The sequence below is a fragment of the Paenibacillus sp. FSL R7-0273 genome, assembly GCF_000758625.1.
Taxonomy (GTDB): Bacteria; Bacillota; Bacilli; order Paenibacillales; family Paenibacillaceae; genus Paenibacillus_AQ.
This window is the reverse complement of record NZ_CP009283.1, coordinates 252,844-310,514: the sequence shown is the minus strand read 5'-3', so window position 1 is coordinate 310,514 and position 57,671 is coordinate 252,844. Positions and strand designations below refer to the sequence as shown.

At 54.9% G+C, this 57,671-nt stretch carries 39 protein-coding genes and 1 pseudogene (2 of these 40 only partly in view); 16 read left to right on the top strand and 24 right to left on the bottom strand.

The features are described from left to right. A protein-coding gene (locus R70723_RS01370; protein WP_039869167.1) for an SDR family oxidoreductase crosses the window boundary here: on the top strand, positions 1–303 show its end. It extends 537 nt beyond the left edge of the window; 303 of the gene's 840 nt are visible here — the last part of the coding sequence; the start codon falls outside the window, past its left edge; it ends in the stop codon at positions 301–303. A 186-nt stretch (positions 304–489) separates the two neighbouring features. Here the strand turns inward: R70723_RS01370 and R70723_RS01365 are convergent, their stop codons facing one another. Further along, positions 490–930, bottom strand: a complete 441-nt coding sequence (locus tag R70723_RS01365; protein ID WP_039869165.1) for a hypothetical protein — start codon at positions 928–930, stop codon at positions 490–492. 257 nt (positions 931–1,187) lie between these two features. Here R70723_RS01365 and R70723_RS33675 point away from each other — a divergent pair, with 257 nt between their 5' ends. Further along, positions 1,188–3,023, top strand: a complete 1,836-nt coding sequence (locus tag R70723_RS33675) for a glycosyltransferase family 2 protein (RefSeq protein WP_047170991.1) — start codon at positions 1,188–1,190, stop codon at positions 3,021–3,023. Between the two features lie 538 nt (positions 3,024–3,561). Here R70723_RS33675 and clpB read toward each other — a convergent pair. The 4 genes and pseudogenes from clpB to R70723_RS01335 form a co-directional block, all read right to left on the bottom strand. Continuing rightward, positions 3,562–6,201 (bottom strand): ATP-dependent chaperone ClpB, encoded by a 2,640-nt coding sequence (clpB, locus tag R70723_RS01350; protein ID WP_039869164.1) that lies wholly within the window; start codon positions 6,199–6,201, stop codon positions 3,562–3,564. 82 nt (positions 6,202–6,283) lie between these two features. Then, positions 6,284–7,282: pseudogene (locus R70723_RS31370) on the bottom strand (DnaJ C-terminal domain-containing protein). Between the two features lie 171 nt (positions 7,283–7,453). Further along, positions 7,454–7,924: an Hsp20/alpha crystallin family protein gene (locus tag R70723_RS01340; protein ID WP_039869163.1), complete on the bottom strand. Its 471-nt coding sequence runs from the start codon at positions 7,922–7,924 to the stop codon at positions 7,454–7,456. A gap of 198 nt (positions 7,925–8,122) precedes the next feature. Then, entirely contained in the window at positions 8,123–8,677 is a 555-nt protein-coding gene (locus R70723_RS01335) for a GNAT family N-acetyltransferase (RefSeq protein ID WP_039869161.1), read from the bottom strand. Positions 8,678–8,784: 107 nt separating this feature from the next. On the opposite strand from R70723_RS01335, the gene pdxR reads away from it, so the two are divergent. Then, on the top strand, positions 8,785–10,224 hold the full coding sequence (gene pdxR, locus R70723_RS01330) for a MocR-like pyridoxine biosynthesis transcription factor PdxR (RefSeq protein WP_039869160.1): 1,440 nt from the start codon (positions 8,785–8,787) through the stop codon (positions 10,222–10,224). A gap of 69 nt (positions 10,225–10,293) precedes the next feature. Here the strand turns inward: pdxR and R70723_RS01325 are convergent, their stop codons facing one another. Further along, entirely contained in the window at positions 10,294–11,295 is a 1,002-nt protein-coding gene (locus tag R70723_RS01325; RefSeq protein WP_039869159.1) for a helix-turn-helix transcriptional regulator, read from the bottom strand. A gap of 113 nt (positions 11,296–11,408) precedes the next feature. Here R70723_RS01325 and R70723_RS01320 point away from each other — a divergent pair, with 113 nt between their 5' ends. Beyond that, on the top strand, positions 11,409–11,837 hold the full coding sequence (locus R70723_RS01320; protein ID WP_039869157.1) for a VOC family protein: 429 nt from the start codon (positions 11,409–11,411) through the stop codon (positions 11,835–11,837). A 58-nt stretch (positions 11,838–11,895) separates the two neighbouring features. On the opposite strand, the gene R70723_RS01315 is transcribed toward R70723_RS01320, so the two are convergent. Next, positions 11,896–12,903: an alpha/beta fold hydrolase gene (locus R70723_RS01315; protein ID WP_039869155.1), complete on the bottom strand. Its 1,008-nt coding sequence runs from the start codon at positions 12,901–12,903 to the stop codon at positions 11,896–11,898. Between the two features lie 206 nt (positions 12,904–13,109). On the opposite strand from R70723_RS01315, the gene R70723_RS01310 reads away from it, so the two are divergent. Beyond that, positions 13,110–13,703 carry an RNA polymerase sigma factor gene (locus tag R70723_RS01310; protein ID WP_039869154.1) on the top strand — a complete coding sequence of 198 codons (594 nt, stop codon included), beginning with the start codon at positions 13,110–13,112 and terminating at the stop codon, positions 13,701–13,703. Then, positions 13,660–14,586 carry a fibronectin type III domain-containing protein gene (locus R70723_RS01305; RefSeq protein WP_039869152.1) on the top strand — a complete coding sequence of 309 codons (927 nt, stop codon included), beginning with the start codon at positions 13,660–13,662 and terminating at the stop codon, positions 14,584–14,586. Before R70723_RS01310 ends, R70723_RS01305 begins: the two co-directional genes overlap by 44 nt. Positions 14,587–14,614: 28 nt before the next feature. On the opposite strand, the gene R70723_RS01300 is transcribed toward R70723_RS01305, so the two are convergent. From R70723_RS01300 to R70723_RS01275, 6 genes are all read right to left on the bottom strand, one after another. Next, positions 14,615–15,520 (bottom strand): DNA-3-methyladenine glycosylase 2, encoded by a 906-nt coding sequence (locus tag R70723_RS01300; RefSeq protein ID WP_039869151.1) that lies wholly within the window; start codon positions 15,518–15,520, stop codon positions 14,615–14,617. After that, on the bottom strand, positions 15,501–16,109 hold the full coding sequence (locus R70723_RS34190; RefSeq protein ID WP_081957129.1) for a methylated-DNA--[protein]-cysteine S-methyltransferase: 609 nt from the start codon (positions 16,107–16,109) through the stop codon (positions 15,501–15,503). The genes R70723_RS01300 and R70723_RS34190 overlap by 20 nt, the downstream gene beginning before the upstream one ends. Then, complete coding sequence (locus R70723_RS01290; RefSeq protein WP_039869150.1) at positions 16,090–16,677, bottom strand: Ada metal-binding domain-containing protein; 588 nt, start codon at positions 16,675–16,677, stop codon at positions 16,090–16,092. Before R70723_RS01290 ends, R70723_RS34190 begins: the two co-directional genes overlap by 20 nt. A gap of 175 nt (positions 16,678–16,852) precedes the next feature. Then, the gene (gene kdgT / locus R70723_RS01285; protein ID WP_039869149.1) at positions 16,853–17,857 is read right to left on the bottom strand and encodes a 2-keto-3-deoxygluconate transporter; all 1,005 of its coding nucleotides are present in this window, start codon (positions 17,855–17,857) and stop codon (positions 16,853–16,855) included. Between the two features lie 52 nt (positions 17,858–17,909). Beyond that, positions 17,910–18,845, bottom strand: a complete 936-nt coding sequence (locus tag R70723_RS01280) for a tripartite tricarboxylate transporter substrate binding protein (RefSeq protein ID WP_081957543.1) — start codon at positions 18,843–18,845, stop codon at positions 17,910–17,912. Positions 18,846–19,061: 216 nt separating this feature from the next. After that, positions 19,062–21,395: a helix-turn-helix domain-containing protein gene (locus R70723_RS01275; RefSeq protein WP_039869147.1), complete on the bottom strand. Its 2,334-nt coding sequence runs from the start codon at positions 21,393–21,395 to the stop codon at positions 19,062–19,064. 233 nt (positions 21,396–21,628) lie between these two features. On the opposite strand from R70723_RS01275, the gene R70723_RS01270 reads away from it, so the two are divergent. After that, positions 21,629–23,260 carry an SWIM zinc finger family protein gene (locus tag R70723_RS01270; protein ID WP_039869145.1) on the top strand — a complete coding sequence of 544 codons (1,632 nt, stop codon included), beginning with the start codon at positions 21,629–21,631 and terminating at the stop codon, positions 23,258–23,260. After that, on the top strand, positions 23,257–26,250 hold the full coding sequence (locus tag R70723_RS01265) for a DEAD/DEAH box helicase (RefSeq protein ID WP_039869144.1): 2,994 nt from the start codon (positions 23,257–23,259) through the stop codon (positions 26,248–26,250). The genes R70723_RS01270 and R70723_RS01265 overlap by 4 nt, the downstream gene beginning before the upstream one ends. Positions 26,251–26,375: 125 nt before the next feature. Here R70723_RS01265 and R70723_RS01260 read toward each other — a convergent pair whose 3' ends face one another. Continuing rightward, on the bottom strand, positions 26,376–27,170 hold the full coding sequence (locus R70723_RS01260) for a hypothetical protein (RefSeq protein ID WP_039869143.1): 795 nt from the start codon (positions 27,168–27,170) through the stop codon (positions 26,376–26,378). 606 nt (positions 27,171–27,776) lie between these two features. Between R70723_RS01260 and hflX the strand changes: the two genes are divergently transcribed. Next, a complete protein-coding gene (hflX, locus tag R70723_RS01255; RefSeq protein ID WP_039869142.1) occupies positions 27,777–29,045 on the top strand; it encodes a GTPase HflX in 1,269 nt (422 codons plus the stop codon). A 97-nt stretch (positions 29,046–29,142) separates the two neighbouring features. Here the strand turns inward: hflX and R70723_RS01250 are convergent, their stop codons facing one another. Together R70723_RS01250 and R70723_RS01245 are read right to left on the bottom strand one after the other, a co-directional pair. Further along, complete coding sequence (locus R70723_RS01250; protein WP_197071820.1) at positions 29,143–31,866, bottom strand: TrbL/VirB6 family protein; 2,724 nt, start codon at positions 31,864–31,866, stop codon at positions 29,143–29,145. Between the two features lie 306 nt (positions 31,867–32,172). Further along, on the bottom strand, positions 32,173–32,898 hold the full coding sequence (locus R70723_RS01245; RefSeq protein ID WP_039869140.1) for a hypothetical protein: 726 nt from the start codon (positions 32,896–32,898) through the stop codon (positions 32,173–32,175). Between the two features lie 211 nt (positions 32,899–33,109). Here R70723_RS01245 and R70723_RS01240 point away from each other — a divergent pair, with 211 nt between their 5' ends. After that, positions 33,110–35,875, top strand: a complete 2,766-nt coding sequence (locus R70723_RS01240; RefSeq protein WP_039869139.1) for an O-antigen ligase family protein — start codon at positions 33,110–33,112, stop codon at positions 35,873–35,875. 137 nt (positions 35,876–36,012) lie between these two features. Here the strand turns inward: R70723_RS01240 and R70723_RS01235 are convergent, their stop codons facing one another. From R70723_RS01235 to R70723_RS01225, 3 genes are all read right to left on the bottom strand, one after another. Beyond that, positions 36,013–37,269: a PucR family transcriptional regulator gene (locus tag R70723_RS01235; protein ID WP_052421144.1), complete on the bottom strand. Its 1,257-nt coding sequence runs from the start codon at positions 37,267–37,269 to the stop codon at positions 36,013–36,015. A 215-nt stretch (positions 37,270–37,484) separates the two neighbouring features. Then, the gene (gene ald, locus R70723_RS01230) at positions 37,485–38,618 is read right to left on the bottom strand and encodes an alanine dehydrogenase (RefSeq protein WP_039869138.1); all 1,134 of its coding nucleotides are present in this window, start codon (positions 38,616–38,618) and stop codon (positions 37,485–37,487) included. Between the two features lie 253 nt (positions 38,619–38,871). Then, positions 38,872–40,098 (bottom strand): Zn-dependent hydrolase, encoded by a 1,227-nt coding sequence (locus R70723_RS01225; RefSeq protein ID WP_039869136.1) that lies wholly within the window; start codon positions 40,096–40,098, stop codon positions 38,872–38,874. Positions 40,099–40,313: 215 nt separating this feature from the next. Here R70723_RS01225 and R70723_RS01220 point away from each other — a divergent pair, with 215 nt between their 5' ends. From R70723_RS01220 to R70723_RS01200, 5 genes are all read left to right on the top strand, one after another. After that, positions 40,314–41,189, top strand: coding sequence for an aldose 1-epimerase family protein (locus tag R70723_RS01220; RefSeq protein WP_039869135.1), 876 nt, complete (start codon positions 40,314–40,316; stop codon positions 41,187–41,189). A 244-nt stretch (positions 41,190–41,433) separates the two neighbouring features. Beyond that, positions 41,434–42,423 (top strand): glycosyltransferase family 2 protein, encoded by a 990-nt coding sequence (locus R70723_RS01215; RefSeq protein ID WP_039869134.1) that lies wholly within the window; start codon positions 41,434–41,436, stop codon positions 42,421–42,423. Then, complete coding sequence (locus tag R70723_RS01210) at positions 42,420–43,526, top strand: polysaccharide pyruvyl transferase family protein (protein ID WP_052421143.1); 1,107 nt, start codon at positions 42,420–42,422, stop codon at positions 43,524–43,526. Before R70723_RS01215 ends, R70723_RS01210 begins: the two co-directional genes overlap by 4 nt. A 44-nt stretch (positions 43,527–43,570) precedes the next feature. After that, a complete protein-coding gene (locus R70723_RS01205; RefSeq protein WP_039869132.1) occupies positions 43,571–45,085 on the top strand; it encodes an oligosaccharide flippase family protein in 1,515 nt (504 codons plus the stop codon). Positions 45,086–45,274: 189 nt separating this feature from the next. Then, positions 45,275–45,631: a VOC family protein gene (locus R70723_RS01200; RefSeq protein ID WP_039869130.1), complete on the top strand. Its 357-nt coding sequence runs from the start codon at positions 45,275–45,277 to the stop codon at positions 45,629–45,631. Between the two features lie 245 nt (positions 45,632–45,876). Here R70723_RS01200 and R70723_RS01195 read toward each other — a convergent pair whose 3' ends face one another. Then, complete coding sequence (locus tag R70723_RS01195; protein WP_039869128.1) at positions 45,877–46,968, bottom strand: threonine aldolase family protein; 1,092 nt, start codon at positions 46,966–46,968, stop codon at positions 45,877–45,879. Between the two features lie 193 nt (positions 46,969–47,161). Here R70723_RS01195 and udk point away from each other — a divergent pair, with 193 nt between their 5' ends. Further along, the gene (udk, locus tag R70723_RS01190; protein WP_039869127.1) at positions 47,162–47,803 is read left to right on the top strand and encodes a uridine kinase; all 642 of its coding nucleotides are present in this window, start codon (positions 47,162–47,164) and stop codon (positions 47,801–47,803) included. Between the two features lie 62 nt (positions 47,804–47,865). Here the strand turns inward: udk and R70723_RS01185 are convergent, their stop codons facing one another. From R70723_RS01185 to R70723_RS01170, 4 genes are all read right to left on the bottom strand, one after another. Continuing rightward, a complete protein-coding gene (locus R70723_RS01185; protein WP_039869126.1) occupies positions 47,866–49,113 on the bottom strand; it encodes a helix-turn-helix domain-containing protein in 1,248 nt (415 codons plus the stop codon). A 153-nt stretch (positions 49,114–49,266) separates the two neighbouring features. Then, positions 49,267–54,960: a S8 family serine peptidase gene (locus R70723_RS34185; protein WP_052421142.1), complete on the bottom strand. Its 5,694-nt coding sequence runs from the start codon at positions 54,958–54,960 to the stop codon at positions 49,267–49,269. A 323-nt stretch (positions 54,961–55,283) separates the two neighbouring features. Then, positions 55,284–57,038 (bottom strand): hypothetical protein, encoded by a 1,755-nt coding sequence (locus tag R70723_RS01175; protein WP_039869125.1) that lies wholly within the window; start codon positions 57,036–57,038, stop codon positions 55,284–55,286. 45 nt (positions 57,039–57,083) lie between these two features. Next, positions 57,084–57,671 carry the 3' portion of a hypothetical protein gene (locus R70723_RS01170; RefSeq protein WP_231574810.1) on the bottom strand. Its footprint extends 117 nt past the window's final position, so only the last 588 of its 705 coding nucleotides appear in the window; its start codon lies beyond the right edge, outside the window; it ends in the stop codon at positions 57,084–57,086.

Below are 57,671 nucleotides of genomic sequence, written 5' to 3'. Positions count from 1 at the left end.
GCTATTGCAACAGAATTCACCAATACTGTAATGGGCCATGTAGCCGTTACCGGAGGCATCCTGGAGGATGAGTACAAGCCCGTAATTGATGCCTATACCGCAGCCTTTCTGCAGCGTAATGCAGAGCCGCAGACTGCAGAGTCCGTAGCTGATGTAATGTGGGAGCTGGTGCACATGGAGACCAAGCCGGTGCGTATCCGCACTTCAGCGCGGGCCGAAGCCTTCGTAGGACATAAAGTAAACGCAGACCCTACCGGGCTGGACGGTGTGCTCAGCACCCGTAAGATTCAGCTGAACATGTAGTGTGGACAGCGTTATCCTGACTTTAGACCCGGTTTCCTGCGGCTAGGCGTATCCATTAACTGCCCTTAGTCTATTTCATGCTTTCTCTGCTGCGTTTATCCCTTTTTCCTGCTTCCGCAACATAAATGTAATAAAGACGGCCCTCCGGCAAATGCCGAAGGGCCCTTCCTTTATTTAATATTCTGTTTACCGCCGGATTGGCTCAATCCGGTAAGCTCCGTCTGCCTGCGAAGCAGCTGGAGTAATCTGCCAGCCGAATGACAGCACCTGCTCTACCCGCGCTCTTTCCCCGGCAGTCAATTCAGCCTCAACGGCCTCTTTTCCCTCTTCAAGCTCTAGCCTTGGCTCTTTGCCAAGGGCCACCAGAATCCAGCTGCGGATGCCGCGGATCGTGTTGTACTTGATCTGATACCCTCCGGTCACAGCCTGACGGTACTCCTCCGGCTTCTCTGCGGCAAAGGCAGCCAGCTGCTTAAAATCGAATTGGAACGGACTGTTGTCCTCCGGCAGCTCAGCGGCAGAAGTGATTCCGAGCAGCTGCTCATCAGACCAGCCCTGTCCGCGCAGCGCCTCAAGCAGCAATGCATCCCATTGCGATAATTTGATTGTACTGGATGATTCCGTCATAACCTTACCTCCTGTTTGTCCCTTCAGATCATAAGCTGCGATGCGGCCCGGGCATACCCGTTATCTAAGGTTTGTCTAGTCGGTATTGTACAACAGCCCTTCCCGAAGCATCAACCCGGCATTTTCCTTACACCGCAAAAAAATCAGGTTTAGTCTAGTACTTCTCTCAATATATTGAATACATATATTTCATAACGTCTATCTGCATATACGAGGGGATGTACAACTATGGTGACCCTGCACAGGAGTGTCAGGCTATGAGTGAGACGAAGATTCGGATATTGCTCGGCAGCCCGATTCATCAAAAACCGCAGATCCTGGAGCATTTTCTGAGCTCGCTTCTGCGTCTGCGGCGTGACGGGATTGTGCTGGATTATTACTTTATCGATGACAATGACGACGCCGGCTCTACTCTGCTGCTGCAGAGATTTGCCCCGGCGGGCAGCGAAGTGTTTCTGCAGTCCTCCGGCTTCAATGATGCCTATATCCGCAATGACACTACCCATTACTGGAACTCTGATCTGGTCTGGAAGGTAGCCGGGTTTAAAAATCTGATGATCCGGCGGGCCGAAGCCTTCGGCTATGATTATCTGTTCCTGATTGATTCCGATCTGATTCTCCATCCTGATACCCTGCTGCATCTGGTCAGCACGGAAAAGGATATCATCTCGGAGGTGTTCTGGACCCAGTGGCAGCCCGGCACGCTGCTGCAGCCGCAGGTCTGGATGCATGACGAGTATAACCAGTGGGAGATTCTTCCGGGCGAAAAGCCCGGGCCGGAGGAGATCAGCCGCCGGTTTCACGCTTTTTTGGCCAAACTGCAGCAGCCGGGTATCTATGAGGTGGGCGGGCTCGGGGCCTGCACCCTGATCAGCCGGAGGGCCATCTGCTCAGGCGTCAGCTATGATATGATCCGCAACATCTCCTACTGGGGCGAGGACCGCCATTTCTGCATCCGGGCCGCGGCCCTCGGCATCGCGCTGTATGTCGATACCCGCTACCCGGCGCTGCATCTGTACCGCGACAGCGACCTGGAGAAGGTCGCGGATTATGTCCGGCTGACAACAGCGGAGCGGGCGGTGGATGCGGGCGGACCGGCGGGCGAAGACAGACAGGTGCTGGATACGGGCGGACCAGCAGGCGAAGACAGACGGGCGCTGGATACAGGCGGACCGGCGGGCGAAAGCGGGCGGGCGGATACGGGCCAGGGCGGTGCGGCGGCGCATAGCGAGACGACAGCGGGAGCGGGTGATTCGGCGGCGGTGGATGGTACCGGCGGCGAAGAACAGACGGGCGGAAGCCCGGCCGGCCAGCCGCCGGCTCAGGAGGCTGCACCAGCCGCCGGGATATCCGCACCGGCGGAGATTGGCGGGAACACGCCCGAGGCGGAAGCCCGGCGGCCCAAGCTCACGCTGACGATGGTGGTCAAAAACGAGAGCCAGCGCTTCCTGCGGCAGGTTCTGCTGGAGCACCGCAAGTACATTGACGAGGCCGTCATTATTGATGACGGCAGCACCGACAACACGGCAGATATTTGCCGTGAAGTGCTTAACGGCATTCCGCTGCACCTTGTGCGCAATGAAGTCTCCAAATTCAGCAATGAAGCCGAGCTGCGCATGCAGCAGTGGGAGGCAGTTATTGCAACGGACCCTGAATGGATTCTAAGCCTCGATGCCGACGAGGTGTTTGAAGCAAGGTTTGCCCGGGACATCGGACTGCTGCTGCAGGAGGAGGCCTGCGACCTGTTCTGCTTCCGGCTGTATGATTTCTGGGACGACAATCATTACCGGGATGATAAATATTGGCGCTCCCACCAAAGCTACAGGCCGTTTCTGCTGCGCTACCGCAAGGAGTTCAGCTACGTCTGGAACAACTCGCCGCAGCATTGCGGACGGCTGCCGGAGAATATCTTTGAGCTGCCGCATCAGCTCAGCAATCTGCGGCTCAAGCATCTGGGCTGGTCCAGGCCGGAATACCGGCTCGACAAGTACCTGCGTTACATGCTGCTCGACCCCGACGGACAGTACGGCTGGAAGGAGCAGTACCAGTCGATCCTCGACCAGCAGCCCAAGCTGATACCCTGGGTAGAATAACGGTCATGTGGGCTGATCCTGGCTTTATGTGAGCTTATGCTCGACGGAGGCATGCTGCAGAGAGCTCCAAAGGCTAATCCGCCGCTTTATAAACTAACTTTGCCCTATAAAGGCTGTCGCGGTCAGCTGCGTATCGCTTCATTTGGCCGGCCAAACAGCCTAATCTGCAGTTTAACTGCACTCTGTGCAGCTATTCCTAACCAAAACAAGCCCGCAGCGTCCTTTAATTGCAGTTTGTGCAATTAAAAGTACGCCAACGGGCTTTTTGGGCAGAAAACTCCAGGAATAGCTGCACGAAATGCAGCTATATCCGAAAAAACCGGATTTTCAGCCTGTGTAGTTGTATAAAGTGCAGCTATTCCTCATGGAGACGTCCGGAAGGCAGGAATCTCCTGCTACAGAAGAACCTGCTGTCTGCGGCGGCGCACCAGCTGGATAACCGCACACGTCCGCTGCAATCTTCAGTCTGACAGCCACACACCTCGCCAATATCTCCAGCCGGGGGGCCATACATCCGCTGCTATCACCAGCAGCCCGCTCAGGCCTTGCCTGATGCAGCTGGCTCAGGCTGCCGGATGGCGACACTCAGCTTACCGTCTGCTTCATCGACGGCAAGCACCGAGCCCTCCTCTGCTTCGCCGGCGATCAGCGCCCGGGCGACCGGCGTCTCCAGGCTGCGCTGGATGAACCGCTTGAGCGGTCTTGCCCCGTAGACCGGGTCGAAGCCCTCCTTAGCGATGAAGCCGACCGCAGCATCGCTAAGCGTAAGCCCGATGCCGCGCTCAGACAGCCGCAGCCGCAGCCCGTCGGCGAGCTTGACGACTATCTGGCCGATTTCCGCTATCGTCAGCGGCTTGAACAGGACGATGTCGTCCACCCGGTTGAGGAACTCCGGACGGAAATGGCCGCTCAGCTCCTTCATTACCCGGTCCTTGACCGCCTGGGTGAGCTCACCGTTGTCATCGGTTCCCTGAATCAGATGCGGTGAGCCAATGTTGGAGGTCATGATGACGATCGTATTCTTGAAGTCGACGATCCGGCCCTGCGAATCGGTCAGCCGCCCGTCATCGAGCAGCTGGAGCAGGATGTTGAACACATCCGGGTGGGCCTTCTCGACCTCATCCAGCAGGACGACCGTATACGGCTGGCGGCGGACCGCCTCGGTCAGCTGGCCGCCTTCCTCATAGCCGATGTAGCCCGGAGGCGCGCCGACGAGACGGGATACGCTGTGCTTCTCCATGTACTCCGACATGTCGATGCGGATCATGCCGTCCTCGCGGTCGAACAGCGAGACGGCCAGCGCCTTAGCCAGCTCGGTCTTGCCGACCCCGGTCGGCCCGAGGAACAGGAACGAGCCGATCGGCCGGTTCGGGTCCTTGATTCCGGCCCGGGCGCGCAGCACGGCGTCGGCCACCAGCGAGACGGCCTCCTCCTGCCCGACAACCCGCTCATGCAGCGTCTCCTCCAGCCGCAGCAGCTTATCCCGCTCGCCCTCGACGAGCCTACTGACCGGGACCCCGGTCCAGCGGGACACGATATCGGCAATCTCCTCCTCGGTCACGGCTTCGCGCAGCAGCCGGGTCTCCTGATCCTGCTGCGCCGCTTCCTCCGCCGCCTTTACCTGCTTCTCCAGCTCCGGAATGATGCCGTAGCTGAGCTCCGCCGACTTGTTGAGGTCGTAGACCTCCTGGGCGTCGACCAGCTCCTTGCGGGCCTGCTCCAGCTTCTTCTTCAGGTCGCGGATGCCCTGAATGGCCGATTTCTCCTTCTCCCAGCGGGCAGTCATGGTCAGATGCTTCTCCTTGAGATCGGCTAGCTCACGCTGCAGACTCTCCAGCCGGCGCGCGCTGGCATCATCAGTTTCCTTCTTGAGCGCCGCCTCCTCAATCTCCATCTGCATCAGGCGGCGGGTAACCTCATCCATTTCGCCCGGCATCGAATCAATCTCGGTGCGGATCATCGCGCAGGCCTCGTCCACCAGATCAATCGCCTTATCCGGCAGGAAGCGGTCCGTGATATAGCGGTTTGAGAGCACGCCGGCGGCGACCAGGGCGCTGTCATGGATTTTGACCCCGTGATGCACCTCGAACCGTTCCTTCAGCCCGCGCAGAATGGAGATCGTATCCTCGACATTCGGCTCGCTGACCAGCACCTGCTGAAAGCGCCGCTCCAGCGCCGGGTCCTTCTCGATATATTTGCGGTACTCATCCAGCGTGGTGGCACCGATACAGTGCAGCTCGCCGCGGGCCAGCATCGGCTTCAGCATATTGCCGGCATCCATTGCACCCTCGGTCTTTCCGGCACCGACGATCGTATGAAGCTCGTCAATGAACAGGAGAATCCGGCCGTTGCTCTCGCGGATTTCCTTAAGCACTGCCTGCAGCCGCTCCTCAAACTCCCCGCGGTACTTCGCACCGGCGACCAGGGCACTCATGTCCAGCGAAAAAATCGTTTTGTCCTTCAGCCCCTCCGGCACGTCCCGGCGGACAATCCGGTGGGCCAGGCCTTCGACGATCGCCGTCTTCCCGACGCCCGGCTCCCCGATCAGCACCGGGTTGTTCTTCGTCTTGCGGGAGAGGATGCGGATCACCCGGCGGATTTCGCCGTCGCGTCCGATGACCGGGTCGATTTTGCCGGCCCGCACCTCGGCGACTAGATCGCGGCCGTACTTCTCCAGCACCTCGTAGGTGGCCTCCGGCTCCCGGCTCGTCACCCGCTGATGGCCGCGGATCTCAGCCAGCACACCCAGCAGCTTGCCGCGTGTAATCCCGCGGCTGGTGAATAAGCCGCGCAGCTCCCGGTTGCCGCTGCCGGTGTCTGATACCATCGCCAGAACGGCATGCTCCACAGCTACGAACTCGTCGTGCATCGCGGCCGCTTCCTTATCGGCCTGCTCCAGCACTTCGATCAGCGAGGCTGATGCGTAGCGCCGCATAGTGCCAGCACCCGAGCCGCTGACACTCGGCTTCCGCTGCAGCAGCTCCTCGGTGCCGCGCAGCAGCTCGGCTGCGGGAACATTCAGCTTCTGCAGCAGCCTCGGCAGCAGGCCCTCCTGCTGCTGGAGCAGGGCTTTCAGCAGGTGGAGATTGTCGATCTCCTGGTGCCCGGCAGCAGCCGCCAGCGATTGTGCTGCAGCGACCGCTTCCTGCAGCTTCTGTGTTAACTTGTTGAAATCCATATGCATACATCACCTTTCATAAATTCTATTTCCTTTATCCTTTGTTCTTTCTATATTATTACCCGGATACCCACCGGCTCTTTTAGCCCATAGCCGCTTTCTGCCGCTGCTTCCCGCTGCTTCCGCGCTTTACTCCGGCCTGATAGCCGCTTGTTTCAGCCAGCTTCCGGTAGAGCGCCTTCCCGGCTTCTCCCGTATCCGCCGGTATCACAAGCTCAATCCGAAACAGGATATCGCCGCTTGTTCCGCTCCGGCGCTTCAGTCCCTTGCCAGGAATACGCAGCATGTGGCCGGCTGCCGTACCGGCCGGAATCTTCAGCTTGATGCTGCTGCCGTCAGGCAGCGGCACCCTGGCTTCTCCGCCAAGCACGGCCTACCACGGTGCTATTTCAACCGTTCCGTGCAGGTCCCCGTCCTCAACACCGTATATTTCATGCGGTGCAAGCTGCAGGACAATCAGCAAATCCTCACTCTGGCCGGCCGCGCCTGGCATCCGGATAACGGCCCCCTCCGGCGAGCGCGGCGGAATGCTAACCGTCATCTGCCTGCCGCCAGCCTGTATGCTCACATTGCCTCCCTTATACGCCTGTTCCAGCGTAATTTCCAGCTGGGCCTGCATCATGCCATGCCCTCCGCCGGAGCTGCCGCCGCTTCCGCCGAAAAAATCAAAGCCCGCCCGGTCCGCTGCCCCCCGGCTGCCAAAAAACATACCGAACAGATCCTCCTCGCCGATCCCGCTGCCGGACGCAGAAAAAGCACCGCCGGCCCCGAACGCAGACTCCCAGCCTGCTCCAAACGGGCCCTGCCCGCCACCCGATGACGGACCACCGGCCCGCCAGCCGCCTGCGGAGCCGAAGCCGGCAGCCCCGTAGCGTAGCTCCTCATCATAAGCGGCCCGCTTTTCTTCATTGCCCAGCACCTCGTAGGCTTCCGCAGCCTCCTTGAATCTGGCCTCTGCCTCCGGGGCCTTGTTCACATCGGGATGCCACTGCTTCGCAAGCTTCTGATAAGCCTTTTTGATCTCCTGCCTGCTTGCCTGCCTGCTCACGCCCAGCGCATCATAGTAATTTTTTGCCGCCAAGAGAATCCACTCCTTTCCAGCAAAGATTCTGCATCTCATGTATCTATATTATTCACAAAAGACGCATCATAGCCGGTATCCCCACTACAATGCGCCTTTGTGTAGACTGCTATATAAAAAGCCCGTCGAAGCGGCCCTGTACTCCCTCAGCACTCCGCCGGGCTTGACAGCTTACTGAAGCTGCGGTCCCGTGCTGCCGTTGTCCTGTATCTCAATCCGCTTTCCGGCGGCCTTTTGCCGCTTCGGCACCTCGAGCGTCAGCAGCCCGTCCTTGAGGGTGGCCCGGATGTCATCACCGCTGATATCCTGCACGTAGAAACGGCGGACATACTCACCATAACGGCGCTCCCGGCGCACAACCTGCTGCTTATCATTCTCCTCGCTTTTCTCTTCCCTGCGAACCGCTTTGATCGTCAGATAGGGGCTGGAATAATCAATGTCGATATCGTCCTTGCCAAAGCCCGGCAGCTCAGCCTCAATCAGATAGGCCTGCTCGCTCTCACGGATATCCGTCCGGAAAGACAGGGCGCTGCCGCCCGTCATCGGGGCAAAAAACTCATCATTAAATACATCATGCAATGACTTTGTGAGTGCACCAAATACATCATCTCTGCGTTTTCCAAAAGGGACCAAATCAAACATATTCCATTCTCCTCTCATCAGCTTTTGTTTTTTTTGATTTACTTTGACTTTGTTTGACCTTTCTTATGGCTTTATTATAGCCTCCTCTCCGCGCAATCTCAAAACCCGAAAAAACCGAAAAACCGGGAAATTCCGGCATTTCGGCTTATTTTTTATATCTTATTTTTATCATTCAACTTTTTTGACCTATTTTGACCTTTATTTTAAATATCGCTCCCGGTACTCCTGCTCCAGCATGCTCATCATTACAACATCATGGTACTCATGGTTATAAAAAAGCGTCTGCCGCCGCACGCCCTCCCGCACAAAGCCGACACTCTCATAGACATGCTCAGCACGGCTGTTGAAGGTATAGACCTCCAGCTCGATCCGGTGCAGATTAAGAATGCCGAAGCCGTAATCGAGCATCAGCAGCAGCGCTTCACGCCCGTAGCCCCGGTTCAGGTGCTGTTCCTCCCCGATAGCCAGACGCAGGTTGGCAGTGCGGTTGCCCCGGTCCATATCCTGTATTGCAATGTCGCCGATGACCTCATCGTTCTCTTTGAGGGCAATCAGCAGCAGCACACCGCTGTCATCGCCGGCCTTGCGTTCAATATAGGCAGCAATCTGCTCCTTATTAATATGCCTTTGTGTTCCCGTCAGCCGGCGTGTCTCCGCTCCGAAAAACATATTGTAATACAGCCCGGCGTCCTCCCCGTTCAGCGGGCGCAGATATACGCGCTCCCCCGTTAATAGTCCCGAATGCTTGCTCATTATGCCATCCCCCGTCTCTATTAATGACTCTATGGTAATGCATATCTGTATCTTATAAAATATACAAAACAAGCAAATTCCAAAGGACAGATGGGAGAGCCCGATCGATGCTGATAAACCCTATGCTTAGCGATGCTGACGGGAAGCTCCCGTATTACATACAGCTGTATAACTATTTCAAAAAAGAGATTCTTGGCGGGACACTGCCGGCTGATACCCGCCTTCCCTCCATCCGCAGCCTGGCCGGGCAGCTGAATATCAGCGCCACTCCGGTCGAGCTGGCCTATCAGCAGCTGGTTTCCGAGGGCTTCATCGCCAGCCGGCCCCGCAGCGGATATAGCGTCCAGCCAATGCATGCGCTCAGTGGGGCAGATGCTGCGGCAGAGCCGGAGGAACGCCACAGGCAGCCTCCAGCCCAGGCTTTGCCAGCGATTACGCCCCGTGATCCGCAGCAATATCCTTATGATTTTCACATCTCCAAGAATGACTTCTCCCTGTTCCCGCACAAAGTCTGGCGCAGCCTCTTTCAGGAGCAGCTGCATAATCCCGACCTGCTGCAGTACGGTGATCCGCAGGGCGAGCCGGCTCTGCGCGGGAGCATTGCCGCCCATCTGCGGCAGTTCCGCGGGCTGCGCTGTACGCCGGAGCAGGTGGTTATCGGCGGTGACCAGCATCTGCTGTGCTCACTGCTCTGCCATATTCTGCCCGGCGGAGCCCGGAGGCTGGCCATCGAAGACCCGGGATATCATCTCCTGCCGTCCGCCTTCCGCAGAAACGGCTATGAGATTATTCCTGTTCCGCTGGAGGAGGACGGGCTTGATGTAGAGAAGCTGCGCAGCAGCAGGACAAGCGCCGTATACATCTCCCCCTCGCACCAGTTTCCGTGCGGAATGATTATGCCCATAGCCAAGCGCCATGCCTTGCTGGACTGGGCCGTCTCTACGGGCGGATATATCATCGAGGATGATTATGACGGCGAATTCCGCTATCACGGCAGGCCGGTCCCCTCCCTGCAGGGGCTTACAGAGCACAGTCCGGTCATTTATATGGGCAGCTTCGCCCAGTCTGTTGCCCCCGCCCTCTGTATACACTACATGGTGCTGCCGGAGAAGCTGCTCCCGGCTTACCGCAGCCTCGCCAAGGAGCTGTACCTGGAGCACTCCGCTTCGCGGCTGAACCAGATCGCGCTGCATTACTTTCTGGAGCGGGGCCATTTTGCCAGACATCTGCGGCGGATGCGCCTGCTCTACCAGAAGAAGCACGACTCTCTGCTGCAGGCCATTCAGCTGCACTTCGGAGAGCAGGCAGCCGTCCGCGGGCAGGGCGCCGGCTTTCACCTCCTGCTGCGGCTGAACAGCTGCGGTAACGCACGCCTGCTGGCAGACTCGGCTGCAGCAGCCGGAATCCGCGTCACTCCGGCTTCTTACACGTGGTGGGAGCAGAGGGAGCCTGATCCGCCGGAGTTCATCCTCGGATTCGGGGCAATCCCCGAGGACACAATCAGCGAGGGAATCCGGCTGCTGGCAGAGCTGTGGCTTACGGAGTAAGACGGTCATTGTCTCACAAGCGTTACAAGCATTCAGAAGACAGCCTCCCGGCCTGGTGCTGATAAGCGCTCAGCTGTATTTTTCCAGCAGCTCCTGAAGCAAGCGCCTCAGCTCCATTATCAGCCCGGCCGGCTCACGGATGGTTGCCTCATGGCCGATGCCGGTGAGAAATCTGGCGAAGTAGCCTAAATCACGCTCTGAAACCTCCCCCTCCAGCCGGCCGGTGCCGTCAGGCTTTACCTGCAGCAGATAGGATGACCATATTTCACCTTCGCAGGCCTGCACTCCCCTGCCTGTCAGCTCCACGTGCAGCCGGACCCGGCCTCGGCGCTCTCCCGCCTCCTGCGCTGGCTCCATTCCTTCCGCCCGCTCTGCCGGTTGTTCCTCCGCTACGAATTGATGCCTGTTCTCCAGGTGTACCCGGCGCAGATCAAGCGGTGTGAGCCCTGAGCTGTCTTCCTCTACAGCATCGATCCGGTCACAGCGGAATAACCGGATACCGCGGCGCACAAAGCAATAGGCCGGACAATACCACAGCCCGTTGCTCGCATAAATACCGACCGGCTGAACCGGGCGCAGGCTGCGCTCCCCTGTGGATTCATAGCCGATAAGCAGCACCTTCTGTCCTATGGCTGCCTCCAGCAGCACCGAGAGGAAGGGAAATTCGGCTTCCCGCGCGGGAATCACAAAATCAATCCTGTTCTTCATATCATCGATCCGGTCCCGCACATCCCCGGGCATATAATGATAAAATTTGTGCAATGCAGAAACGGACTCCTCCTTGAAGGGCAGATATTCATAGTGGCGCAGGGCATGACTGGCAAAAAAGATCGCCACAGCCTCCTCCTCAGTAAAAGCAATCGGCGGCAATATCCGTTCGTTCAGCACCTGATAGCCCCCGTGCGGCCCTACCTCTGAATACAGCGGCACTCCAAGCTCGCCTAACTCCTGCAGATCCCTGAGAATCGTCCGGGTGGACACGCCGAACTCATCAGCCAGCTCTCTGACGGTAAATTTCCGCTTGCGGTTGACTGTCATCATCAGGTCGAGCAGCCGTTTGGATTTAGACATGGCAGAAGCTCCATTTCTTTTTTATTCATGACAATAGTTGTCACTATTATACCCTACAATAAGAGCATAGCCCGGATGGACGGGCAAATCTACCGCCGGAGGAGCGATTAAATATGAATATAGAAGTAAATCCGTTTATAATGCTGGAAGGAACAGCACGTGAAGCCATTACATTTTATCAGGAGAGTCTTGGTGCGAAGCTGCTTTTTATACAGACTGTTGGGGAAGGTCCAACCGATCAAGAAAATGCCCCCCTATCCGATGAAGATAAGGCGCGTATCGCCCACTCTGTACTGCGCATCGGTGACACCACAATGTTCGTAGCCGATCTAGAGCCGGGGCAGACGAGACAGACCGGCAACGGGCTGAATCTCTGTATTTCCACAAGTGACGCGGATACATCCGGGCAGCTGTATAACGTACTGAAGGAAGGCGGACAGGTGGACATTGAATTGGGCCCGGCTTATTTCAGTCCTGCTTACGGTATGGTGACCGACAGGTTCGGCGTTACTTTTCAGATTTTTACCAAGCGGCAGGGGTGAACAAAGACAGAAAAGACGGCTCTTACCTCCCCGGGGAGTAAGACCGTCTTTTTTAGGTTTACTTGTCGCTCAATGAACCAGTGTGCTCCAGAGAATCTCTTAGAAACGTATTTACCTCATCAGAAATTCTCTTATAGTGCATCCAGTGAAGATAATGATGCCCCTTCAAAGCAATCAGCTTATGGTGATGTACATTCCTCAGCTGTGATTCATAGAAGGTGATATTGGACTTGCCGTCCGCCTTTATCTTGCTTCTATCTGCTTCTGCCGCAAAGATGATCACAGGCAGATCGGGCGGATAAGCCATCTCCTGCGTGACACGGATATTATGTTCAATTTCATTGGCTTCATTGACTACATTGCTGTTGTAAGCCTTCCAGGCCGTGAGTATTTGGGTCAGCTTTAGATTCTTGGCGGAATAAGTGCCGCTTTCTGCAATCGGGACGATCTCTGACGGAAGGATATACGCAGCGATTCTTGCCAGACCACCGGGTGCAATCAGACTCATATATCCTGGCATACGCGGGACAGATTCCCCGAAATACTCCACTGCCTGAGGCAGGGTAACATCGATCCCGGCAACCGCTTCAACTTCCTCCGGATATTTAGTGGCATAGTACATGCTGTAAATACCGGACACCGAGTGGGACAGCAGGGTATACGGCCCCTCGATGCCCGCTTGCCGCAATGCGCTGCGCAGCTCCTCCACTATATTGTCCACCGTCCGCTCTTCATCGGTAAAATCGCTCCAGCCATATCCGAAGGGTTCAGCAACTACAACTTTATTGTCCATGGACAGCTCGTTAATCAAAGGCTCAAAATCAAGCACAGGTGCAGCCGTCCCCAGTCCGGGTAACATTACAATGGTATTGCCCTTCGTCCCTTTAGTGTACACATGCATGGTCTTACCCTTCACTTCAACATACCTGCCCCATGCCGGGTACTTTTTGTGCTCATACCGGGTCATCAATCCGTTAAACGACATTACCAGCAGCAGAATTGCGCCAGCAGATAGTATGATGTTCCTGATGAGCCTCATCCACCCAACCCTTTTTCTCGTTTTCATTGCATCCTTTGCTCCTTATCCTGATTCTTTTCCTCATTGTATAAGGCTCAGGTTAAAATCCGGAGCTGGGGAAGTTTAAATCTGGTTTAAACTAATCACAGTACCCTGCCATCTGCGGTATAGACCAATCCAATCAGCTTTTTCAGTAAAAATGTCACATTCCCGCCGCCTGCTCCGTTGTACAGATTGAAAGGAGGTGAACAGCCTTGGAAAATACAGAGCTGCAGCGGACGGTTGATGAGGTGCTGGCCGGGGATACCGGAAAATTTGAAAGCATCGTGCTTGCTTACCAGAAGCCGATTGCCCTCTACTGCTGCCACATGCTCGGGTCTTATACGGAGGCTGAGGACAGCGCGCAGGAGGTTTTTTTCAAAGCCTACCGCTCCCTGGACAAGTACAGCCCCGAAGTGCCGTTTGGAGCCTGGCTGTACAAAATCGCCTACAACCAGTGCATTGATGTGCTCCGCAAACGGAAGCTGGGCAAGGCGCTCAGGCTGTTTTATCAGGATGAGACGCAGCACAGGCCGGTAGACCAGCAGATTGAAGCGAAATATCTGGACGAAAAGGTGCAGCGCGCTATGGCCAAGCTGTCGGCAGAGGAACGCAACCTGCTTATCCTGCGTTCTGTTGAGGAGATGAGCTACCAGGATATCAGCCTGATTCTGCAGCAGAACAGCGCCCGGCTGCGGAAAAAGTACGAGCGCGCAGCAGAGAAGTTCCGCAAATACTATGCGAATGCGAAGGGAGAGGACCGCTATGCCGGTTTACAACGACAAGGAATTGAAAGAAATCCTTCTTAAAGCAGCACCAGCAGAAATGGATGTGTCCAGCAGGGTCATGAACCGGCTGTACGCAACCAAGCAGACAAGGCAGAGGTTCTTCATGAAGTATAAAGTGGGAGTGCTGGTTATGGCGGGGCTGCTGCTGACGGCATCCTCCGGCTTTGCCGCTGTACACTACCAGAGCCTGAAGAATAAGGACGGAGAGCTGACCTATCAGGTTAAGCCAGTCGCAGAATTCCCTCTTCAGCAGGAGGAAACGGTTCAGCGGCTGGATTACACCAGAGAGCTCGGGGAGCAGCTGCTTCAGGACGGTACGGCAGCCATTTTTTATGTCACTGCACACAACCCGGACGGGTTAACCGATACGCGGTCCAAGCCTGTGGTCTACAGTGACTGGTCTGTACTGCAGGCCAAGCTGGCCGGACAGGAGCTCGGCCTTGCCCGGCAGCTTCCGGACGGCTACACCTTCCACAGTGCCTCCGCCAGATATGAGCCGCTTACGCCTTCTCCTGAAGAAGCAGCAGCTGTAACGGACCAGCTGCGCAAGCAGGCAGAGCAGTCCGGCAAGGGTTATGCCCTGCTTCCAGTCGGGCTGTCAGACAAGCTGCTCACGCTGACCGCGTCCTACCGGAAGGGAGACCAGGAGGTTAGTGTACGTATCAGCAAAACTGCCAATCCTTCCACCATGTATGTAGATGATAGTGTTGATTTTACTGCCGAGAAGCTGACTGCCGGCGGTGTAGAGCTAATCTATACCCGATATAAAGGCGGTAATAATCTGACCTGGTCGGTTGAAACTCCAGGGCAGGAGGGCTTCCTGCTGTATCAGATAGACGAGATGAGCGGACAGTATTTCAGCAAAGAAGAGATGGTCGGGCTTGCAGAGCCGCTGCTGAAATAAAGGTCTGCCGTGTTAGCGGCAGACCCGGTCAATAAAGCGCCCGCCACAAATAAAAGGTGGCGTAGGCTTCCCAGCCCCTCCAAGGCAGCGCCAGCTCCAGCAGCTCTGCCGCTGTAGGCTTGCGGTCCATGCCGGTCAGGAATTTGACCACGTTTTGCAGCCCTACATCGCCTACCGGATAGGCAGTTGTATCGCGCAGGCAGCGCATCCGCACATATTGCGAGGTCCAGGGGCCGATACCCCGGAGCTTAAGCAGCCGTGCCTCCGCCTCCTCCGGAGAAGGCAGCGCCAGCAGCTCCTCCCGGCTAAGCCCGCCTGCGGCGATAAGGGCAGCGACCTCCAGCAAAGTCCGCGCTTTGTTCCGGGTCAGCTGCAGGCTGCAGAGCTCTTCCTGGGTCACCGTCAGGAAAACCTCAGGAGCGGGAAAATGATAATACGTATGTCCTTCGTATTCTAATGAGCTCCCGTATTCGGCAGTGAGCCGCTGCTTGAGCCTGTACGCGAACGCCAGGTTAACCTGCTGGCCCAGAATGGCCCAGCACAAGGCCTCGAACAGATCCGGGATGCCGATGATCCGCAGGCCCCGCTCGCTGACAGTCAACGGCTGCAGCAGCGGGTCCCGTCCCGCAAGCTCATAGAACGGGGCCAGATCGCGGTCCAGATCGAACCACTCCACAATATAGCGGACCAGCCAGGCTTTGGCCTCCGCTCCCGGAACAGCCCCGCTCAGCAGTGTAACCTGCAGACGCCGAGGCTGTTCCTCCGCCGTTGTCAGCCGGACCAGAAGCTTCTCTCCCCCTACAATAAACAGCCGGTTAACCCCTGTATCGTCCGGGCGGAACAGGCATTCCAGCGGCGACCGGTGCATATAGGCCAGACAGGCACTCAAGTCAAAGCAGTCCGGCAGCGGCAGCTCAAAAAGCAAATCGTTCATGACCCTTCGCCCCCACATGTGTAATTCCTTCCAGCGCCAGCAGCTCCTGCTTCAGCTTCAGCCCGCCCCGGTAGCCGGTCAGTGTGCCATTCGCCCCGATGACCCGGTGGCATGGCACAATAACCGGAACCGGATTCTGCCCGTTAGCGGCACCGACTGCACGAACCGCAAGCGGGCGGCCGATCTGTACAGCCAGCTCCCTATAGGTAGCCAGACTCCCGTGAGGAATCTGCAGCAGCCCTTTCCAGACCTCCTGCTGAAAGGCAGTTCCCCACAGATCAAGCGGCAGACTGCCGAAGCTGACAGCTTCGCCCGCGAAATAGCGCTCAAGCAGACTGATAACGCCCATCTCCGCAAAAACATCTGCATTCTCCTCCAGCCGGGCAGACGGGGCATGGAGATTCAGCCAGCCTGCCGGAAGCTGTCCCTGATCCTGTTCATACGATACACGGATAAGTCCCTTGGCGCTCGCCCATAGTGTCCATGCTCTGCCCCCGAGACTCACGGTGTGATGATAGATTACCACAGGCTGCGTAGCAGCATTCTTCCGGTTCCCGGACGTTCCCGCTTTATTCGCGTTCCTGCTCATCGGCAGTCCCTCCCTTAGATTGATTACGGTACTCTGTTGGTGAAAGGCTGTTCCTGCGCGTGAACCAGGCGGCAAAATGCGATGCGCCCGGAAAGCCCGCTGCCCTGCCGATCTCAGCGATAGGCGCATCCGTATGGGCCAGCAGCTCACACGCTTTGTCTGACCGCAGATGGTCCAGCCGCGCGGCCGGCGAGCAGCCGTTCACCCGCTTGTATGTCCGCTGCAGGTGGAACGGGCTGACCGTAAGCTCCTCAGCCAGCTTCGCCAGTGTCAGCTTCTCGCCCAGCCGGGCCTCCATAACGGCATCTGCCCGGGCGGCGAGCACCGCATCCGGGCGGAGTGCGCCGCCGTCCTCGGGCCGGCACCGCTTGCACGGGCGGAAGCCCGCCCGGACCGCTTTTTCCAGCGATGTGTAGAACTCCACATTCTCCGCCTTGGGCGTTCTGGCCCGGCAGGACGGGCGGCAGACGATACGGGTCGTCAGCACAGCCGTATAATAAACGCCGTCATAGGTCGGCTCCCGGTTCACTACTGAAGCATAAATACGCTCAAACAATGCCTGCTCCATAATCACATCACCTCATACCGCCAGTATAAACGATCACCCCCGGCTTATGCAGATTTCCGGAACAGGAGAGCAAGATTACGACAGTGCACAAAGAACCCTCCATGGCTGAATTCATCGCTCACGGAGGGTTAATATCATTTTATAAATATTTTATTTACGTTGTTATAAGAATTATTTAAATAGCAGCTTTCGGTGTTCCAACATCAGACGGCCCCTCTGACACCGGCGGTTTCTTCTTCTTCATATAATCGGAATAGTAGGCCGTTATAATTGGAACCAGAATGGAGGTCACAATAACGGATGCGGCTACAAGCGCTGTTGCGGTCTCTGCCGCAGGCAGGAATTCCGGCTTGAGGTTAGCCACCAGCATAGGATTCGCTACAGCTGCTCCGGCAGTACTGGATGCGGCTAGACCGGCAGTCCCGTTGCCGCCGCCGATATACTTATCGGCAAAGATCAGCGGAATTCCTGTAATCACAATAACAGCAAGACCAAGCAGAATACCGAGCAAGCCTGTATCCAGGATGACACCGAGGTCAATCGAGCTGCCCAGCGCGAAGCCGAAGAACGGAATGAGGGTCTGGGTCGCTTTTCCGAAATAAGCACGCAGGTCGTGGTCAAGGTTACCCAGCAGGAAGCCGACCAGGAACGGCAGCACAGCGCCTACGAATACATGCGGTTCAAATACAGCTACACCGGTACTGCCGAGAATCAGCATCGTTACAAGCGGGCCGGATTCCAGCGACATCAGCACGAATGCACCGGATTCCTCCTTGGTGCCATACTGCTGCATAATGGAGGCATACAGGCCGCCGTTGGTCATATCCATCGCCGAGATGATGGCAAGCACGGACAGGCCGGCGAAGAAGCCGTTTTTGACGCCGCCTTCAGGCAGGAACTGGATGGCAATGATAGCCACAACCCAGGCTACGGCTATTTTGGTCAATACCAGCGTTCCCGATTTGCGCAGTACCGTGCCGGTTGCCCGCACATCGATTGCCGCACCCATACAGAAGAACCATACAGCAAGGATTGGCACAGTACCGGTCATAAGCCCTTTGGTGAAGCCGCCGAAGTATTCGCCTGCGTTCGGGAAGGCCGTATGGATAATCGCCCCCAGGAACAGCGGTACCAGCATCATGCCGCCGGGAATTCTATCAAGTGTCTTTTTAATTTTCATAATCTTTAATCATACCCTTCATTCTGTATTGCGGTCTGAGCGCGCTTTCAAGTCACTTACGGCTCAGCCCGAGCTCCGGAATCATCCGTGAGAATAAATCATCGCTTTCCTTGAGCTGGCGCATGAACGCCTTATCGTCCTTCACCAGCAGTCCAAGACCATTCGTGGTCATAGCTTCACGGAAGCTGCGGTCTTCTGTTCCTTTAATAAAGGCCTCTGCCAGCAGCTCCGCTACGGCATCCGGCGTATCCTTCGGTACAGCAAGCCCTCTCCACGTACTGGTGAAGTTCACATGAATTCCGGTCTGCTCCTCCAGCGTGGGCACATCAGGCAGCGCCTCTGAGCGCTTATCGGCATTAACCGCCAGTGTCCGCAGCTTCCCTTCATCCACAGCCTTCTTCACCTCGGCAGGACTTACCGGCACCGCATCGACAAAGCCGTCCATCAGCGCAGACACAGCGGGTCCCGCACCTTCAAAAGGAATATGGGCAAACTTCACACCTGTTTCCCGTTCCAATGTTACGGCAGCCAAATGCCATATACTCCCCGTTCCGGCATTCCCCATCTTCACTTCCCCTGGATGCGCTTTCGCAAAGTCGAGAAATTCATTTACGGTTTGCCATGGCGCTCCGGCTCTTACGGTAATGGCGGAAGGATCAAAATTCGTCTGGGCAATCGGTTTGAACCTCTCATAAGTAATCGGCAGCAGTCCCAGATGCGGCAGAATCGTCAGCTCCGCAGGTAAAAAAGTGACCGTATACCCGTCAGCCTTAGCATTCGCACCCTCCATCAGCCCGACAGAACCGCCTCCGCCCGTCCGGTTCAGTACAATAACCGGCTGGCCCAGCACCTTCTCGGCAGCTTTGGCCAGAGCCCGTGCGGTCGTATCTGTTCCTCCGCCGGCAGCATAAGGTACGATCAGCGTAACCGGCTTGGCCGGAAAGCCGGCACCGGCACCAGAACCTCCTCCGTTCGGATACCCGGACATCCGGGCTCCAATGAAGAGCAGCGCAGCTATCAGAACAGCTGCTGATCCTATCGCAATCTTCGACGTCCATTTCAAAGGTTATCCCTCTTTCTATAGTCTGTTTACAGTGCTCCACCCCCTGGATCCTTTGAGCATCAGCATCGTCTCACGAGGCTGTGAAAGTTTTCTCAAATAGAACTTTAAAGCATTCAGAGGGTAAGCAGCAATCGTATTATCTTATTCTGAATCGTCAGAAATCCCGGAACCATGCGGTTTTGGCAGATCTGCATACTGTCTGGAAGATTTGCTGTTCTCCCGGAACTTGCCCGGAGTAAGCGATTTACTTTTGCGGAAGACCCGGATAAAGCTGTTCTCATTCTGGTAGCCGACAAGCTGGGCGATCTCTGCCACCTTCAGGGTGCTGCTCTCCAGCAGCCCGCAGGCTTTTTCAATTCTCAGGTTAGTCAGATAGTCATACAGGGTGGTTCCGGTTTCTTCCTTGAAGATGGTACTGACTGAAGATACTCCAAGATTGACATGGGCGGCGATATCCTGCAGACCGATGTTATGCTGCAGATTGTCCTCCATATACTGAATCAGATTCTGTGCAAGCAAATATTCCTTGGACTGCCGGTGTACCTCCAGCGCACTTGCCATCTGGCTGATAATGCTGCACAGCAGCCCTTCAATATCGGCCAGATCCAGTGTAGACACCTGGTGCGGCGTATAGTCAGCCAGCTCGGCGGGCAGGGTATAGCCTCTGGCGGCGGCAATATTGATAATCTCCTCCAGCAGATCGTCCAGTACCCGGACTATTTTTTGCGGCTGAAGCCTCTTCTTACGCAGGTCTGCGGCCCATCTGTGCACCCACTGGTGACCAGTAGCAGCGTCCGAGCTTTTGAGGGCATGCAGTACCTCCTGCTTCCAGACATCATCGGCCGCCCCGCCGCCCTCATCCTGCCTGTTCTCCAGGCCGGAATACAGATGAACCCGTCCATACCCCTCATACAGACGGTAGGACAGCGCGGCCTCTGCCTCGGCATAGGAGCGGGCCGCCTGTCCGATCAGCTGCGCCTCCGTACCAATCCCCACAGATACTGAAATACCCAGCACCTCCGATACAACACCACCCAGCCTTACAGCATCCTCGTTCAGATTGCGCGGGCCCTCCCCCTCTGCAGACTGCAGCAGCAGAACCAGACTGTCCTTGCGCGGAGAGGCTGTAACTGCCCGCCAGGAGGGCCCGAAAAATTCAGATACCATATTGTTCATTGCATATTTGAGCAGCTGCTGGTCTTCCTCAGTATAAGCCGCCCCCCACTCCGAATGACGGTCGATGGAAATAATCAGCACCTCAAACGGCCCCTGCTGCCAGCCGGCAAAATAATGCTCCCACTTCGTCTGCGTCTCCTGATTCCCCATATTCCGGGCGATCAGATCACTTAAGAATTTGGCGCGCAGCTCCGGCAGACTCCAGTCGGCAACCAGCGATTTGCTCCGGAAATCACCGACCAGCTTGCCGATGACAGGCTCCAGATCGTAGAGATTGCCGTGCCCGGCCCCTTTTTGCTGCTCCGGGCTGAGCAGCTGGTTGATCCGTTTCAGCGGCCGGAAGGCGGCAAAGTTATAATAATAGATTGCCGAGCAGCCGACCGCTATCGAAATCAGCGACAGCATCAGCATCATATTGCGGGCGGTCGTTACATTCTTCAGCAGCTGCTCCATGGGTACCAGTGAAACCAGACGCCAGCCGGTGACATTGGAAAAAGCCTGGTTAGCCATATAGGCCTGTCCGTCCATCCTCACATGGGCAAACGGGCTTACATCGATCACACTCAGCACTTCCTTCATTTCCTCCAGCGGAAAAGGCAAATTGAGCTTCGGATAGATCAGCTCTCCCTCCAGGTTGTATACAAACTGGTGGCTGGATAAATGGGTGTACATTTTGGAGAAAAGCTTATCGTAATCCAGGTCGATCAGCACCGCCCCGGTTACGTCCCCGTTCTGGACTACCGGACGGGCCAGCGAGAGCAGCTCCGTGCTGCCGGGACTGGTGCCGGCGCCGGCGGCACTGTTGTAGAGCCTTCTTTTGATCAGCAGCGGCTTCTCTTTGATCTCCTCCAGCCAACCGCTCCATTCATGCTCCGGCGCTTCCTCCCAGGCGGCCCTGTAGCCGTACCGGCTTGAAATGACAGACCGGCCGCGGAAGCTGACGACGCTGATACTCTGGATGTCCGGCTCGGACACCAGCGCCTTAAGCACATTCTGCGGCTGGGCCGCCGCTTCTTGCGCATGGTCCGCATCCGCAGACAGGAACGCCAGCACGGCCGGATTAAAGGAGAGGTCGACCGCCTTGTTGTCCGCCTCCCGGAACGCCCGGTTCGTCACATCCAGGTTAATCTGCAGCAGCTCAACATTGGGCGTGTTCAGCTCTGTATCGAGCGCCTGCCGGTACTCCCTGTAGGAAAAGAGGCCGATCAGCGTAATGCAAAGCGAGACGCTTATGGTCAGAAACAGAATCAGCCGGTTCTGTTTGTTATTCAACAGGTACTTCAATTTAAATCGCAGCATGTTGCAGCTTCATCCTTCCGCAGTTCCCTTGAGTTTCAGACCCTTAGAGTAGCATGGATGATCCTGCAGCAATGTGGGGCATGTCATACCGGACAGGCTTTTCAAAAATTTTATTTAAAATTGTCACGAAAGTGAAAGATAACAGGCAAAACTTATATAGATGGTATAATGAAGGGAACCGATCTTTTGTTATTTTTTGAACAAAACTTTTTACCTACAGGAGACTTCTTGCGATGCAGCCAAACTATGTGCTGGACCAGGCCGAATGGGACAAGCTCATTACAGATACGGCCTATTATTTCGATGATTTGACCCTGAAGCGGGGGTTTCAATATTTCAAACAGAACCGGGTTCAGACGTTCTCGATCAGCGAGCCCCGGAAGATGCGGGCACTGGTGGAGGGCAGAGAAGCCTATCATGTCTATATCAGTCTCGATCATTTCTCAGGCAGCTATTGCGATTGTCCGGTAGCCGGACCCTGCAAGCATATGGCTGCGGTGCTGATGCATTATGCACATGCCCAGGGGAGGTCAGTGGCCCTCCTTGCGAATGCCAAGGCGACAGCAAGCCTTCCCAAAGCCGCTGCCGCCGCTAATCCGGCAGATAACGGAAACCGCATCGCCCTGCTGAAGAAGCTCAGCGGGCTGATTCCGGAAGCCACCGTAGCCCAGTGGCACGAGTATATGCAGCTGCTTGCAGGCCCGCTGGATCACACGGTGCGCAATCCCCAGTATGTGAGCCGGGCGCTGAACGCGATTCAAGAGGCCGGGCCGCCGCTGTCCCCTGTTGCCGGCAGGCTGTTCAGGCTGCATGCCCAGCTTTTTGTCCTGGGCAAGCTGCTGCAGCCGGCACTGCCCGGAGCGGCCAATGCCGGCCTGGGCTATTCGCTCGGCTACTATACGGCCATTGCCGTTTCTGAGCTGCAGACGGACATCACCGGGCTGATGCAGCAGCCGCTGCCGCTCGGGGAAGAACCCGCAGAATGGCCCCGTCTGCTCGATACCGCCTCCTATCTGCGCGGGCAGATGCTGGCGGAAGGGCGGGACCGCTCGCGGGAGCAGCCTTATTTCTCGGCCTGCTATGACCTGCTGTGGAGACGCTGGCTCTCCCCGAATGCAGACGGACCGGCTCTTTACTCGGATGAGCTGGAGGCACTGCGCCAGGCGGAGGGAGAGCTTACGGCCCCGCACTCCCGGCAGGCGCTGCAGCTGGCGGAAGGACGGATGTACTTTCTGCTGGGCGATGACCGGGCAGCCTGGGAGCTGCTCCATAAGGCCTCTGAGCGGCCCGGCATTCACCCTGACGAGCTGCTGGGCTTCCTTGCCCCGCTAAGCGAGGCCGGGCACTGGTCACGCCTTGCAGCCTGGCTGGCCGAAACCGGTCCGCTGCTGACCAGCCGGCTCTATAACCTGAACGATTACGCCCGGCACTGGATGGACGCAGTCCGGCATATCCCGGAGACAGAGCCGCTCATGTGGGAGACTCTGTCCGGCATGCTGCCCCTGTCACGGGAGATCTATCAGGAGCTGCTGCTGCAGTACGGCCGGTATCAGGAATGGATGGATTACCAGCTTGCCTCCGGCAAGACCCCTGCGGACTTCCGTGTCACCGACCTCCAGCCGCTGGAGAAGAATGCGCCGGAGCTGCTGCTGCCCTTCTATCACCAGGCCGTGGAGCGGTTTGTCCTGGAGAAGAACCGGCACAGCTACAAATCTGCGGTCAAGCTGATCAAGCGGCTGGCCAAGCTGTACAAAAAACTGAAGCGCGACGAACGCTGGGAGGCATTTCTTGAAAACTTCACCTCCCGGAACAGCCGGCTGCGCGCCCTGCTGGAAGAGCTGCGGAAAGGAAAGCTGATCCCATGAGCAAGCATACACAGAATATAACGGTCCAGCTCGCCTTGACCCGTTACGGCGATGCCCTGATTTACGCTGTTGACGGCAGGAACGAATACGTCCCCGGTGTCCAGCTGAAGCAGATGCTGTTCGCCTGGCATGAGCCATCCTTTTATGGAACAGAGCTGACCCTGCAGAATGCGGACGGCGTAGATCTGGTCGTACTGCCTGCCGAGCAGGTGGTCCCGTTCTTCGCTGAGCCGCGGCTGCTCACGCATATCGGCTGGAGCTGGCAGGGCGATGCCGCCCTGCTGACCGGGCTGGCCCCGGCCGTTGCCGGACTGCTGGCAGAGAAGCAATATGTCCCCGACTTCGCCGCTTACCGCGAGGGCCAGCTCCAGTGGCACTGGGACGGACAGGCGCTGCAGCAGCTTGCCGAAGAAGATGCTGCCCTTGCCGCAGCGCTGCAGGGACTGGCCGGACGGCCGGGTCTTGCGGCCGGTCTTGGGGCCGCCTTCTCGGCGGCGGTCTTTCAGCGCTATTACGGCACGGAGGCCGAGGCCGGTGATCTGCGCAGCGAATTCCCGCTGCTGTTCAGTGCAGGCGGTGCAGCCGCCCTGGGCCTGGACCAGGAGAGCTGGCTGATGTCCATCGGCTGGAAGGCCGACACCGCGCCCTTCCGGCCGGCGCTGCAGCTGCTCGAGCCGGATGAGGAGTCGCCGTACTGGCGTCTCCGGCTGCTGCTTCAGGACAAGCGCGACGAATCCGCGCTTGTGCCGCTGCGGCTCACCATGGACGGTGAGCCGCACGGCCAGTGGCCCGCATCGTGGACGGACCATGTCCGCGAGCGGGCGTCCGGGTGGCTCTCGCGGCTGCGCGAGAGCCTGCCCGGCGGGCACATCGGCCACGGGGACGATGTGCTGGGGGAACCGCTGAGCGACGAGCTCGCGTGGCGGTTCCTGAACCAGGACAGCCGGCTGCTGCTGGAGGCCGGCTGGCAGGTGCTGCTGCCGGCGTGGTGGGAGGCCGCCAGCCGCCGGAAGCCTCGCCTGCGCGCCAGAATCAGCTCCGGCGAGGCCAGCCGCGGGGGCGGCAGGTCGCTGTTCGGGCTGGATGCGCTGGTCGACTTCGACTGGCGCATCTCGATCGGCGACGCCGACCTCTCGGAGGCGGAGTTCGCCGAGCTGATCGCGCGCGGCGAGCGGCTCGTGCAGTTCCGGGGCAAGTGGATTCCGCTTGACCCCGCCCTGCTGGCCCAGATTCAGCGGGCCATGGCCGGAATGGACAAGTCGCGCGGCCTGTCCTTCCAGGATGTGCTGCAGCTGCACCTGCTGGGCAACGGCGAAGAGGACGACGGCGCGGAAGCCGCAGCAGAGCAGGCCGAGCAGCAGGCGGCGCTCGTCCGGCTGGAGGTGGAGCTGAATGAGCAGCTGGTTCAGCTGATCGGACAGCTCGGCCAGCGGTCCCAGTGGCCGCGGCCGCCCGTGCCCGCCGGGCTGCGGGCTGAGCTTCGCAGCTACCAGCACGAGGGCTTCGCCTGGCTGGCGTTCCTGCGCCGCTTCGGGCTCGGGGCTGTCCTGGCCGATGACATGGGCCTCGGCAAAACCGTGCAGCTGATCTCCTATCTGCTGCATATGAAGGAGCTCGCCGCCGATCCGGAGGCCGCTGTGCCCCAGACCGATCCGCCGGGCTGGCCGGCGCTGATTATCTGTCCGACCTCCGTGCTCGGCAACTGGCAGAAGGAGCTGCAGCGCTTCGCCCCTTCTCTTAACGTCATGCTGCATTACGGCAGCCGGCGGCTGAATGCCGGGTATTTCTACGGCGCAGCCTCCCAGGTAGATGTAGTCTTGACTTCATATGCTACGGCTGCGCTTGACCAGGAGCTGCTCCAGCAGTTCACCTGGGCGGCTGTCTGTCTGGATGAGGCGCAGAACATTAAGAACGCCGGGACCAAGCAGTCTTCTGCGGTTCGCAGCTTCCCGGCACTGCACCGGATTGCCCTGACGGGTACGCCGATTGAGAACCGGCTGTCCGAGCTGTGGTCGATCTACGATTTTATCACACCAGGTTACCTGGGCAGCGCCAAGTCCTTCCAGGACCGGTTCGCGAATGCCATTGAGAAGGAGCGGAATCCTGAGCGGACGGCTGATCTCCAGAAGCTGGTCAAGCCGTTCATGCTGCGGCGCAAAAAGAAAGACCCGAGCATCCAGCTGGATCTTCCGGACAAAAATGAAATGAAAACCTATGTCAACTTGACAGCAGAGCAAGCTGCCCTGTACGACCAGAACGTGACCGGTCTGCTTGAGAAGATGAACAAGCTGGAGGGAATCGAGCGCAAGGGGGCCATCCTTGCAGCGCTGACCAGCCTCAAGCAGCTCTGCGATCATCCTGTACTGCTGACAAAGGAGGCACTACCTGAGCCAGGCAGCGGAGCCGCTTCCCTGATCGAGCGTTCAGCCAAGCTGGAACGGCTGCTGGCGATGGTGCGTGAGCTGCGCGAGGAAAATGAGCGCTGCCTGATCTTCACCCAGTATGTCGGCATGGGCCAGATGCTTCAAGCCGTGCTTCAGCAGGAGCTTAAGGAGCCCGTGCTCTACCTGAACGGCAGCACCTCCAAGCAGGCCCGCGACCGCATGATTGAGCAGTTTCAGACCCCCGTGCCTCCCGAGGGGGCTCCACATTCGGCCGATCAGCCTAATGTATTCATTCTCTCCCTTAAGGCAGGCGGTGTAGGCCTTAATCTGACTGCGGCCAATCATGTATTCCACTTTGACCGCTGGTGGAATCCGGCCGTTGAGAACCAGGCCACGGACCGCGCCTACCGGATGGGCCAGACCAAGGACGTGCAGGTGCACAAATTCATCTCCCTCGGCACACTGGAGGAGCGGATTGACGAGATGCTGGAGAGCAAGCAGCAGCTCAGCGATGATGTTATCTCCGGCTCCGAGAACTGGATAACCGAGCTTAATAATGATGCGCTGAAGGATCTGTTCACACTGCGGCGGGAATGGGTCGGCTGATGCCTGATTGCAGGTGAAACTAGTTATTTAAAAAGACGGACCGTCACGGTTCCGTCTTTTTAGCTTCTGTCAGGGTATAAATGTACAAAGTTTCCCGGGAAATGAGAGATGAAATCAGGCCGTTATCACCAATGCTCAGACATTCTAAACGTTGCAGCCACGCTATCCTCACCGGCAAGCGAGCTGATAACAAGGGTGATCGGCTCCTCCTGCAAATCATATAGCAGCAGCTGGCTCAACAGATTTACTGAAATACTCTGATACGCTCCGGCAATGCCAGACCCGAGGCCCTGCGTAATTACCCGGCCTCCAGTGACTGCCGTGCATGTGTAATTGACCTGCAGCGCAGTCTCAGTCGGCGGAAGCGCCGTTGTCGGTGTCGGATAATTAACAAAGCTGCCATTGAGTGTCCCGCCTGCGATCACCTGATAACGGACCGGTGTGGATGCGAGAATCTCCAGACTGTCTGCCCGCAGTTCAGCCGCCACCGCTTCGGGTATCGTAAGCAAAGGGCTCCTGCGGAAGCTGATCGCCGCAAAATTATCTGCTGTCAGGGTGATATTGTCACGGAACTCCGAGGTAATCCGGCTTACGGCCAGCTGCTGCATTTTAACAGGGGAGTAGGTCCCGGCACTGTCGACAAGAAAGATCTGAACACGCAGATTCTCCTGGGAATACACTACATTGAACTGGAAAAAGTCCTGATCGATATTGTAGGTTCTGCTGATTACCTCCTCATAGTCCAGCTCAAACAGCTCCTGGGCAAACAATGTCTCCGGACTTACATCATTATTCAGCCCGGTCAGATACACTACGGCTCTGGACGTTCCGTTGTTGACGACTTTGACAACAGCCTGGCTTATGGGGCCGAGATCAGGTGTAGCATTGCTCGTCAGTGTATTTGAAGTTAATACAGGCATTTCGCCTCCTCCTCTCCAAGTAACCTCACATCATATATAGTATGCATACTAGCTTAGAAGTTTCTGGATTCTGCTTAGAACAGGAAGCCGGTTTGCCAGAAAATAACGGATGTGCTAAGATTAACTCAACTTTTAGGAACGGAGGGTTGCAAATGAATGTGATAGATTTTATCCGGATTCGTACTTTGCGCGGCTAATCAGACATGAATAGCGCTAAAGTTCTGCCCATGTGCAGAGGTCTCAGGATAGGTCTATCCATTTTTAAGGGCAACCCGCAGCTTGACCGGCGGACCGGTGTTCCGGTATATATCCGCCACGCCTTTAGAAATCGTATTGTTCATAGCAATGAATCCTTATCTTTGATGAGGCTTCAGGATTCCGTTTTCGCCGGCATACGTCCGGGTGAACGGGGTCATCTCAGCTGTGAATTACGCCTGCTGTAAGGTAACGTGCGTTCACCGCATGTTCCCTCCAGCCTATTCTGTTACCTCTATTGCAAGCACAGGCAGATAACGCCTGTGCTTTTTTATGTCTGCCCGGACCGCAATCTCCCGCCGTCAGCCCGTATACTTTACTTTTTTCAAATTTCAGGAGGTTGATTATTATATGGAAACCACTCGGCAGCAAGCGATTATTGTTGGAGTACAGCTGCAAAATGACACGAACTTCGCCTATTCTATGGAGGAACTGCGCAATCTGGCGGCTGCCTGCAATATAACCGTTATCGGAGAGCTCAGCCAGAAGGCCAGCCGGATTAACCCTTCTCACTATCTGGGAACCGGCAAAATCCAGGAGCTGTCGATGATGGTGGAGGATGAGGATACCCTAATCATTTTTAATGATGAGCTGACTCCTTCACAGATCCGCAACCTGGAGTCCTCCCTGGACCGCCAGGTCATTGACCGGACGATTCTGATTCTAAATATCTTTGCCGACCGTGCCAAAACAAAGGAAGCCCAGCTGCAGGTCGAGGTCGCTCAGCTGCAGTATATGCTGCCCCGCCTGAACGGGATGCGGGAATCACTCGGCCGCCAGGGCGGCGGATCAGGCCTCAAGAACAGAGGTGCCGGTGAAACGAAGCTGGAGCTGGACCGCAGAAGAATTGAGGAACGGATCACGGCACTACAGGCCGAGCTGCAGGGTCAGGTGGAACGGCGCCAGATTCAGCGGAGGCAGCGGCATAAAAATGAAGTGCCTGTGGTCTGTCTTGTCGGCTACACCAATGCAGGCAAGTCCAGTCTGCTGAACGCAATGGTTGAGACTTATCACCCGGGCTCAAATAAGCAGGTTTTTGCCAAAAATATGCTGTTCGCAACACTGGAGACATCCGTCCGCAGCATCAGGCTGCCGGACCACAAAACCTTCCTCTTAACAGATACCGTAGGCTTCGTCAGCCAGCTGCCCCATCATCTCGTTAAGGCGTTCCGCTCTACACTGGAGGAAGTAACCGAAGCAGACCTGCTGATTCATGTCGTAGATGCATCCGATCCGCAGCATGAGCAGCATATGACAGTAACTTCCGATACGTTGAAGGCTCTGGGTGCTGACGGCATTCCTACCGTATATGCTTACAATAAATCGGATCTGACTGACCGTGCCTATCCGGCTGTCGAAGGCGGCTCCATTACAATATCGGCTAGGCAGAGCAGCGGAATTTCCGAGCTGACAGGGCTGATTCGTTCACATGTGTTCAACGATTATGTCCAGTGTGAAATTCTTGTTCCGTTTGACCGCGGCAGCATCGTTTCTTATTTTAACGAACACGCCCATGTTCAGGAGGTCAGCTACGAGGAGCAGGGCACACGGCTGCGGCTGGAATGCAGAGCTGCTGATTATGAGCGGTTCCGCGGTGATTTTGTGGAGCTGTCACACTAATTTCTCCATGTAAAAAGCTTAAAAGAGCCGGCCCGGGATTATCCCCGGGAACCGGCTTCTTTTTTGCCCGCAGTGTACCTGGGCCAAGGTAAGGAAATTAAGTGAGACGAACCATCGACCAGACACTGCCCGAGGTGCTGCCGCCAAGATTCAGCGGAACCGTCAAACCGTCAGCCACATAGAACAGCCCGATTACATCGCCGGCATTGAGCTCGAAATCCCCTGTCAGGGTTACGGTTCCGTTTCCTAAAATCGTTCTAAGCGTCAGTATAAGTGCAACGTTAACGTTAAGCAGCGGGAACAGTCCGCTTACAAGGTCGGTAGTCGTCGGTGAAGTTCTCCGCAGGACAAAGGCCGGGTTCGTTGCTGCACCTAATGAGATTGTAATAGCGGCAGTAGTTGCATAGTTAAGGGTCGCTTCAAAGGAATAACGCCCGGTTACAGGAACAGTGTAGTTACCGGTAGTCTCATTGAAAGTAGCACTGTCATAATAAGGCGTAGTTACCGTCCAGCCCGTAAGCTGGGTGCTTGCAGCTGTAGCTAAGGTAGGCAGGAATGCTGAAAATCCTTCTGTGGCGACTCCGGCTCCCGTTGCTCCGGTTACGCCAGTTAAACCTGTCGCCCCGGTTACACCGGTTACCCCCGTTGCTCCGGTCACTCCAACGCCTGTTGCCCCGGTTACTCCTACACCTGTTGCTCCCGTTACACCCGTCGCTCCAGTCACCCCGGCCGCCCCGGTTTCACCTGTCGCTCCGGTTACCCCAACGCCAGTTGCTCCTGTTACACCAGTCGCCCCAGTTACACCGGTTGCTCCAGTCTCACCAGTTGCTCCGGTCACTCCTGCTCCTGTCGCTCCGGTGACTCCTGCTCCAGTCGCACCCGTTACACCAGCTACACCTGTCGCCCCAGTTACCCCGGTTGCTCCAGCCTCACCAGTTGCTCCGGTCACTCCTGCTCCAGTTGCTCCCGTTACACCCGTTGCTCCTGTCGCTCCGGTTACTCCCACTCCAGTCGCTCCTGTTACACCAGTCGCCCCAGTTACACCGGTTGCTCCAGTCTCACCAGTTGCTCCGGTCACTCCGGTTACTCCTACTCCAGTCGCTCCTGTTACACCAGTCGCCCCAGTTACCCCAGTTGCTCCAGCCTCACCAGTCGCCCCAGTCACCCCGGTTGCTCCAGTCTCACCAGTTGCTCCGGTCACTCCTGCTCCTGTTGCTCCTGTTGCTCCCGTTACACCCGTTGCTCCTGTCGCTCCGGTTACTCCTACTCCAGTCGCTCCTGTTACACCAGTCGCCCCAGTTACCCCGGTTGCTCCAGCCTCACCAGTCGCCCCGGTCACTCCTGCTCCTGTTGCACCTGTTACACCTGTTGCTCCAGTTACACCAGTCGCCCCGGTCACTCCTGCTCCCGTTGCACCTGTAACACCAGTTGCTCCTGTCGCTCCTGTCACCCCGGTTGCTCCAGCCTCACCAGTCGCTCCTGTCACTCCCGCTCCTGTTGCGCCAGTTACACCTGTCGCCCCAGTCACCCCGGTTGCTCCAGTTCCCCCAGTTACACCTGTCGCCCCGGTTGCTCCGGCTCCCGTTGCACCTGTAACACCCGTTGCTCCTGTCGCTCCAGTTCCCCCGGTTCCCCCAGTTACACCTGTCGCCCCGGTTGCTCCGGCTCCCGTTGCACCTGTAACACCCGTTGCTCCTGTCGCTCCAGTTCCCCCGGTTCCCCCGGTCACACCAGTCGCCCCGGTCACTCCTGCTCCCGTTGCACCTGTCGCTCCCGTTACACCTGTCGCTCCAGTTCCCCCGGTTGCTCCAGCCTCACCAGTGGCACCGGTCACTCCTGCACCAGTCGCTCCAGTCGCACCCGTTACACCCGTTACACCTGTCGCTCCAGTTCCCCCGGTTGCTCCAGCCTCACCAGTCGCTCCGGTCACTCCTGCACCAGTCGCTCCAGTCGCACCCGTTACACCCGTTGCTCCTGTCGCTCCAGTTCCCCCGGTTCCCCCGGTCACACCAGTCGCCCCGGTCACTCCTGCTCCCGTTGCACCTGTCGCTCCCGTTACACCTGTCGCTCCAGTTCCCCCGGTTGCTCCAGCCTCACCAGTCGCTCCGGTCACTCCTGCACCAGTCGCTCCAGTCGCACCCGTTACACCCGTTGCTCCTGTCGCTCCAGTTCCCCCGGCTACACCAGTCGCTCCGGTCACCCCAGCACCCGTTGCTCCAGTCGCTCCCGTTACACCCGCTGCACCTGTCGCCCCAGTCACCCCGGTCGCTCCGGTTGCTCCGGTTGCCCCGGCCACTCCTGCTCCAGTCGCTCCCGTTACACCCGCTGCACCTGTCGCCCCAGTCACCCCGGTCGCTCCGGTTGCTCCGGTTGCCCCGGCCACTCCTGCTCCAGTCGCTCCCGTTACACCCGCTGCACCTGTCGCCCCAGTAGCGCCAGTAGCGCCGGTAATCCCCACAGTTTCTGTGAGCATTTCTGCGGATACAAGCCGGTGCGCGGTTACCAGCTGGCCTGTGCTGCTTTTTCCCCATAACGAAATCTGTACCGGGTCAATTGCAGGCGGTACCGTTGAAGTATCAAAAACAAACTCAAACGCATCCAGATCAGCAAAATAATTTACGGTAATTACCTGATTTGCTGCCAGGTTGAGCGCTTCACTGACATACAGAATTCTTGCTCCCCCGCTCATGTAATAGCCCTGAATCGATACTGTGGACGCGGTGGTATCACTCCGGTTATCAATTCTTAGCGTTACCTGCTGAGTCGGTCTCACCCCGCCAACCGGATTATTTTCGATCGGCCCCGTTGATAAAAAGCTCATTTCATTACCACTTCCCTTAGCTTCAGATTTTGAATCCCAGCCATGTCTCCACCCTCAGCCTTCCCTCCCGGCTGCACGCCTCTGCTTGATCCACAGCTTGGACGATTTAACCGGCAGACGGCTGAGTGATTTATATAGTAATATTCCGGCGGTTTTTTTTGGTGTGGACTTCTAACGCTGCTCTCCCTGTAATTCAGGCTGATACCAAACAAAAAAGACCGTTCCAGCACGCAGCTCAAGAACAGTCTTCCTAATCTCTCAACCATAGCCTTCCTGATTCCCGGGCACGCTTCTCCCCGGAACCTTCTACTTATTAATATAAGTGCGCACACCGATTCTCGAAAAAATAGCATTTTTCCCGCTGGTGCCCTTCACCGCCGGATTACCGCCCCGCACCGCAAGTCCGCTGATATAATTGAAATTCGGATGCAGCGCCTCATCAGTCAGATAGGCAGATGTCCTGCTGCCTGGAACCCTTTTCCGGTTAAGTGAAGCGATCATTTCTTCCGCACTTTTGATGCCAAGCCCGTGCCCGTAGTAGCGGTCCCCGCCCAGCATAATAGCGTTCTCCCCCTGCCACTCCGGAAGCTCCGGGTCATGGTCAGGGTTTTTGAAATACACCACGTCCCCCGGCTGCATCTCAAACTTATTGAAGGTGGTAATCATCTGCAGATTGCTGTCATAATTCCAGTCCCACAGGAAAAGATCCGTAAAATAGCGGTCAAACGCTTCCGCCCCGATGGAGGCAATCGTCGCTTTATAGAGAATCATCACCATCGCCATTGCACATTCAAATGCATAGAGCTGACCATTCACAAAAATATCAGTAACCGCCGCCGAAGGGCGCACTCCCTGTTTTAGCTCGAATCCGCCGCTTGCCGTACGGTTCCAATACTTAGGATTACAGCGGGAATTTTTAAAATTGGAAAAATCCGTCGCTCCCACACTCATTAAATTCGCCGCCGCTATTATTTCTGCCCGCATCTTCCGTTCGAAATCCGAACCTCCGGGTGAGCTGTAGCCAAACCCCATTCTGTCAGCCCCTTCCTGATTTCCTCACAAAATATAGGTTATTGTACGTGTCGGGACTGCAGATTGTGCACATTAAGGCGATTTTTAAATGAAAAAAATTACAGTTTCCGGTAAAACACAGGGCCAAGCGGCAATCCGCTTGTTATGTAGCGTATTCCTGAAGCAGTATGCTAAAATAGCAACGTAAATACAGAAAAAGGAGATTATACCATTGTCAACTCCAGTGTATGGCAAAAGGGCCTCTTCGCCGGTCAACGACGAAAAATTACCGGCCCTTGTTTTGTTGCTTGTCGCAGCTTTTATTTTATTTCTATGCTGGGCGCCGTTTCAGGTAGGACTGTTTAATGGACAAACGCTAGTTTTTGAACAGCCGCTGTACATCGCTGCGCTGCTGAGCTCTCTGCTGGTTATGCTATGGATTGCCGCCTTCTACAAACAGCTTACATTCACAGAAGAACGGGATATTCTTGCCATGGCGGGCCTGCTGCTGCCGCTGACTTATGCAATATCTCTTTTCGTCGCCGTATCCCACTATAATGCTATGAACCTCTTTTATATTCAGAGCACTTATGGCGCGGTATTTATTGTAGCTCTTTTGTTACTCCGGAATAAGCGTGCAGACCTCATCATTCAGAGCGCCGTGCTTACACTTTCCTATTTTATTGTCGGCTTTGGTCTGCTGAACTGGCTGGGGGCGGGCAAGGTAGCCGGAGGTCTGGTTGGCTGGTTCTCCGATACAGTGTCGAGCGGAATTTATCTGGATGCCGTGATGAGCGATTCCAACGGTCTGCGGCTGACTTCGGTTTTTCAGTACGCCAATACATATGCCGCCTTCCTCATGGCGTTTCTGTTCGTGGCGCTGTTCGCCCTGAACCGGTCCCGCAAATGGTACGCTACCCTTATCCATTCCCTGATGCTTGTACCTATCCTGGTCTCTCTGCTCCTGACGCTGTCACGCGGCGGTCTGGTGCTGCTTCCCGTTGTCTTCATTCTGCTGCTGCTGCTGCTTAAGCCTGCACAGCAGATTCTATGGATTATTCAGCTTGCGGTGTCCGGAATCGCCTCACTGGCCGTTATAAACCCTATTACCAATGCCGGTACGGAACTGAATACTGCCTTTGATGCAGGCACCGCCGCCAGAGGCTGGGGTTATCTTGCCGCCGCATCCCTGCTAACCGCAGTCATCGCTTGGGTTATTCAGCGCTATGCCGCTCCATGGCTTAACACCAAGCTGGGCGGCTGGAGCAGACGCAGGCTTGCCGGCCTGTGGCTGCCGCTCGTCTCCGTAACACTGGCCGCGCTGATTGCCTTTCTGCTGCTGGGTACCAGCCTGAAAAAGGTCCTGCCTGACAATATGGAAACCCGGCTGGAGAACATTAACTTCAATCAGCACAGTGTGCTGGAGCGCTTCACCTTCTACAAGGATGCGCTGAAAGTAGTCAAGGATTACCCGCTGCTCGGCACCGGAGGCGGAGGCTGGTCTGCCTTATTCGAGCAATACCAGAATAATCCTTATATCAGCCGCCAGGTGCATAACTTTTTCCTGCAGTATCTGATAGAGGTCGGCATTATCGGATTTATTATTTTCATGAGCTTCATTCTATATATTTTTATCAAATATATCCGCGGCTACCTTAAGCGGGACAAGGATGATTTCACAAACGGATTTTTCTATTTCATTATTGCTTTGTCTATTCTCGTACACAGCCTGCTTGATTTTAATATGAGCTATGCGTTTATGGGCATTCTCGTCTTTCTGGGACTGGGCGGTATGGCGAACGCCATGCACAGCAAGCCGCTGCCCGCAGGCTGGGCCAAGAAGGGGCTTCGCTTCGGGTATCTGGCCGCTCTGGCCGTAAGTTCCATCGCCTTGCTGGTATTCTCCGCCCGTTCCGTCAGCTCCAGCAATGCCGCGCTAAAAGCCAAACAAATATCTGCGGTCAGTAATTCATATGAAGAAATTGCAGCACCTCTGCAAAAGGCGCTAAGCTACAGGAAAACCCACCCGGAATCATCCGCGCTGCTGTCTGGTCTGGATCAGCAAGTGTACAAGCAGACACAGAACGGGCAATTTGCCCAGGAGGCATATGCCGTCTTGGAGCGCGCGCTTAAGCAGGAGCCAAACAACAAGCAATTGCTTAACCTGCTGATCAGTTATTACGATATCCTGAATCAGCCGGAATCCGCCTATAATGTTTACGCCGATAATGCCCGCCGCTTTAATTGGGACATTAACTGGTATGAGAATATGATCAGCCGTGCATTTGCTATTGGTAATGAAGCCCGTACTAACAATGATAACAGCAAGCAGCAGCAATATTTCAGCGCCGGCTTGGCCCACTATCAGCATGTCCTGGATGGAATAGAATATCTGTCCACCCTCCCGGAAGCCCAGCTGCAGGGACGGCCTTTTAATATTACACCTCTGATCGCCTTAAGCATCGGTAAAATCAAACAGGCTGAGGGCGATGATCCTGCGGCAGCCGGGCTTCTCAAGGCAGGCTTTACCGAAGGATATGCCGAAGTGGCGCTGCAGCCGGAACCTTGGTCTACAGACTGGTATAACGCCCTGCTGGCCCAGGCTTTAAATCTCGGGCTGACTATGCGCAGTCAAATTGGCGACCAGATGAATGACGAACAGGAGGAGGTTGCCATGAGATACCATTTCAACCTTGGCATTCAGGCTTACCGGCAGGCTCTGCTCGATAACAGCAATGATCCCTCTGCCCTCCCCGCTTCGCTTGTGCTTAGTGCCGGCAAGCTTCAGCTGTTCTCGGGAAGTGCGGATGCAGCAGCCAGCACGTTCAAAGCCCGGCTTGGTGAGGATTACAATGACCCTTCCAGCCGTGAGCTGGCCCGCTGGTATTTGGCCGCATTAAAGAGACTGGGCCGTGCCCAAGATGATGAGGTATACAATAAACTAATTGCCGCTGATCCTGAGGAGGCTGCCAAAATCGAAGAGGCCGCCGCAATGTAGCGGAAGACATTCTCACAAATAAAGCAGCCGGTCACAGGTTCATCCGTGACCGGCTGCTTTTTGCTCCAGCAGATTTACATATCATGAATATCCGCCGGACAGAATCCGTAAGACCCCGTTTATGGCACAGATGCGGTTCAGCCGCCCTCCTGGAACCAGCTGTTCAGCTGTGCCGTTTCCTCGGATAGAAGCTCAAGGTATACCGATGTGCGGTAGTCTGTCTCCTTAAGGCTGTGCCCGGTGAGCTCTGCAATTTTGTTCAGCCGATACATCAGCGTATTTGTGTGAATATGCAGAAAAGCAGCCGATTCCTTGAGATTGCCGTTCAGCGACAGGTATACGGCGATGGTCTTCACGAAATCGCTCTTATGCTCACCGTCATGCTCACGGAGCGTCCGGAGTAATGGCGCCCTTCGTCCTAAGCTGCGCTTGCTCTCAACAATAGCGGGCATATACGCCCAGAAGCCAAGCTCTTCATACAGCAGCAAATGCCGTGTATGATAAGGCAGCAGCTTCCGCAGCTCCAGTACAGCAAGCGCCTCACGGTAAGCAGCCGCGGCTGAGGTATACTCCCGGTAGTTCAGGCTGCAGCCTGCCGTCAGCAGGGTGCCTTCATTTCTGGAGATATCCTGCAGCAGCTTATGCAGGAAAGCGGTCAGCGCTTCCGGATTGTCTGCACCAAACAGGGAGGTGAAGAGCAGGATCAGCCGGTCATGCCCGGCAGTCAGCAGCACAAGCCGCTGCCCCGGATACGTCTCCAGCATCTGCCGCAGCTTCTGTGCCAGCTGTCCGCCGATATCCTCTCCGCTCTCCAGCACCGCGATATTATAGCTGACAGGCAGGAGGATTGAGCCTGTCTCCGCTTCCTGGCGGATGCGCTGCTCGCTTTCATAGTGTGAGGTCAGCAGCTTCCAGAAGAAATCCTCGAACGCCTTATCCTGCCTGGTCTTCCAGCCGCGCTGCTTCAGGAGATAGCGTCCGGCAATGCCGGCCGCCTTCTTGACAATCTCCTCTGCGTACCCCTCCGCGAGATTCCCCTGGTCAACCACCCAGATATAGCCCAGAATCTCCTCCCGGTGCTTAATGCACATCGCCAGCCGCGGGCCCAGCCCGACCTCCATCACCGCCGGAATGCGGACCGGGTGTGCCGCATGCTCCAGCTGGTGCATGACGCCTTTTTTACGCAGCCCGATAATGACCGTATTCGGCACCCGCTTGCCGATAATCGTAGAGATGCGCGCAGGATCGCTCTCGAACTGATGGGAGCTGTAGCCGATGACATGGTGATTGCTGTCCTCGATCGTCACCTGTGCCTGCAATGATTCGCTGATCGTATCAGCCAGTGCTTCCATGCTATCAAAAAAACGGTCAAATGTTGGCTCTGATTCTGTCAATGTCCCCACCCCAGCCTGAAGAATCCCGGATCTTGCACTATAGGTGTTTACATTATATTACTCAGGACCGCAGCTGACTATAGAATGATGCAAGAAAACCTGACATCATCCGGGTCAAAAAAACCGGCGGATATCCGCCGGCTCAAAAAGTGTTACCCTCTGCTCTTTTTATAGCTCCTGTATGCCTTCCTTCTGTCTCCTGGGCTAAGCCTGTGCTAGATCAGCGTAAACTCCTGCTCTACTGCTTTCTCTACCGTGAAGTACTCTTCCCCAAGAGCTTCAGCCACGGCCTTGCAGGTAATCTTTCCATTAGCCACATTGACGCCGCTCTTCAGGCCTGCATTGTCCTCAATGGCCTGGAACACCCCTTTATTGGCAATTTGCAGGGCATAAGGAACCGTTACGTTGGTTAATGCAATGGTTGAGGTTTTGGCTACAGCACCCGGCATGTTGGCTACGGAATAGTGCAGGACGCCATGCTTCTCAAATACCGGATGATCATGGGTGGTTACACGGTCAATCGTTTCAACGATCCCGCCCTGGTCGATCGCAACGTCGACAATGACGGAGCCCGGCTTCATCGCTTTGACCATCTCCTCGGTTACAAGCTTTGGCGCCTTGGCACCCGGAATCAGTACCGCCCCAACCAGCAGATCAGCCTCTGCTACGGCTTTGGCAATATTATATGGATTAGAGATCAGCGTACTGATCTGCGAGCCGAAAATATCATCCAGCTGGCGCAGTCTGTCCGCACTCAGATCGATAATAGTAACTTCAGCGCCGAGGCCGATCGCCATCTTCGCTGCGTTTGTTCCGACGACGCCGCCGCCGATAATGCTGACCTTGCCTCTGCTGACCCCGGGAACACCGGAGAGCAGAATGCCTTGTCCGCCGTGGTTCTTCTGCAGGAACTGTGCACCAAGCTGTACTGACATGCGGCCTGCCACCTCACTCATTGGCGTCAGCAGCGGCAGCGTGCGTCCGTCAACAACCGTTTCATAGCCGATAGCGAATACGCCTTTATCCTTCAGAGCAGCTGCCAGTGCAGGCTCCGGAGCAAGGTGGAGATAGGTGAACAGGATCAGATCCGGGCGGAAGTAGCCATATTCGCTTTCCAGCGGCTCCTTAACCTTCATAACCATCTCAGCGGCCGCCCATACCGCTGCTGCGTCTGCGATCAGTTCAGCACCCGCAGCAGCATACTCTTCATTCAGGAAGCCGCTGCCCGTTCCGGCTCCGGCTTCCACCAGTACTTTATGTCCTTCGGCCACCAGGCTGACAACACCTGCAGGGGTAATCGCCACACGGTTTTCGTTATTCTTAATCTCTTTAGGTACGCCAATAATCATTGTTAATCGCTCCCGTCTTATGTGTTTATCTTATGTAAAGAATCATAACATGCTATTTAATTGTGTATTTTGGTGAAAAAGAAAAACATTATCTTCCATGGTTGTGTTTTAACACAATGGGTGCCGCTGCGGCCTTGCATTGTAACTACGCAGACAGCAAAAAAAAAGACACCGCTGACGGCGCCTCCACTTGTATCTTTGGACATTCTTAATACTTCGTATCGCTATCAGAAGTAATGTTTAGTAACACCCGTTAACCCCGCAGCACCGACAGCACTGTTTCCAGGACAACATTTACGCCCTTTTCGCAATCCTCGTAGGAGGTAAGCTCCTCTTCACAATGGCTTTTCCCCTTCACACTGGGTACAAAAATCATTGCCGAAGGCAGAAAGCCTGCAACGAATTGGGCGTCATGGCCGGCTCCACTGGCTATCTTTCTATGCGGGTAACCCAGATTGATCGCCGCCTGCTCTACAAGACCGCAAATCCGGGGATCAAACCAGACGGTATCACGGCCCCACAGCTTGCTTGTATGAACCGTGCATTCTAGCAGCTCATCCGGCAGGCCGTTTATGATTGTCTCCACTTCACGCACGATGTCCATATCCTTATGCCGCGCCTCCACTGTAAAAATCACCTTATTCGGGATAACGGTGTGAATATTCGGCAGCACATTCATCCGCCCCATCGTATATACGAGCCCGGCATCAAGCTTGCCCAGCTTGGCCCGCAGCTCGGTAATGATGTCTGCAGCCGCAAAAAGCGCATCCCTGCGCATCTCCATCGGTGTCGTTCCGGCATGGTCTGATTCGCCTGTCACCTCAATCTCATAACAGGCCATGCCGACTACGCAGTCCACCAGTCCGATTGTAAGCTGCTCCCGCTCCAGCACCGGGCCCTGCTCAATATGCAGCTCCAGATAAGCCGTTGCCTCAGTTATCCGGTTCTCCGCCTCTCCGGCATAGCCGCTGGCCTGCAGCGCCTCTTCAAAGGTCGTCCCTTCCGGGTCCTTTTTATGCAGCATAGCTGCCTTATCGAACTTGCCCGACAGCACGCCGGAGGCCATCATCGAGGGCTCAAAGCGCGCACCCTCCTCGTTGGTAAAATTCATAACGGTTACCGGCAGACGCGGTGTAATACCATGGTCAACCAGTGTTCTTGCCACCTCAAGCCCGGCGATTACCCCCAGCACCCCATCGAATCTGCCGCCCTTCTTCACCGTGTCCAGATGAGAGCCGATCACTACAGGAGGCCCCTCCTCTCTGCCGGCAAGTGTGGCATACATATTGCCCATATCATCAGCCTTTACCGTCATGCCCAGCTCTTCACAGCAGGAACGGAAATAGTTACGCACCAGCACATCCTGCTCCGACAGCGACAGCCGGGTCACCCCGTTCTGATCCGTACGCCCGAAATCGGCAAAAGCCTCAATCGTATTCTTCAGCCTCTCGCCGTTCACCAATAGCTGCTGCATTTGCATGTTATATTCCCCTCCGTATCGGACGATCATGTGATTATTGCTTTCTCTATATGTTATACCAATGCCATTTTTATTCACTGTACAGTCTGTAATAATGTTTTTTGGGAAATATTCACGTTGTGTTAGAACACAGCAGAAGAGTTTGGTAGAATATGAGCTGCCACGAAGTAAAAACAGGATGAACACTACAATGAGAACGGAAGGGGATTTGATACATGAACACTATACTGCGCAGCGGGGATGCCGAAGCTGTCATCAACTCACTGGGGGCTGAGCTGACCAGCTTCAGGCTGCTGGCTACCGGCAATGAATATATCTGGAGCGGGGACGCTGAATTCTGGACAGGCCGTTCACCGGTGCTGTTCCCGATCATCGGAGCGGCCCGCGGCGGAAAAATCCGCACCGGCGGCAGCACCTACGCTATCGGTAATCACGGCTTTGCCAGACGAAGCGAATTTACACTGGTTGAAGCCACAGACACCCAGGCTGTCTTCCGGCTGTCCTCGAATGAGCAGACTTTGGCCAGCTATCCCTATACATTCAGCCTGGTGCTCACCTATATCCTGAGCGGCAGCACCCTCGAGATCAGCTACCGTGTCGAGAATACGGATGAGCAGGATATTTATTTTCAGCTTGGAACCCATCCGGCCTTCAACTGCCCGCTGGGCGGGCAGGGCGCTATCACTGATAACTACCTGGAGTTCTCCGAGCCGGAGCAGCTGGAGCGTCTGTTCCTGAATGATGAGGGTCTTGTCATCAGCGGCAAAAGTGCCCCTGTCCTGGACAACGGACAGCAGCTGTCCCTCTCCCATGAAATGTTCCTGGAGGGTGCGCTGATTTTTCAGGGTGTAAAATCAAACACAATTATGCTAAAAAGCAGACTCACAGACCAAACTGTATCCGTCACCTCCCAAGGCTTCCCTGATCTCGGCCTCTGGCAGCCGAAGAATGCACCGTTCGTGTGCATCGAGCCCTGGCAGGGCATCGCCGACGGAGAGGATTTCACGGGAGAATTGCAGGAAAAGACCGGCGTAATCAACCTTCCGCAGGGCGGGCATTTCAACAGCTCGCTGAAGATCCAAATCCGCTAAACCCTTGCTTTTCTTCAAAAACCAGGAGCGTCCTGAGCAGCCGGAAACGGCGCTCCGGCGCTCTTTTTTGCAATAAATTAAGCAGTTATAAGTAAACTAAAGTAGTATATACAATCTTTTAACTCTGATAGTAATATAATTACAAATCATTGTGCCGAGTTAACAATGTACGTACAGCGCAATCTTGTTGACACTTCTGTCTCTGGCCCAGTCATCCGTTATTTTGAAAGGAAGTGATTGTTGCATGAAACCGGAGATAAGCATCATTGTGCCTATCTATAAAGTTGAAATGTATTTACGCAAGTGTGTTGATTCCATCCTCGCACAGACCTTCAGAGACTTCGAACTGATTCTTGTAAACGATGGCTCTCCTGACAATTGCGGCGAAATCTGCGAACGTTATAAAGAGCTGGACTCCCGGGTTAAGGTCATCCACAAACAGAACGGCGGACTGTCCGACGCGCGTAATTACGGTATTGATATCGCCTCAGGCAAATATATCGGCTTTGTGGACAGCGACGACTGGATCGAGCCCGATATGTTTGAGGCTCTGCACGGCCTGATCACTGCCCATGATGCAGACATTGCCGTGTGCGGCCATACGGAGGTCGAAGACGGTGTGTATGTGGATAAGGAGTTCTCCCATGAGGTCCGTGTCTACAATAATGAAGAAGCATTCAAAAAGCTGCTGGAGGATACAGAGATTAAGAATCTGGCCTGGGATAAGCTGTATAAGGCGGAGCTGTTCGCAAAGGTAAGGTATCCGGTCGGCAGATATTTCGAGGATATGTTCGCAACCTACAAGCTGTTTATGCAGGCGAAAAAGGTCGTTTCCCTCGATTCCCCCAAATATTTGTATCTGCGCAGAGGTGACAGTATTACAGGCAAGATGAATAACCGGAAATATTATGACCGGATCTGCGCCTGGAAGGAGCTGTATGAGGACATCAAGCATAAAAACTACCCTGAAGCGATTGAAAAATCCCTGGCCAGGAACGTGACCGAGGGCATTGAGCTGTGCAATCTCCAGATGATCGCCGGAGAAAACAGTGCCAATAAGGAATTTATTGCTGAGCTGGGCAGCTTTTTCAGCAAACATCTTAAAGCGGTAATGCGCAACAAAAGCATCAGCAAGCAGATGAAATTAGCCACTTTGCTTATTCTGACAAGCTCCAACACATATAGAGTGCTGTATCAATCCAAACTTCGTGTGAAGGGAAGTAACCTGACATGACCAACCTTATTCATAAGATGCTGCCGCTGTCCTTCCGGAATTATGTGAGCAATAATGAATTTTACCGTTATTTCCGGGGCTATATGGCCAACAGAGACCTGTACAGGAATAAATCGAAGGCCATCTTTGTAGTCGGCTCTCCGGAACATGATAATCTCGGCGACCATGCGATAACGATGGCTCAGATGAATTTTCTCCAGAAGGCTTTTCCGGATTACACGCTCATAGAAATTGTAGCTGACAGACTGACCTCTAACTGGAAATGTCTTATGGAGTATTCTACCCCTGATGACATTTTCGCGCTCCAGGGCGGAGGAAATTTCGGCATCGAATATTTCAGAGAAGAAGAGGTCCGCAGAAAGATCATCGGCAATTTCCCCAATAACAAAATCATCCTATTCCCTCAGACCATTTACTTTGGTGATACCGAGCTAGGCCGCAAGGAGTTCAAAAAAACGCAAGCCCTCTACAGCGCCCACAAGGATCTGACTCTCGTAGCCAGAGAAAAAACATCGTACGAAATTATGAAGGAAAACTTCAAAAACAACGATGTTCTGCTGACTCCGGACATTGTAATGTCGCTGGATATTACGGAGCCGCAAAAAGCGCGCAGCGGCGCTCTTATGTGCATCAGAGCGGATAAGGAAAGTATCTTTAATGAAGCGGAAAAGAAAACCATCCATAACAGCGTCTCGCAGGCTTTTGACCAGCTGACTTATTCCGATACCTGCATCATCCGTTACATCCCGGTTGAAGAACGGGAGCATGAGCTGTATAAGCTTTGGAACCAGTTCAAGGAGGCGGAAATCGTCGTTACGGACCGGCTGCACGGGATGATTTTTGCGGCAATCACCTCTACTCCTTGTATCGCACTCGGCAATTACAATTACAAGGTCGTAGGCAGCTACGAATGGATCAAGCATCTCGGCTATATCAAGTTCACTAACGATATTAATGATATTCCGGCATTGCTTGAGGAGCTTAGCGGGCTCCCGGCTCCGCGGTACAACAATGATTTCTCCACCCGTCATTACAACCAGATCATTGAGGCCCTGTCGGCTGGCAGAGATGAATTCTCTTCATCCTCTACCGTAACGGCCTAGAGCATTCACCACGACATTTTCTGTAGCGAGGAAGCGATGTACTCTTGAAAACCAATATAAAACTTGCTGCAATTATAACCTATCTCTCTGTCTTTCTCGGTGTGATTATTTCCCTGGGTTCCACGCCTTACATCGTTTCGACTCTGGGGAAATCGGAATACGGGCTATATTCACTGGTGAACTCGATTATCGCTTATATCGTGCTGCTGGACCTCGGCTTCGGCAGTGCGGTTGTACGGTTCAACTCCAAATTCATCTCTGAAAATGATTCGAACGGCCAGCGGAACATCAACGGGATGTTTCTGGTGCTGTTCTCGGGAATCGGCCTCCTTGCCCTGCTTGCCAGCCTGGTTCTGGTATTTAATTTCAATTCGATTTTTACCAGTCTCAATGAAACTGAGCTAGGCATCCTCCGGACGATCTTCATCATCGCAGCGGTCAATGTAGCGATCTCATTCCCGATGAATATCTACAGCTCCATCATTACCGCCTACGAACGCTTTGTATATCTCAAAATCATCAATCTGCTGCGGGTGGTTATTTCTCCGGCGATGATGGTGCTGGTGCTGTTCATGGGCCTGAGATCGGTCGGAATGGTTTCCGTCGCCCTTGGACTGAACATCGCTATCGGGCTGGCTAACTACTTTGTCTGCCGGTACAAGATGAAGATGGTTGTGAAATTCAGTACGTTTGACAGCAAGCTGTTCAAGGAAGTGTTCAGCTATTCTTCCTACATCCTGTTGTCCTCCATTGCCTTTCAGCTGTATACAAATGCCGATCCTTTGATCATCGGTATGTTCCTGGGCGCTACTCCAATCGCGATTTATGCGATTTCTACCCAGCTGAACACGTACATTATGAACTTTTCCAATGTGCTGTCCAGCTTTTACCTGCCCAAGCTTACCAAAATGATTGTCAAAGGCGCAGACCAGGCCAGGCTGATGGTTGAGCTCGTCAAAATCGGCAGAATCCAGGCGCTCATCGTCGGCTATATAGTGTCAGGGTTTGTGCTGTTCGGGCAGGTGTTCATTCTGATCTGGCTGGGTGAAGGCTACCGGTATGCGTACACGATTGCGCTGATCATAATCATTCCGCAGATCACCTCGATCGTCCAGTCGCTGTTCGCCACGATGCTGGAGGCGATGAACAGGCACAAGGTTAAGGCCTTGATCTATTTTTCCATCGCCATCCTGAAAATCATTCTGACGCTGCTGTTCATCCGGGTCTGGGGCATCACCGGCTGTGCGATTGCTACGGCTATAGGCATGATCGTTAACGTCGTCCTGAATAATATCTACTATAAGTATAAGCTGAAATTCGACATCTTCTATTTCTGGAAGGAGATCGTCAAGGTATTCACTCCGGTCGTGCTGCTTGGCGGCGTATGCGGATACCTGCTGACGTATGTGAGCATTACCTCCTATCTCCAGCTGGGCCTGTATGTAATCCTCTATTCCATGCTGTATGCGGCTACCATGTGGATCTTCAGCATGAACGCGGATGAGAAGCAGATCGTCAGGGGGCCGATGCGGAAGGTTGTTCTGCGCAGCCAGACTTAAGCGGTTAGGAGCAGATGCTCTACGGGCAGGACAAATTTTAATCGTACGCTGTTAGGACACCCCATGGGTGTCTTTTTTTTCGTAACATATGTCATTTATCAAAATAAAAAAGTTAGATAATGTAAAAAATGAACAATAGGCAGAATAGAAGAATGCGTATAAACCAATCGAGACCCGGGAGGCTGCAGTATGATTGTTAAATATCAGTGTGTTAACATCTCTTCCAAAGACCCGAAGGCATTGGTAGAATTCTACCATTTGAAACTGGGGATACCCGTAATAGAGCCTGATGAGCATTATGACGGCGTCTCTTTAGGCTTCCTTAAGGAAGCTCCAGTAATCGTAATCTGGGATGAGAATAAATGGGGTAAGTCCAGCGAAGGCAGGGTTAACTTTGTATTCTCTTGTGATAATCTGGACCGGACGTATGCTGAATTGAGCGGAAAAGGCGTTCAGCTGGAGCCTCCAGTGACTGCCGTATGGGGAGGCAAGGAACTGCCGCTGGCTGATTTGGACGGGAATAAGATATTGCTGCTGGAGGGGTAGCGTATCGGTTTAGCTGCAAATTGTCTGATACACCCTGTGCTTAACTGCACTTTGTGCAACTAAAACGGCTAATTATTAAAAACGAGCCCGTTTAATTGTACTTTGTGCAACTAAACGGGCTCGAAATGCTGATTTGGGCTATAATAGGCAGATTTAGTTGCACAGACTGCAGTTATAAGCCGCAGAGGCTGATATTTACTGGCTTTAGTTGTACATTGTGCAGCTATCCGGCCCGACAAGATTAATCAGACTTCACCCAGCAGCCGGTCCAGCAGCTCAAACGTCTCTTTAAGCTTGTCCTTGGGTATGCCGCTGTACAGGTCGCCGATGCTTAGCTCATAGGAGCAGGAGTCTGGTCCGGTCTCCTTCAGCCTAGCGGCGAGGCCTACGCCGGTCTGTTCACTTATCCGGATCAGTACCGGCTCCACCTCAGCCTTGGACAGTGAAAAATGGACATGAAACATATTAGAGACCGGGATCTCAGGCAGAGTAGCAGCTCTATCGCAGCCGTTGAATAACGCTGCCAGTTCTTTGGCTTCTTCGTAGTACTGCCCCATCCGGCCGGCACGCTGCCGGAAATAAGCCTGTGCCGGAAGGATATACGGATACAGGCTGATCAGATCGCCGCCGTGCCGCCGCTTCCAGATCTTCGACTCTTCTGTAAAATCCTCGCTGCCTGCAAGGATGGCCCCGGCGATACCGCCGATGCCTTTATATAAGGAAACATATACACTGTCAAACAGCGCACAGACCTCTGCAGCCGTCTTCCCGTAGTAAGGCAGCACCTCGAACAGCCGCGCCCCGTCCAGTTGGAGCTTAATTCCCTGCTCCCGGCAGTAGGCGGAGATGGCCTCAAGCTCAGCGAATTCCGGAAGCTGGCCGCCGATTTCACGCTGCGGCAGCTCCAGCAGCAGACAGGCGATGTCCTCTCCGATGCTGCGGACATCGTCCAGCGTAATCAGGCGGTCCTTGTCTGCCAGCAGAACCGGCTTGATGTGGTGCAGCTCCTTAAGCCCGTCCTGCTCATGAATTTCCAGATGGCAGAGAGGATGATAGGCTACCGTCTTTAGCCCCTTGCGGTCAGACCAGATCCGGAGGGCAATTTGCTGGGCCATTGTCCCGCTCGGGAAAAACACCGCCGCTTCCTTGCCAAGCACAGCTGCCATCTCCGCCTCGAAGTCCTCAATGACCGCGCCGCTGCCGTACATATCACTTGCTATACTGCCATCTATATCAGCAAAGGCATGCTTGAGCACTTCCACATCCCGTTTACCGTGTCCGGCCAGCTGAATGGAAGCCGAATGATAGGCCTCCAGCAATGTTTTCTGTTCCTGCATAAAGTGTGACTGCTCCCTTCGGGTATACTGTTCATAAGCAATGTTCTAAGATTATAGCATTTTCCGGCAGAAAACCTGATTTTTTTCAAAAATTCACGGTTTATTCCCGGTATCCAAGGTGAAATAAGTCCTGCGCTGTGCTACAATATTGAAATTGCAAAGGCAATTGCTTAGGGAGGTTTATTACAACACCATGCTTATTATTGGTATCGCCGGCGGGACCGGTTCCGGCAAAACAACGGTAGCCCGCTCCGTTATTAACCGTCTTGGAACAGACAAAGTAACGTTCATATCCCAGGATAACTACTATAAAGACCACTCCTCTCTCAGCTTTGAGGAACGCGGGGCGATCAACTATGATCATCCGCTGGCTTTTGACACGGAGCTGCTGATTGAGCATCTTCAATGTCTGAAGTCCGGACAAGTGGCTTACGCGCCTGTATATGACTTCACCGTTCATGCCCGTTTTACGGACAAGACTGTCGAGCTTATGCCGAACAACATTGTCATTGTTGAAGGGCTGCATGTGCTGTCCGACGAGAAGCTGCGCGAAGAGCTGAACATTAAGGTATTTGTCGATACCGATCCGGATGTACGGATTATGCGCCGGGTGCTGCGTGACATTGAGGAACGCGGCCGGACCATCCGTTCCATCCACACCCAATACTTAACGACGGTGAAGCCGATGCACGAGGCGTTCATCGAGCCGTCCAAGAAATACGCTGACCTTATCATCCCCGAAGGCGGGCAGAATGAGGTCGGCATTGAGCTGCTGTCTGTACTGACTGCCAAATACCTGTCGGGTGATCAGCAGTGGAACGGAAGCGCACGTTAATAGGGCAGGACGAAGAGGCCGTGAGCAATCACGGCCTCTTCTTTTTTAGCCCGGCGTCCGACTCAGTAATCCTCCAGGCCGCTGCTCATGCCACTGATCATTGAGAGCGACAGCTCCAGTGCCTTGTCGCGTTCCCCGCTCTTTAGATAGTAAGACAGCAGCTTGCGCTCGTAGCGTTCAATGGTATAGGTGTCTCCATTGCTGCGGAAATGCGGCAGGGCTTCCTCCTCAATATAACGGTAATACGGCTGCCAGTCCTCCTTCAATGACAGTATCAGCAGATTAAAGCTAATTTCCCGGCTGTCCTTGCGCTCCCGCGCCAGCGTCAGTCCCTGATAGGTTAACGCCAGCAGTTCGGAAACCGGAAGGCGCTTAGCTCCCATACAGGAGGTAATGTAGCAGTCGAGCACACTAAGGTAGAACGGATGCTCCGGGCCGCCCACCAGCTCCATTACCTGCGCGAACCCTTCAGCCGCTTCAATGTATAACCCCCGGCGCATATGCTCATAGGCCAGGTTATGGAGCAGCTTGTACTTGCGGTCGGCAGAGCCGCACAGCTCACAGGCTTTGATCAGATTCTCATAAGATTGCTTGGCTATTGCAAAAGAATGCGGTTCTTTCACACTAAGCTGAATCAGCATGAGTGTCTCCGTATCAATGATCCGGATCAGATTAAGCGTCTTGCGGAAATACTGCAGCGCTTTTTCGGCATAATAATAGGCGATGATACTGGAGTGAATAGAGTGATAGGCGAGCGCGAGATGATAGTAATACTCCTGCTCGGTATACTCCGACTCGTCGATCTCTGTTAACACGCCGATACAATCCAGAAATTGCCCTGACAAAAAATAATATATCCCCTGAAGATGTCTGAAATAGTTACGCACATAAGGCGAAGGATGTTCAGCCTTCTGAATGTCCCTGATTAACCGGGAAGCCGGCTTCAAATCATTATTGTACAGGTGGTACCGTATTAACAGCAGGGGATAAGGAATTTTATAATCCGGCAGATCCCTGAGCGTCTCCTGCTCAATTTGTGCTTTCAGGACCTCTGCTTCCTGCGTCCGCTGCATGACCATGGCATTATGCCATTCATTTAATTTGCGCTGGGTCTGAATGAAGCGCTCCACCTCTGCAGCCATTTTAATCTGCAGGCGGTCGCATAATAAATCAATAATTTCCGGTGAATACTCGGTGATACCCCGTTCGATTTTACTTAAATGAGTCACTGAGCAAATGCCCTGACCAAGCTCTCCCTGAGTTAGACGCTGCTTTTCCCGGTAGTGCTTGATGATTTTACCCTCAGTCATTCCCAAGTCCTCTTTTCCGTTAAAGTACAGCAGTAAGCTCTCTTTATTATACAGGGAAAAGGCGGGCCGGGAGTTCTTTGCATCAAAAAAGCCGGGAGGTCACCGCCTTGCAGCGGTAATTCCCGGCTTCTTCATACAATCCATTACTTCTTATTATTCTGCCGCATTCAGCAGATTGTATATTGTCTGCGCTGTTTCTGCACGGCTTGCCGCAGCTTTTGGAGCGAACAGTCCGCCCGCATGTCCGGACATAATGTCCAGGCTGGCCGCTTTGCTGATTGCCTCGACTGCCCACGGTGAAATAGATGCCTGATCCTTATATTGCCGGGCATCAGCCGGAGCCGCGGCCTGCTTGGCAGCCGCATATTCATAAGCCTTCACGGCGATAACGGCCATTTCTTCACGGGTAATGCTCCGGTCCGGAGCAAAGGCTGTCTCCGTGAGTCCGTTCACCAGTCCGGCTGCATGCGCTGCAGCAACCTCATCCGCATACCACGCCTCTGCCTCAACATCACTGAATTGCCCTGCAGCAGTCCCCTCGCTCTTGATGCCCAGCGCCCTGACAATCATCGCCACGAATTCCGCACGTGTTGTCTTGGCCTCCGGAGCGAACAGCGTATCGGACTGGCCGGTCACGATATGCTTCGCCGACAATGCCTTAATGGCTCCAGCCGCCCAGTGTGAAGCGGAAAGATCGGTAAAGCTCTTATCGTAAGCCAGCACACTGTACGTGCTGAAGTGGCCTACATTAGCGGTGATTGTATGCTGTGCTTCATTGACCTTACCGCCTGCATATTCCCAGGCAGAGGTCTTCTCATTCAGATAGTAGATGCCCGCCAGCTCTGCATTCAGATCAGCCTTGAAGGACAGTGTCAGCTGTACGTCTTTAGGGAAGGCTGCAAGCCGGACTTCCTCCCCGCCCGCTTTTTTATAGGACAGATTGAAGTCGTAGGCACCTCCAGAAATGAGGGTCACACCCGCTTCTGCGGATACTGGTGTCACTGTCTTGGCTGCAATATTCAGATAGATATTCCCCTGATTATTGTCATTCCCCTGTGCCGCCAGTGCCGACAGCACTTCAGCCGGGATCATTACCGTTCCTTCATCGGTCCGTACCGACAGGCTGCTACCCTTGAGCAGCTCACCGGCATTGGCCGGCAGCCTCACTGGAACGCCTGCCTTCCCATCAATGGCAGCCACGCCGTTAGATACGGCCGCCAAATCAGAGGCTGATACAGTCTGCTCTGTGATCACGGCAGCATTACCAGTATTGCTGCTGCCGGTGCCGCCTCCGTTGTCGGTTCCGCCTCCGTTGTCAGTTCCGCCTCCGTTATCAGTTCCGCCTCCGTTGTCGGTGCCGCCTCCGTTGTCAGTTCCGCCTCCGTTGTCGGTTCCGCCTCCGTTGTCGGTTCCGCCTCCGTTGTCGGTTCCGCCTCCGTTCTCGGTTCCGCCTCCGTTATCAGTGCCGCCTCCGTTATCAGTGCCGCCTCCGTTATCAGTGCCGCCTCCGTTGTCAGTTCCGCCATCCGTCAGCGTGCCATTCTTGATCTGTTCCAGCATCTCATCCAGGCCAACGCCTCCGATACTGTCCTTGGCAGCTGCACCGGCCGCGGCATTCTGGCCAAGCTTCAGGAAGTTGTTCACAATAAACTGGATATCTGTATCATCGACAATTCCGTCCTGGTTAATATCTGACTTGGAATCACTGGTCTGGTAAGCCAGTCCGGCCTGCTTCAAATCCAGAATGTCGATGACTTCATCGCCGTTAATATCTCCGGCCATTGCTCCATTTAGTGACAGCAGTTGCTGCGCACCGATCAGTCTGCCATTCTCAATCTTGTAATTAACTGTTGAATAGCTGAGCGAGGTGTGGCCCGGAGACTTAAAGGTTACTTTAATTACCTCATCGGTAACAGGAATGTTATTAATATTATACTGGGCATTTCTTTCAATGGTCGCCGTGTATTGTTCACCTGATGCCGTTTCTGCATACACTTCGAAATTCATCTTGCTGTAATCCTTGCCGAATTGCAGATATTCGCCGTTTACCATAAAGGCTTCCGGACTTACGTAACCGTAAAGACGCGAGGTGCGGGACTCGAAATCCATATAATCCATTGTATAAGCTGGCGTATATACAGCCTCTTCCGCTCCGGCCTTGTTCACGAAAAGATCGATCATCCGAAGGGTAGCCACCTTATTATAATAAGCATCCCCGGCTACCTTGTATTTAAGGGTCAGCAGCGGCACATCGCCGTCGATCCCCGCAAGATTGTCGCCTTGCAGATTTACTTTTACACTGCTGTAGAATTCATTCTGTGCATCCCGCTGAACATCTACCGTAGCTCCCTGCTTCGCCGCGAGCGTTTTAAGCTCGCTGGTTGCCCCGATCGACTCCAGTTCGAAGACACCTGTAACGTCTTCAAGGGTGAACTCGGCTCCGGTAAAGGCGTGCAAATTATTCATATTAATCGTTGCTGTAAAGGTATCGCCTGCCTGCACCGATTTCCGGCTAAGCTCGGCTAGTGCATATGTCGTGTCCGGGGTCAGATAGACATATTTATTGCCCAGCCAGGTCGTCCCCACCGTTGCAGGGTCCCAGCCAAAGAGCCGCAGCTCATAAGGCTCCGATGCAAAATCTTCCTTCGTGATCCCGTAACGGAAATCCCCGTTCTCATCGGCTTTGAAGTAACCGGACATAAACGGACTTCCATATTCATAATAGGATACCGTATTGTCGCCCTGATCATAGGCATAGCCTGCCTCTTGCAGCTGCTTGATGCTGCCGTCAGTAATGTTTCCGTGTACCCAAATGGCCGAAATGTCCTTGCCCTCAAAGGTTTCTGTCGTGAACAGCGAATCATCGGCCACCTCAATGATCTGTGTAGTCATTGAAGCTGTATCACCGGCAGCATTTGTAGTCTTGAGCGAAATTTCCGGTGACGTATTATCTACCAGTGTCATCGGGGATTCCACTTGATAGGCTTCACCATTAGCATCTACAGAGAATGCCTCCAGTGCATATTCGCCCTCCGGAACAAAGCGGGAGACCTCAGAGATGCCGCCGTCTTCCGTAAACGGATAGGCATAGCCTTTGAATAAATTGAACAGCATAATGTCTTTGCCTACAGCAATGCCTTTAGTGTCCACAGTGCCCAGGAATCCCAGTACCTCTCCGGTCTTGTAATCCTTGAGGAAGACATCCAGTGTCTCCATCGGGCTCTTCAGTGAGAAGAATGCGGTAGTAACCCGGTTGGAATAGGTATGCGTCACATAGTTGTTGGAGATTGCCGGCGGATCCATCTCCAGGTAAGCGAGTCCTTTGTCTGACACCCGGATGAGCAGCGGCAGCTGGTAAACGTCCGCGGCATCTGCTTCATTGATTACATGAATATACCCCTCGTAGGTTCCGTTCGGCACCGAATCATTTACCAGCAGCTCAGCGTTAAACGTTGCAGCGGATTGTGCGGGAACGTTTATCTCATCGCTGCCGAGTGTGATCGGGGCGTCCGAAGGCAGCTCGAGCTCCAGGCGGTAGGTCTTTCCGGCTTCCCCCCGGTTGTCCAGCTCAAGCAGCTTGCTGGCCGAAGCAGTCTCCCCTTCCTCGACATATACGCTTCCGAAGTTAAGAGAACCGGTAATATCGGCAATTTCAACATATTCATTGTCGGCGGTAGCGCTGATGGTGGTATCCAGCACCTTAACGGCCGTTTCTGCATGAACGGCACGGTAAGCGTCTACCCGTCCTGCGCCGACTTCATAGATCGAATAGTCCTTAATCAGGTCAACGCTGGTATTCATAAGGGCAGCTTTGACATCAAAAGGCGTGTATTCCGGATGTGCCTGCAGGATAAGCGCTGCGATGCCGGCCACATGCGGAGTTGCCATGGAGGTACCCGACATCCGGGTATAAGCGATATTATAATTGCTCTGGTTCACCGGATCATTCATATATACCGGATACGTTGAAAATACCGCGACACCCGGTGCTACCAGGTCAGGCTTAATGTTGTCTGTTCCGGATACAGGTCCGCGCGAGCTGAAGTCAGCCAGCGTATCACCCTCAGACAATACATCCTCTGCAGCTTTAAAGCTGATCCATGGTGTATCCATCTGCTTGAGGCTCACACCTTCGGACTGCAGAATCTGGAAGGTCGGAATAAATCCAGCTGCCTCACCCAGATAATTGTCGATATATCCGGTTGTATTATTATAGATAAGAGCCGCTGCCGCACCTGCTTTGGCGGCATTTTTAATTTTGACGTTCAGGCCGATTTCCCCGCGTTCGATAAGCGCAACCTTGCCTGCAACATCAAGACCGGTGAAATCCGCAGCCTTACCAAGGCCTGCGTATACGATTTCCAGCTCTGTACCAACGATGCTGGCAGGTTCATAGTTAAACTCTTCACCGAACAGCTTCATCGTCAGCGGCTGATAGACCGTATCCGTAACGGCAGCAGCCTCCCCCTCTGCAGCTGCAGGAACAGCTGCATCATACACGGAAGCCGTAACGGAAGGAATTGTGATCGGCACACTGGAGGCACCGATGGTAATTCCGAGTGCACTGGCGCCCGGCGTTCCGAGCGTGCCGGCTGAAGGGCCATCGTTGCCGGCAGCGATCACGCTGACTACCCCGGCAAGCATCGCGTTGTTAATAGCGATGGAGGAAGGGTCAAGCGGATCATTTAATTTTGAGCCGAGCGACAAATTAATGACATCCATTCCGTCCTGGACCGCTTTGTCGATTGCGGCGATAATTCCGCTGTTCGCACCTGATCCATAAGGCCCCAGGACACGGTAGGAGTACAGCTCGACATCCGGGGCAACACCCTCGACTGCATAATCGACAGCATTGATCTGCTGGCCGGCAATGGTCCCTGCCACATGTGTACCGTGGGCAGTGTAATACTCTGACTCGGATTCCGGCTGGCCGGCTGCGACCCAATCCTTGTAGGTTGTCTCCATCGGGTCGGCATCATTGTCGATAAAGTCCCAGCCCTTTACAGCAGACGGATCGACAGCGGCCGGATCTTCACCTTCAGTCTTACGGTATCCCTGGTAGACGGTGGTCAGATCGGGATGGTTATAATCAATCCCCGTATCCAGCACCCCTACCTTAATGCCTTTACCCGTAATGTTCTCGTTATGCAGCTTGTCCACCCCGATGACCGGAAAGCTCTCCATCATCAGCTTGCTGGCGGCAGTCTCTTCTCCCGCTGTCTCATCAGCGGCGGTGTCCTCCCCTGTAAGATCGGTAGGAATCACCGTGTCTGCCGGCAATTGCACGGTAGTATCATTCCAGATCTTCTTGACCAGACCGGAGCCCGCCAAAGCCTGCACAGCAGTGCCAGGCAAGGTCACTGCCACACCGTTGAAGGCCTCGCGGTACTCCTGATAAATTGAAATATCCGACGGGTTATAAGTGTATGCGCTGCGGCTGCTCTCCAGATTATTGGCCTTCAGCTGATTGATAAAAGCCTTAAAATCCTTATGGGACTGCTCTACCTGATCCTCCGCGGAGGTCAAAGAAAACTTCTTGGCGCTGCCCGGGCCTGCCAGACCGGCTACTACCGCCGGTTCAGGTATAAACTGGACGATGACGTTAACAAGCTCTGTGCTCTCCGTGTTGATTCCGGGCGAGATTACCGGTCCGGCACTGACACTAAGCTGCTCCAGCGCCTGTCTTTGTGCCGGGGTCAGGCCCTTAAGGATGGCTGCCGCCTGCTCCGGAGTAACTGTACCGCCGGCGGACGGCGCCGCAAAGGCGGCCGGAGCCAGCAAAGTGGAAATCAGAAGTCCTCCGGCAACTGTACCGGAAAATAAGCGGTTCATTGTTCTGCGCTTCATTTAAACCCTCCATACATTCATATTTAACAAATAAAATCTTCTACTCCCAAGCCAGCTGCTCTCTTCTGTAAAACAGGTGTAAACCCAATTTTTTTACTTACTATAATCTGTAGAATTTTCACTGTAAATTGGGGTAATTCCGCGCTTCAGCTCATAGAAAATAAGGGAATATCAGTCAAATCACTGTCATTTATTCGGATAAACCGGGACCAGCCCCGCCAGAAAAGCGCAAAAAAGACCGCCTTCTGCTGAAAGCGGCCGTCTCTACTGCTCTGTTTACCCCAAATGAGGCTATACAGAAAACATATATATAACATCCTGCCTTAATTTTGCTCTTTAATCAGCGAAGGAGAAAGAGTAATCGTGATCTCCTTATCAAAAGGGGTCATCAGGTTAACAAGCACCGCCTTGCAGTTATTCTGCAGCTTCGCTTCACGTACCGATGTAGCCAGATGTCCTGCCTCACCGCCGGTCAGCTCGATCCAGTCCTCCCCGCATTCATAACGGAGGGCTCCGCCGGTCCAGAGATAGCAGTCCTCTCCCAGATCTTGCAGCTCACCTGATGTAAAGCTGCCTTCCCTGCCAAAAATAAAGGACAGCTGGCTCATTACCTCTCCCGGCTCCGCAGCCTGCAGACGCAGAGTCCAGCCTGTACCGGTGCGCTCAGCGTCTACTTCTGCGCGGAAGGTCTGCTCATGGGTCAGCAGACGGCTATGATGCGGGAGCAGGTACCATGGACTGACTGCCGCTCCGGCCGATTCAGGCAAAAGCCCAGTTTCTACAGGCCCGTAGTAGCCCTTTTTCTGCTCTCCGGTCAGCCGGTAGCCCTGCGGCAGCCTGATCATATCCTGCATCGGCACATAGCCGGGACTGAAATACGAGGCCAGCTGCACGGCCAGCAGCCGCACTTCGCCATGGCGCAGCGCAAAGAACGATGGTGTCTCCGTCATGAGTGTTACGCTGGTATCGCCATCCCGGTAGCGGGCCACCGGAGCCCCAAAATCGGTATGCAGCCGGCTGTGAGAGATCCGCCCCTGATGGCCCGCGGCCTCCATGCCTGCCAGATAGCCGTGCCGCAGAAACTCCCCGTTAAGCACGGTTTCGTATTTCTCAGGAAGGGCAGCTTCCGCCGCAGGCGGCTGCTGGAGCTCAGGCTCCAGCAGCATCCGTACCAGCACATTTACGGAGCAGACACCGGGATTGCTGAGCGCACGGCCGGCCCATTCAGCCATGCCTGCAAATACGGGATCGTTATCCTGACGGGCAAGGATGGCATACGGCAGATAATAAGGGGACAGGTCATGCACATGTCCCAGATCCTGCCGTCCGGAGTAATCGGTCACGACCTCACCAGACGGATGAACAAGATAGACCATCATCCGCAGGTTCAGGCGGACCGGCTCCAGCAGCTCAGGCCGGTCCAGCAGGCGGGCGGCATGGATCAGCATAATATCGCTGACTGCGCTGTATATGCCGTTGCTGCGCTCGGTCCACTCCCCGTCCGGCGTAATATCCATGCCTTCCGCCAGCCACTGCTCTGCACGGCGGACGGCTTCCGGCAGTCCGAACAGCTCATGCAGACAGGCGAGCGCAGCGCTGATTACCCAACGGTGATTCGGCGTATGGCCGCCGCCCGTAAGCATAGCGGGAATGGTACGCTCCAGAAACAGCCGCATACTGCCAAGCACAGGCGCGAGCGGCGCCCACTCCTGACGGACAAGCAGCTGATACAGCTGGGCATAGCCCACAATGACGAAGGCTGTATCCGGCGGGGAATGATAGTTCGTCCAGCCCGGGGAGATCGTGCCGTCAGCATGCTGACGGTGCAGCACGAATGCCGCAGCCAGCTCCAGGCGGCCCAGCAGCTGCTCATCATGGTAGTATTTTGAATCAGGATTCACCAGCGCGGCTCCCCAGTAACACATCTCTGTCGGTGTACCGGTTGTATGATTAACCCAGGCAACACCGGTGTACGGATCAATCGTCCCTCCGTAATAGCGGCTCTCCGGATCAAGCACCTGCCGGGACAGGCCTTCTTCCACTGCCTTGTCGTTGCTGTCCACCAGTTGCTTATACATTGTCATTCCTCCATGTTAGGCATTTAACACTACGCACCGCCGGTTTTACAGCCGCTCCAGCTCATTCCGCACACGCTCCGGTATTTCCGCAAACAACTCATCCCACGAAACGAACAGCTCCTCCCGGTGCGCATACTCCCAGTATTCATAGACACCGGAAGGCGTGAACCGGCAGGTCTGCAGATACTGCCTCACCTTCTGATCTGCCGCTTCATCTGAAGCCAGCAGTCCGCGGAAGCAGTCACCGTAGATCAGCCCGTCCGCCCCTGCCGCCTCCTGTGTACAGGCAGCATAGCCCGGGAGCAACCCGAATACCTCGGGCATGGGCGAGAGCGCATGCTTGCCGGGCTGTACATACAGACTGGACCGGGTACCGCTAAGATTGGTGCGGCCGTGCAGCAGTCCTTTCAGATACTTGCCGTGAAAGCTTGCCTCGACGTCCGCCACCTCACCGTCTCTGGCGATGTACACCCATATATGCTCAAGATCGTACAGATGCTGAATATCGTAATCGTAATAAACCGCGTATTCGATAACGGCCTCCACCTCCGGCCGGCTGACCTGAAGCCTGCGCCGGAAGGAGGGCGAATCCCCGTCTTCACGAAATACGGTTATGCCGAAGCGGACCGGATA

Coding starts and splice junctions, on each gene's coding strand:
- R70723_RS01365 (WP_039869165.1), bottom strand. CDS start 930: ATGACGGAATCATCCAGTACAATCAAATTATCGCAATGGGATGCATTG.
- R70723_RS33675 (WP_047170991.1), top strand. CDS start 1,188: ATGAGTGAGACGAAGATTCGGATATTGCTCGGCAGCCCGATTCATCAA.
- clpB (WP_039869164.1), bottom strand. CDS start 6,201: ATGGATTTCAACAAGTTAACACAGAAGCTGCAGGAAGCGGTCGCTGCA.
- R70723_RS01340 (WP_039869163.1), bottom strand. CDS start 7,924: ATGTTTGATTTGGTCCCTTTTGGAAAACGCAGAGATGATGTATTTGGT.
- R70723_RS01335 (WP_039869161.1), bottom strand. CDS start 8,677: ATGAGCAAGCATTCGGGACTATTAACGGGGGAGCGCGTATATCTGCGC.
- pdxR (WP_039869160.1), top strand. CDS start 8,785: ATGCTGATAAACCCTATGCTTAGCGATGCTGACGGGAAGCTCCCGTAT.
- R70723_RS01325 (WP_039869159.1), bottom strand. CDS start 11,295: ATGTCTAAATCCAAACGGCTGCTCGACCTGATGATGACAGTCAACCGC.
- R70723_RS01320 (WP_039869157.1), top strand. CDS start 11,409: ATGAATATAGAAGTAAATCCGTTTATAATGCTGGAAGGAACAGCACGT.
- R70723_RS01315 (WP_039869155.1), bottom strand. CDS start 12,903: ATGAAAACGAGAAAAAGGGTTGGGTGGATGAGGCTCATCAGGAACATC.
- R70723_RS01305 (WP_039869152.1), top strand. CDS start 13,660: ATGCCGGTTTACAACGACAAGGAATTGAAAGAAATCCTTCTTAAAGCA.
- R70723_RS01300 (WP_039869151.1), bottom strand. CDS start 15,520: ATGAACGATTTGCTTTTTGAGCTGCCGCTGCCGGACTGCTTTGACTTG.
- R70723_RS34190 (WP_081957129.1), bottom strand. CDS start 16,109: ATGAGCAGGAACGCGAATAAAGCGGGAACGTCCGGGAACCGGAAGAAT.
- R70723_RS01290 (WP_039869150.1), bottom strand. CDS start 16,677: ATGGAGCAGGCATTGTTTGAGCGTATTTATGCTTCAGTAGTGAACCGG.
- kdgT (WP_039869149.1), bottom strand. CDS start 17,857: ATGAAAATTAAAAAGACACTTGATAGAATTCCCGGCGGCATGATGCTG.
- R70723_RS01280 (WP_081957543.1), bottom strand. CDS start 18,845: ATGTCCGGGTATCCGAACGGAGGAGGTTCTGGTGCCGGTGCCGGCTTT.
- R70723_RS01275 (WP_039869147.1), bottom strand. CDS start 21,395: ATGCTGCGATTTAAATTGAAGTACCTGTTGAATAACAAACAGAACCGG.
- R70723_RS01270 (WP_039869145.1), top strand. CDS start 21,629: ATGCAGCCAAACTATGTGCTGGACCAGGCCGAATGGGACAAGCTCATT.
- R70723_RS01265 (WP_039869144.1), top strand. CDS start 23,257: ATGAGCAAGCATACACAGAATATAACGGTCCAGCTCGCCTTGACCCGT.
- R70723_RS01260 (WP_039869143.1), bottom strand. CDS start 27,170: ATGCCTGTATTAACTTCAAATACACTGACGAGCAATGCTACACCTGAT.
- hflX (WP_039869142.1), top strand. CDS start 27,777: ATGGAAACCACTCGGCAGCAAGCGATTATTGTTGGAGTACAGCTGCAA.
- R70723_RS01250 (WP_197071820.1), bottom strand. CDS start 31,866: ATGAGCTTTTTATCAACGGGGCCGATCGAAAATAATCCGGTTGGCGGG.
- R70723_RS01245 (WP_039869140.1), bottom strand. CDS start 32,898: ATGGGGTTTGGCTACAGCTCACCCGGAGGTTCGGATTTCGAACGGAAG.
- ald (WP_039869138.1), bottom strand. CDS start 38,618: ATGATTATTGGCGTACCTAAAGAGATTAAGAATAACGAAAACCGTGTG.
- R70723_RS01225 (WP_039869136.1), bottom strand. CDS start 40,098: ATGCAAATGCAGCAGCTATTGGTGAACGGCGAGAGGCTGAAGAATACG.
- R70723_RS01220 (WP_039869135.1), top strand. CDS start 40,314: ATGAACACTATACTGCGCAGCGGGGATGCCGAAGCTGTCATCAACTCA.
- R70723_RS01215 (WP_039869134.1), top strand. CDS start 41,434: ATGAAACCGGAGATAAGCATCATTGTGCCTATCTATAAAGTTGAAATG.
- R70723_RS01210 (WP_052421143.1), top strand. CDS start 42,420: ATGACCAACCTTATTCATAAGATGCTGCCGCTGTCCTTCCGGAATTAT.
- R70723_RS01200 (WP_039869130.1), top strand. CDS start 45,275: ATGATTGTTAAATATCAGTGTGTTAACATCTCTTCCAAAGACCCGAAG.
- R70723_RS01195 (WP_039869128.1), bottom strand. CDS start 46,968: ATGCAGGAACAGAAAACATTGCTGGAGGCCTATCATTCGGCTTCCATT.
- udk (WP_039869127.1), top strand. CDS start 47,162: ATGCTTATTATTGGTATCGCCGGCGGGACCGGTTCCGGCAAAACAACG.
- R70723_RS01185 (WP_039869126.1), bottom strand. CDS start 49,113: ATGACTGAGGGTAAAATCATCAAGCACTACCGGGAAAAGCAGCGTCTA.
- R70723_RS34185 (WP_052421142.1), bottom strand. CDS start 54,960: ATGAAGCGCAGAACAATGAACCGCTTATTTTCCGGTACAGTTGCCGGA.
- R70723_RS01175 (WP_039869125.1), bottom strand. CDS start 57,038: ATGTATAAGCAACTGGTGGACAGCAACGACAAGGCAGTGGAAGAAGGC.